Genomic DNA, 57,250 nt, shown 5'->3' with positions numbered 1-57,250 from the left:
GTTCAATATGTTGAACACAATTCGATGAACGCGGTCTCGCCACGCGCGCGGAAGGCGCGACGAAAACCCCTCCGCCGAGGGGCGAGACGAGCGCGCTCAGGACCGCGGAGCCGCGCTGAACGGGTTCGTCAGCGCCGACGCGGCCTCGCGCAACGCTTCTCCGACGCGCGCGATGCGCTCGGACGTGGCATCCAGAACAGGGATGCCGACACCCAGGGCCAGCTGCGGATCGCCCGGCGCCCACCCTTCGAGGGGCACGGCCACCCCGACGATGCCCCGGAACGACTCCTCCTCGTCGACCGCCCATCCGCGCTCTCGCGCAACCGCCAACTTGGCGAGGACCCCCTCGACATCGACCGTGCTGTGGGCCGTCAGCGCGGGCAGCGGACCCTGCCGCGCGAGCAGATCTCGCACGGTCGCGTCGTCGCGCGTCATGAGCAGCGCACGGCCCGTCGCCGACAGCGCGGCCGGAAGCCGGGAGCCGAGGGGCGTCCCCAGTCGCACCGAGCGGGAGCCCTCGTAGCGGGCGAGGTAGAGCGAGTCGGCGTCGTCGAGCACCGCCACCTGCACGAGCTCGCGCGCCAGCACGGGCGACGACTCGCAGACGGCGTAGAACTCGCGCACCTGGTTGAACTGCGCGGCGAAGGCGCCGCCGAGCTCGGCGGTGCGGATGCCGAGGCGATAGCCGAGCGGGACGCGCTCGATCATGCGCTCCGCCTCGAGCGAGAGGCACAGGTTCGCGGTGGACGACTTCGCGAGCCCCAGCCCGGATGCCAGCTCGGTCAGGGTCAGCGCACGCTCGGCCTCGGCGAGAAGCCCGAGCAAGCGGATGCTGCGCCCCACCGCCGGGGCGGGATCCCGTGCGAGCCGGCCGTCGTCGTCGTCGGTCATGCCGGCTCCCCCTCGATGGTCGAGATCAGTAGAACTCGACCGTATCGACAACCGCGCGCAACGGCTGGCCATCGATCAGGCGCGTGGCGTTCTCAGCGAAGCGCCGGGCGATCCGCTCCTCCTCCTTGCTGCTCAAGGCGGCCGTGTGCGGGCTCACGAGCACACGCGGGTGCCCCCACAGCGGCGAGTCGACGGGCAGCGGCTCGGCCTCGAACACATCGAGCGCCGCGAAGCCGACCCGGCCATCGTCGAGGGCCGAGAGCAGGGCGTCCTCGTCGATGACGCTCCCGCGCCCCACGCTGGCCAGCACGACGCCCGGTCGCACCGCCGCGAACACGTCGGCGCCGATGAGGTGGTGCGTCTGGTCGGTGCCGGGGAGCGTCACGACGATGGCATCCACCTTCCCGACGGCCTCGACGAGATCGTCGAGCGGCACGAGGCGGTCGACCCCCTCCACGGGCGCACCCGAGCGGGTCGTGCCCCAGACCTCCGCACCGAGGGCGTGGAAGCGGCGAGCGCATTCGGCGCCGATGCCGCCGAGCCCCACGACGAGCACGGTCATCTCGTCGATCTGGCGCATCTCCCAGCGATCGGGCCACGCCCGGCCATCCTGGTCCGCCCGAAGGCGCGGCAGGCCCTTGGCCCCCGCGAGCACTCCGAACACCGCGAACTCCGCGAGCGGCCCGCCGTGCACGCCCGCGCTCGTCGTGAACACGATGCGCTCGAGGGCCGCGTCATCGAGCGCCGCCGCCTTCACCTGCCCGCCGCCGCCGGCGGCCGTCGTCATGACCCATCGGAGCCCCGGGTTGGCGGCGACCGTACGCGCGAGCGCAGCAGGCTCGACGTCGGGGATGCCGAACAACGCCTCGGCCGAATCGACCATCTCCTCGAAGGCGCGCTGCTCGGCATCGGTGCGCACGTGCGCGGGATCGCCCGACCAGTCGGCGGGGCCGCGCATGGGGCGCGTGAGAGCGGAGTCGCGCACCAGCTCGAGCCGCGGCTCCAGCCGTTCGATGAGGCGGCAGTGCTCCTCCGCCAGAGGAACGGCCACCACCGCGCGTAGGCTTTTGTGCGTCGACATCTTCGTCCATCCCCTCGCCGCGATCGCGGGCACCGCGAACCGCTCGACACCTCGGTATATGTTCACCATAGTGAACCCTGTTCAACCTGTTGTCCAGTCATTAGGATGCCGTCCATGACACCTCTCGACGACGAGACCGCACCCGCCCCCGCTCGACTCGGGGTCTGGGGCCTCGGGGCCATGGGGGCACCGATGGCGCACCATCTGCTCGCCGCGCACGGTTCCCTGACCGTCCACGCGCGTCGGCCACGCCCGGCGCTCGTCGAGGCCGGCGCGCAGTGGGCCGAGACGGCCCGCGACCTCGCCGCGCACACCGACGCCGTGCTCGTCATGCTTCCCGACCTGCCGCAGCTCGAGGAGCACCTCGACGGGCCCGACGGACTGCTGGCGGGCATCGGCGACCGCGAATTTCTCCTCCTGATCGGCTCGACCTCGTCACCCGTCGGCGTGCGGGAACTCGCCGAGCGTCTCCCCGATGGCATCCGGGTCGTCGACTGCCCCGTCTCCGGGGGTGAGGACGGCGCGAGAGCCGGGACACTGTCGATTATGCTCGGCGGCTCCCCCGCCGACACGGACCGGGTAGCTGCGCTGCTCGCCCCGTGCGGAACACCCGTACGACTCGGCCCCCTCGGTGCCGGTCAGGTGGCGAAGGCCTGCAACCAGCTCGTCGTCGCCTCGACGATCCTCGCGCTCGGGGAGGCGACCGAGCTCGCGGCCCGTTCCGGCGTCGACCCCGCTACCCTGTGGGACCTCCTGGGCGGCGGGTACGCCGGTTCGCGCCTGCTCGAGAGCCGCCGCGAGCGCCTCGTCACGGGCGACGACTCCCCCAGCGGCATCGCGGAGTACATGGTGAAAGATCTGCGCTTCGCGGCCGACATCGCCGCGTCCACCGACACGCGCCCCGCACTGCTGCCGGCCTTACGGGCCGCCTTCGACGAGATCGTCGAGCGCGGACTAGGCGGCCGCGACATCGCGGTGACCCGGCGCTTCACTGCCGAGCGCAGCGACACCCCCGCCCACACGGACCGACCCCGGCGAGTGCACGCCCGCCGCGGGTAACGAACCGCCCGCGAGCGACGGGCCCCGGTGGGCTACCGACCCACCGCGACCTCACTCCGCCATGAACGTGGAGGCCATCGCATCCCCCGCCTCGCGGACGATGAGGTGCATCGCCTGCCCGGCTTCGTCGGCACGGCCGGCCGTGACGGCGAACGCCACGTCCTGGTGCCAGCGCACGGCGTGCGGGTTGGCGTCGTGCGGCATGAGCTCGTGCAGGGTGCGCCCCACCAGCACCGACTCGACGACGGCACCCAGGGCCGCGAACATCGTGTTGCCGGATGCCGCGAGCACGGTGCGATGGAACCGAACGTCGGCCGCGAGGTACTCGGCGCCGTCGGCGTCGCGTTCGGTGCGCGCCATCTCCATCACCGACGCCACGAGCGCCTGGCGCTGCGCATCGGTGGCGTGGCTCGCCGCGGCACGCGCGGCGAGCGGTTCGATCGCACCGCGGAGCTCGCTGAGCTCACGGAGCTGCGCGCGACGGCCGGGGCCGGCGAGGCGCCAGGCGATGATCTCGGGGGCGTAGACGTTCCACTCCGTCGACGGAAGCACCTCGACACCCGTCTTTCGACGCACCCGCACGAGCCCGAGCGACTGCAGTACCCGCACGGCCTCGCGGCTCGCTCCGCGCGACGACCCGGGCGAGAGCTCCGCCGTGATCAGGCGTGAGCCGACGGCCAGCTCGCCGTCGACGATCGCCGACCCCAGGCGGTCGACGAGGGCGTCGTGCAGCGTCGCCACGGTGGGACGGTCCAACGTCATTTCTCGATGATGACAGACGCAATGCGGGCAGACGAACGCTTTCGTCGTGCAGAAATCGGCATCCTGTGGTTTTATGTACGACAAATAACCCACGGCATCGCTGCCGTTCGCCGGAACAAGGACGCTCATGGCCCTCTCCCCCCACCCCGCCACGGTGCTCGCCGCCGCGGAGCCCGCATCCACTGCCCCCGCCGGACAGTTGATCACCGCCGCCCTGATCGGCATCGCCCTCATCGTGGTGCTCATCACGTGGGGCAAACTGCACCCCTTCCTCGCCCTGACCATCGGCGGCTTCACGACGGGCGTCATCGCCGGCATGCCCATCGCCACCGCGGTGACGAGCTTCACCGGCGGCTTCGGCTCGACGATGGGCGGCGTCGGCATCCTCATCGCCCTCGGCGCGATCTACGGCAAGCTCCTCGCCGACTCGGGCGGCGCCGACCGCATCGTGGACACCCTCGTCGCCCGCGCCACACCACGATCACTCCCGTGGGTCATGGGGCTCATCGGCGCGATCATCGGCCTGCCGATGTTCTTCGAGGTCGGCCTCGTCCTGCTGGTCCCGGTCATCATCCTCGTGGCCCGCCGCTCGGGCGTCGCGCTGATGAAGATCGCGATCCCCACTCTCGCGGGCCTGTCGGCGATGCACGGCCTGGTCCCGCCGCACCCCGGCCCCCTCGCGGCGATCGACGCCCTCGGCGCGAACCTCGGCCTCACGCTCGCCTTCGGGGTGATCGTGGCAATCCCCGCCGTGATCGTCGCCGGTCCCCTCTTCTCGACCCTCGCCGCCCGCTGGGCTCCCGTGCCGGTGCCCGAGCTGTTCCTCTCGGCCGAGGAGAAGGGCGAGGAGCCCGCGCGGCGCCCCTCGTTCGCCGCCACGCTCGGGAGCATCCTGCTGCCGGTGTTCCTCATGCTCCTCAAAGCCGTGGCCGACATCGTCGCGCCGGGCTCCACCGACGCGTGGAAGGTGGTCATCGACTTCCTCGGCCTGCCGATCATCGCCCTGCTGCTCGCGGTCCTCGTCGGCTTCGTCGTGCTCGGTCGAGGGGCCGGCTTCGACCGCGCCAAGCTGACGAGCGTCGTCGGCTCCTCGCTCGGCCCGATCGCCGGCATCCTGCTCATCGTCGGTGCCGGCGGCGGCTTCAAGCAGGTGCTCGTCGACACCGGCATCGGCAAGGTCATCGCCGACTTCGTCGCCGGTTCCAGCGTGTCGGTGCTCCTGCTCGCGTGGCTCGTCGCCGTGGTCATCCGCGTCGCCACGGGCTCGGCCACCGTCGCCACGATCACCGCCGCCGGCATCCTCCAGCCGCTCACCGAGACGCTCGACGCCCCCATGACGGCGCTGCTCGTGCTCGCGATCGGCGCGGGCTCGGTGTTCCTGAGCCACGTCAACGACGCCGGCTTCTGGCTCATCAAGGAGTACTTCGGCCTCAACATCCCGCAAACGCTGAAAACATGGTCGGTGCTGGAGTGCGTGATCTCGGTCACGGGCCTCGCCGGCGTCCTCGCCATCAGCGCGTTCGTCTGATCGAAGGAAAGAGCACTGACATGGCATCCACTCCTCTCGTCCTCGTGTTCATGGGACCCGCCGGTACCGGCAAGTCGACCGTCGCGGGCATGCTCGCCGGGCGCCTCGGCTGGGACTTCCAGGAGGGCGACGACCTCCACCCCGCTGAGAACGTCGCCAAGATGGCATCCGGACATGCCCTGAACGACGACGACCGGTGGCCCTGGCTCGATCGGGTCGCCGACTGGATCGACGGGCGGATCGCCGCCGGTCGCCCCGGCGTCATCACGTGCTCGGCGCTGAAACGCAGCTACCGCGACGTGCTGCGTCGCGACGACGTGACCTTCGTGCTGCTCATGGGCGACCCGGCCATCGTGCTGGAGCGGCTCCTGCGCCGCCAGGGGCACTACATGCCGCCGTCGCTGCTTACCTCGCAGTTCGACACCCTGGAGATTCCGGATGCCGACGAGCAGGCGATCCGCATCGACCTCGACCTGACGCCGCAGCAGCAGGTGCAGGAGGTCGTCGACCGCCTGCAGCTCACCGCCGACGCCTCCTGAAACACGCGTGGGTTCAGCCGATACAGTGGCATCGGCAACCCCACGTGCGCCCGCAACCCCCTTTTCGCACTGACGACGGAGCAACGAATGACGTCCACCCCCTCCCCGACCGGACCTTCGACCGACCAGGACCAGGCGCCTCACCGGGCAGCCCAGGTGCACGAGGGTGCACCGGGCATCGAAGAGGTCGAGCGCCCCACCGCCGAGGCCGACTCGGCCCCCGAGGGCGAGGGCGAAGGCCGCGCCAACATCGGCGTCGTGGGTCTCGCCGTGATGGGCTCGAACCTCGCCCGCAACCTCGCCAGCCGCGAGGGCAACACCGTCGCGATCTTCAACCGCAGCGCGGACAAGACCGAGCACGTGCTCGAGCAGCACCCCGAGGCGAACTTCGTCGCGTCGTTCTCGTACGAGGACTTCGCCGCATCGCTGTCGAAGCCGCGCACCGCGATCATCATGGTCAAGGCGGGTCGACCCACCGACTTCGTCATCGACGAGTTGGTGAAGGTCTTCGAACCCGGCGACATCATCGTCGACGGCGGCAACGCCCTCTTCACCGACACCATCCGCCGCGAGAAGGCCGTGCGCGACACCGGCATCAACTTCGTCGGCATGGGCGTCTCGGGTGGCGAAGAAGGAGCCCTGCGCGGGCCCTCGATCATGCCCGGCGGCTCCGACGAGGCCTGGGCCACGCTCGGCCCGATCCTCAAGTCCATCGCCGCGGTCGCCGAGGGCGAGCCCTGCGTGACGCACGTCGGACACGACGGCGCCGGTCACTTCGTCAAGATGGTGCACAACGGCATCGAATACGCCGACATGCAGCTCATCGCCGAGGCGTACGACCTCATCCGCCGCGCCACCGGCAAGACCCCGGCCGAGATCGCCGACGTGTTCGCCGAGTGGAACCGCGGTGAGCTGGAGTCGTACCTCATCGAGATCACCGCCGAGGTCCTGCGCCAGACCGACGCCGACACGGGCAAGCCCCTCGTCGACGTCATCCTCGACCAGGCCGGTGCGAAGGGCACCGGCGCGTGGACCGTGCAGACGGCCCTCGACCTGGGCGTCCCCGTCTCGGGCATCGCCGAGGCCACCTTCGCGCGGTCGCTGTCGAGCCACCCCGAGCAGCGCGAGGTCTCGCGCGAGCTCCCCGGCCCCTCGGGAACGGACCTGCTCTCGGGCGAAGACGCCGACGCGTTCATCGAGCAGGTGCGTCTCGCGCTGTACGCCTCGAAGATCGTCGCCTACTCGCAGGGCTTCGACGAGATCCGGGCGGGTGCGGCCCAGTACGACTGGAGCATCGACCTCGGAGCGGTGTCGAAGATCTGGCGCGGCGGCTGCATCATCCGCGCCCAGTTCCTCAACCGCATCGCCGAGGCGTACGACGCCGAGGCCACCCTCCCGGTGCTCCTGACCGCACCGTACTTCGTCGAGGCGCTCGGACGCGCCCAGGACGCGTGGCGCCACATCGTCTCGCTGTCGGCGGCGAGCGGCATCCCCGCCCCCGCCTTCAGCTCGTCGCTGGCGTACTACGACGGGCTGCGCGCCGAGCGCCTGCCCGCGGCCCTCATCCAGGGCCAGCGCGACTTCTTCGGTGCGCACACCTACCGTCGCATCGACAAGGAGGGCACGTTCCACACCCTCTGGTCGGGCGACCGCACCGAGATCGAGGCCGAGGACACGCACTGACGACCCCGATGACGAAGCGGCGGCGGGCCTGGCTCGCCGCCGCTTCGTGCGTCTGCGCCGTCGGGCCGATGTGCGCGACGCCGTCGTCCACACGGTGAGCGCAGCGATCGGGGTCGGTCTCGCCGCGCTGCTGGCACGTTCTCAGGATTCCCATAAGCCTCGCCATAGAAAGCTCATAGATACGAGAGCACAATGAGTTCCATGACCGCGACCGCCGCCGCCCCCACCTTCACCCGCCCCGACGGGAGCGCCCTCCGCGTCCTCGTCGTCGACGACGAGCAGATGCTCACCGACCTGCTGTCGATGGCGCTGCGCATGGAGGGCTGGGACGTCAAGACCGCCGGATCGGGCTTCGACGCCCTGCAGTCCGCGCGCGACTTCGAGCCGGATGCCATGGTGCTCGACATCATGATGCCCGACCTCGACGGCATGGCGGTGCTGCAGCGCCTGCGCCACTCGGGCAACGACGTGCCGGTGCTGTTCCTGACGGCGAAGGACGCCGTGGCCGACCGCGTCGCGGGTCTGACCGCCGGCGGCGACGACTACGTCACCAAGCCGTTCAGCCTCGAAGAGGTCGTCGCGCGCCTGCGGGGGCTCATGCGCCGCGCCGGCACCGCCCTCACTCGGGACTCCGAGCCGATCCTCCGCGTCGGCGACCTCTCGCTGAACGAAGACAGCCACGAGGTCATCCGCGGGGGCAAAGAGATCGAGCTGACGGCGACCGAATTCGAGCTCCTGCGCTTCCTGATGCGCAACCAGCGTCGCGTGGTGTCGAAGGCGCAGATCCTCGACCGCGTCTGGAACTACGACTTCGGCGGCCGCTCCAGCGTCGTCGAGCTGTACATCTCGTACCTGCGCAAGAAGATCGACGCCGGAAACGACCCGCTCATCCACACCGTGCGCGGTGTCGGGTACATGATCAAAGCCCCTCAGTGAGTATTCCGCCCCGACCGGCTCCCCCCGCTCCCCCGTCCTCGGTGTGGGAGACCGACACCCCCGCGGACGAGGACGCCCGCGGAGCGGAGCCGAGACGCCAGCGTGAGTCGCTGCGGGAGAGGCTTCGTCACCCCTGGACACTGCAAGCGCGCCTGATGACAGCCGTGATCGGCATGGTGGCGTTCATCCTCGTGATGATCGGCATCTCGACCAGCGCGATCCTCAGCCAGGTGCTCTACGTCAACCTCGGCGCCCAGGTCGACGAGGCGGCCGCGTCGATCCAGCCCCGAGCGGCGTTCCAGGGCTCGGCGGAGCAGGTGTTGGAGTCGGGGTTCTTCGACTCCGGCACGCTCCTCGTCATGAACTCGCGCGGCACCGGGATCAGCGGCGCCGTCGTGGGCGACGATGGCGTGCGCGCGCTCACGTCCGACGACCTGGGCCGGATCGCCGACAGCCTGCAGGCGGCGTCCGAAGCGGACGCCCAGACGGTCGACCTGCCCAACCTCGGCGAATACCGGGTCCGCACGTTCCAGACGCCCGGGAGCGACAGCATCTTCCTCGTCGGGCTCCCCCTGTCGAGCGTCACCAGCACGATCGGCGCGATCCTCACCACCGTCGCGCTCGTCACCACCGGTGGCCTGCTGCTGCTCGCCGTCATCATCGCGATCGTCATCCGCCTGGGGTTGCGGCCCCTGCGCGCGGTCGCCGAGACCGCCACGCGCGTCGCCTCGCTGCGCATGGACCAGGGCGACGTCTCGATCACCGAGCGCGTGCCCGCCGAGCAGGTCGACGACCACACCGAGATCGGTCAGGTGGGCACGGCCCTCAACACCCTGCTCGACCGCGTCGACGCCTCGCTCAGCGCGCGTCAACGCAACGAGGAGCTCATGCGCCGGTTCGTCGCCGACGCCAGTCACGAGCTGCGGACGCCCTTGGCATCCATCCGCGGCTTCTCGGAACTGTCGCTGCGCGCCATGCGTCAGGCGCAGGACGACGAGAGTCGCCAGCGCATCGCCCTGGCCGTCGAGACCACCGAGCAGTCGCTCGAACGCATCCAGGCGCAGTCGTTGCGCATGACCACCCTCGTCGAAGACCTGCTGCTCCTCGCGCGCCTGGACGAGGGCCAGGAGCTCGTCTACGGCTCGGTCGATCTCACGCGCCTCGCCGTCGAGGCCGTGGGCGATGCCCGGCCGGCCGGCCCCGACCACGTCTGGACGATCGACGTCCCCGACACCCCCGTCGAACTCGCCGGAGACGCCTCGCGCCTGCACCAGGTGGTGGCGAACCTGCTCGCCAACGCCCGCACGCACACGCCCGCCGGCAGCGAAGTGAACGTGTCGGTGGCCCACGAGGGCGCCGAGGCGGTGCTGCGCGTGCACGACAACGGTCCCGGTATCGATCCCTCGGTCGCCTCTCAACTGTTCGAGAGGTTCGCCCGGGCCGACCGCTCGCGCGACCGCAAGACCGGCGGCACCGGCCTCGGTCTCTCGATCGCCCGCGCGATCGTCGACGCCCACCGCGGCACGATCAGCGTGAAGAGCACCCCCGGCGACACGACGTTCGAAGTGCGGCTCCCGGCGAAGCCCGCGGATCCGGTCTGAGATTCGGGATGCCGGCGGTCAGGCGCAGCGCGACCTGACCGCCGTCCGCGCGGCCTCGAGATCGGGGCCGGGCGCGACCTCGATGTCGGGGGTGAGGGGGCCATCGTAGACGCGGCCGGTGCGGTCGACATCGTAGGTCGTGGTGAGGACGAGGCGGGCACCGTCACTGAGATCCCGCACCTCATTGCCGGTCGTCAGGCCCGCGGTCGGTGTGCCGACCCGCACGGCGCCGGTCTGCCCGGCGAACGCGATCGCCACGATCTCGGCCGCGCTGCCGGTCATCCCCGACGTGAGCAGAGCCACCGGAGCGTCGATCGCGAACCCTCCGGGAGACGCCGTGTCGTCTCCCCCGGGCGTCGAGACGACACCGCCGTCCGCCACCCTCGCCCAGTGCACCGTGTCGTCGCGCCTCAGCCCGACGAGCTCCCCGTCATCGAGCAGCGGCGCGACCACCGTGAGCATGGCCCAGGCGTTGCCACCGCCGTTCGTGCGCAGGTCGATGATCCAGCCGCAGTCCGTCGAGGCATCCGCGGCACGCATCGCTTCGAGACCCGCGGATCGATAGCGCTCCACCGCCGCGGACTCCTCGCCCTGGAACCCGGGCAGCATCAGCACGCTGACACCGTCGCGCGTGGACACCGTCGGGACGGGAAAAGACGCCCCCGGCGCATTCTGCCCGGCGACGGAGGAGACATCCGCGGGCGTCTGCAACCACGAATGCACCCCGCCCGCCACCGCCACCAGTTCGCCGAGGCCCCGGTAGGTCTCCGAGATCGTCGCCTTCTCCTTCAGCTCGGGCTCCGCCCGAGCCACGGCATCCCGGAACTCGTCCGTGTCGGCGTGGATCCCGTCTCGCATCTCGGCGATGGCCGCGTCTACGTAGGCCGAGACCCCGTTGTCGCCGCCGTCGGCCGAGCAGCCGCTGACAGCGAGCGTTGCGGCGAGGAGGAGGGCGAGGGCCACCCGCGCGCGCTTCATCCCCGGAGCGGACGGACGGATGCCGCGAGCGCGCGGTCGCCGGACGGGTCGACGGGGACGGAAGAGAACGACATTCCCCCACCCTTCCGGGTCGGGCTCCCCGCCGCCACCCTCGAGTCAGTACCCGGCGAACGCGTCCGTCGTCAGCGACTTCGCCTTCGCGAGCGCCGGGGCGAGCGCCGAGATGAGCCGCGGCGGACCCGAAACGTACGCGACGCGTCGTGCGATATCGGGAACGGTACGGAGGAGCCCCTCGGCGTCCACGCGATCCGGTCCCGCCCACATCCAGCCGGCGGGCAGATCGCGCGGCTCGTCGCGCGAGAACACCACGACCGGGATGCCGGTCTCGGCGATCTCGTCTCGGAAGGCGAGCTCTGCGGCCTCGGACACCACGTAGACGAGAACGACGTCGCGGTCCTGCCCGGTGGCGGCGAGGTGGCGCAGCTGCGAGACGAACGGCGTGACCCCGATGCCGGCAGCGACCAGCAGCACGGGCGAGGTCGGCCGCGACGGAAGGACGAAGTCGCCCCAGACACCGGTGACCGCCAGGGTGGACCCGGGCTCGACAGCCGCGAGCGCCCGCTTGTACGACGACTGAGAGCCGTCCTTGAACGCGATGCGCACCTCGGGCAGATCCTCGGGAGCCGAGACGATCGAGAACTCGCGGCGCGTACCGCGGGCATCGGGGCGGCGGTGCGGCACGTCGAGTTCGAGGTACTGCCCCGGGTGGAAGGAGAAGGGGCGGGCGGCGTGGAAAGACAGCTCCCGCACCGTGGGCGTCACCTCGCGCCGGCGTTCGACCCGCAGACGGACGGCCGCGCGCAGGCAGAACAGGAACGCGAGCAGGTTGCCGACGAGCAGGGCGCGCTCCTGTCCGAGGGTGATCTCGCCCACCGGCAACGGCCAGCCGGCGAGGACACCGACGAGGATCGCGACCAGGTACTGCTGGGCGCGCCGCGGAGGAAGGGTCAGCGGCTCCGACAGCATGAAGGCACCGAGGAACAGGAACGGCGACGAGAACGCCACCTGCAGCAGCACGCTCGGCACGTCGACCGGGAAGCCCGCGGCCTGGAACTGCACGCTCGTGCGGAGGAAGGCAACGGCCATCGCGACGACCCAGAAGACCACCACGATCGGCAGCTTGTCGGTGCGCAGCAGCAGCAGGACGCCGAGCACCAGGACCGGGGCGGCGAGCCACGGAGAGCCGACCCACCACGCCGACGACCCCAGGTCGGGCGCCCAGATGCTCACGATCGTCAGCACCGTCGCGCCGGTCGCCGCGGGGTTGAAGACGTGCCGACCACGCCACACGAGCAGGTACTTCGACGCGGATGCCACGACCCCGGCCAGAGCGAGACCGGCCAGGCCCACCGGTTCCACGGTGGGACGCAGGACGAACAGCAGGATCGCGGCCGTGATGAGCGAGGACTCCAGGCGTCGCGGCATCCGGAGCACACTCTGCGCCACGAGATCGGTGACGGCGCAGGCGGCGGCGAGCACGACGGCGCTCGCGACGATCGCCAGCGGCTGGGGCACGACGAGCCCGGCGAACGACAGGACGAGCGAGATGACGGCGAGGAGGCCGAGCGACGCCAGGACGAGCCGGTACATCGAGACGCGCCCGATGAGACCGAGGACCCGGGCGGAACCGGCGGTGAGCGTGGTGCTCATGAGAGGAAACCCTTCGGCGGAATGGGGGTCAGGAGAAGATCTCGCCCGCGAAGCCGGGCGACCACTCGACGCGTCCGTCGGTGCGCATGCGCACCCAGTGCGCGTTCCAGGATGCCGCAAGCTCCGGACCGCCGTCGAAGAACAACGCGGTGGCGAGAGCGTCGGCGCGCATGGCGGTGTCGGCGAGAGCCCAGGTGGCCGCGTACGCGCGGACGGGAGCGCCGGTGCGGGCATCGAGCACGTGGTGCAGCCCCTCTCCCCACGCCCGGCGGTTGATGGCCGAGGCGCAGAGGGCCCCGTCTGCCACGGTGACGACGCCGATCGCGCGCGTGTCGTCGAAGGGGTGCTCGAGACCGATGCGAACCGGGGTCCCCCGGACGGCCAGGTCTCCGGAGGCGTCGACGACGAGGTCGCCGCCGACGAGGGGGCGCAGCGTGTCGAGCACGAGGTCGACCAGTCGCCCCTTGCCGAGCGCGCCGACGTCGATGATCGCCGGCGTCGCCACGCTCACGCGATCGGCGTCCCAGGCGAGGACGTCTCGCCACGACGGCGCGGGGTGCGGGTCTCCCCACGGCGCGAGGGTCAGCCGCGCGTCGTAGCCGAGACGGGCCAGCGCGTCGCCGACCAGCGGGTTGACCGCTCCGGACGTCGCCGCGTCGAGCTCGCGGTAGAGCGAGAACATGGCATCCGCGTCATCCGGCGCGGGGACGGATGCCGTGCGCCCCTCGGCGAGCGACGACACGAGCGAATCGTCACGGAACCGCGACCACTCCCGGTCGAAGCGCTCGATGACGGCCGACACCGCGTCGCGGGCGACCGAGGGCAGCGGGTGCGCCGTCTCGATCGCCCACGACGTGCCGATCGCGTCGAAGGTCCACGTCGAACCCGTCGCAATCGGAGTGCTCATGGCCGTCAGGCCGCGGCCTCGGACTTGATGGTGTCGACGGCCTTGTTGAAGCCGCCGCTGGTGAGCGAGGAGCCCGCGACCTTGCTGACCGAGATCTCGTCGAGCTTCTTGCCCACGACCTCGCTCTGGATGCCGCCGATGAACTCGCTCTGATAGCGCTTGGACTCCGCGGCCTGCGGGTCGCCCGTCACCTCGACCGCGGTGACCGTGTCGCCGGCGATCGTGAGGGTGACGTCGATGGTCTCGACGCTCTCGGGGGTGGCGTACTGGCCGGTGGCCTCGTACTCGCCGTCCTTGTACGAGCCCGTACCGGTCGAACCGGCGGCGGCACCCGAGGTGCTGGTGGGCGCCGAGCTCGCGGCGGGGGCCGCGGTGTCGGCGGGGGCAGCGTCGCCGGTGGTGGTGCCGCCGGCGCATCCGGCGAGGGTGGCGATACCGGCGACACCCAGCAGAGCGGTGCCGATGCGGACGGGACGGGGTACGGCTGTGGTGCGGATCATGAGGGTCCTCCTTCGGTCGTGCCTCGCGGCGCGTACGTGCTCACGGTAGGGACACGACCTTGGCCGCTCCCCGGTTCATTCATTTGTGCGAGCTATGTGCGGCGGGCGGTCCGGGCGAGGTGGCCGCCCGGACCCTCAGGCGGAGCTCGTCGACGACACGCCGTACCCACGGCATCCGGAACCGGCGTGTTCGGTACGACCCCGGAGGACGGCGCGGCCGGGAAACGACTCAGCCACCTCCCCGAGAGGAGATGGCTGAGTCGAGAAGCGGGGATCGCTCAGGCGTCTCCGCCGAACATGCTCGTGACGGAGCCGTCCTCGAACACCTCGTGGATCGCGCGGGCCAGCAGCGGCGCGATCGGCAGCACGGTGAGACGGTCGAACCGGCGGTCGGCCGCGATCGGGACGGTGTCGGTGACGACGACCTGGTCGATCGCCGCGTCCTGCAGGCGCTCGGTCGCCGGGTCGCTGAAGATCGCGTGCGTCGCGGCGACGATGACCTTGCGGGCACCGCTGGCTTTGAGGGCCTGCGCGGCCTTCTGGATCGTGCCGCCGGTGTCGATCATGTCGTCGACGAGGAGGCACGTACGGCCCTGCACGTCGCCGACGATCTCGTGCACCGAGACCTGGTTGGCGACCTTCGGGTCGCGTCGCTTGTGGATGATCGCCAGCGGGGCACCCAGGCTGTCGGACCAGGTGTCGGCGACGCGCACGCGACCCATGTCGGGAGAGACGACGGTGAGCGTCTCACGGTCCTCGTCGGAGAGACCCTGCTCGAAGTGCTCGAGAAGGACGGGCTTGGCGAAGAGGTGGTCGACGGGGCCGTCGAAGAAGCCCTGGATCTGCGCGGCGTGCAGATCGACGCTCATGATGCGGTCGGCACCGGCGGTCTTGAGCAGGTCGGCGACGAGGCGGGCGCTGATCGGCTCGCGACCGCGACCCTTCTTGTCCTGACGCGAGTACGGGAAGTACGGCGCGACGACGGTGATGCGCTTGGCCGACGCGCGCTTGAGCGCGTCGAGCATGATGAGCAGCTCCATGAGCCACTCGTTGACCGGGGGGCCGAAGGACTGCACCACGAAGACGTCGCAGCCGCGGATCGACACCTCGAAGCGGGTGTAGATCTCGCCCGAGGCGAAGGTGCGGTGCTCGGTGGGGGCGAGCTCGGTGCCGAGGTGCTCGGCGACCTGCTTCGCGAGCTCGGGGTGCGAGCGACCGGAGGCGACGACGAGCCGCTTCTTGGTCTTGGCGACGAGCCCGGGGGCGATGCCGTTGTCGCGGTCGAGGTCTACACGATTCTTCTTACGAGCCATCGGCCGCTTCCTGTTCAGCCCGAGCCCGCGCGGCCACGTCGGCCGCCCTGGTGCCCGGTCGGTTCTTCTCGACCCACCCCTCGACGTTGCGCTGGGGTGCCACGCTGAGCGCCAGCGCACCGGCCGGGACATCCTTGCGGATCACCGCTCCGGCGCCCGTCTTGGCGCCCGCTCCAATCGTAACCGGCGCGACGAAGACGTTGTGCGATCCGCTGTGCACCTCGTCGCCGATCACCGTGCGGTGCTTGGCGATGTCGTCGTAGTTGGCGGTGATCGCGCCGGCCCCGAGGTTGACCCCGCGGCCGATGTCGGTGTCGCCGATGTACGACAGGTGCGGCACCTTGCTGCCCTCGCCGATCGAGGAGTTCTTGACCTCGACGAAGGTGCCGACCTTGCCGTTCGCACCCACCCGCGCGTTCGCGCGGAGGTAGGCGAACGGGCCGACGGTGGCGCCCGCCTCGACGACCGCGAGCGTCCCGTCGGTGCGCGTGATCGTGGCGTTCTCGCCCACCTCGCAGTCGACGAGGCTCGTGTCGGGGCCGATCGTGGCGCCCGAGGAGATGACGGTCGCTCCGCGCACGTGCGTGTTCGGGAGGATCGTGACGTCGGGGGCGAGGGTCGCGGTGACGTCGATCCAGGTGGTGGCGGGGTCGACGACGGTGACGCCCTCGAGCTGCCAACGGCGCACCGTGCGCGCGTTCAGCGTGCGCCCGGCCTCGGACAGCTGTACGCGATCGTTCACGCCGAGCGCGGCCGAGGCGTCGGAGGTGACGGATGCCGCGACGCCCAGCTGTGCGTCGCGCAGCAGACCGACCACGTCGGTGAGGTACTTCTCGCCCTGGGCGTTGGCCGTCCCGACCTGCGCGAGCTGGGCACGCAACGGCGCTGCGCGGAAGACGTAGACCCCGACGTTGATCTCGGTGACCGCGGCTTCGTCGGCCGTGGCATCCTTCTGCTCGACGATGCGGCGCACGCCGTCGGTGTCGTCGCGGAGGATGCGTCCGTAGCCGAAGGGCTGATCGACGCGGGCGCTGAGCAGGGTGACGGCGGTACCGCCCGTGCGGTGCGTCGCGAGCAACTCGGTGAGCGTTCCGGTCTCGAGCAGCGGCACGTCGGCGCTGAGCACCAGGACATCGCCGTCGAAGTCGTCGAGGGCGTCGAGGGCGACCTCGACGGCGCGGCCGGTGCCGGGCACCTCGTCCTGGTCGACGATGACGACTCCGGGCGCGAGCTCGGCCACCGTCTCGGCGACGAGCTCGCGCTCGTGGCGCACGACCACGACGATGCGGGCCGGGTCGAGGGATGCCGCGGTGTCGAGCACGTGACCGACCAGCGGACGACCGCCGACCGGGTGGAGCACCTTGGGGGTGCGGGAGCGCATGCGCGTTCCCTGACCCGCAGCGAGGACGACGACGGCCAACTCGGTCGGTGATGTCATGCTCCGCCGCCAGGATTCGAACCTAGACCTAACAGCTCCAAAGGCTGTCGTGCTGCCGTTACACCACGGCGGACCGTGCCCGCGGGCACCGGTCAAGTCTGCCAGACCCGAGCGCCGCGCGTTCCGCCCGCGGCGCGCGCCGACGATCGGCCGGCACTCGACATAATGAGACCGTGACCCGGGACAGCGACGAAGTCGACCGCATCGTCGATGCGTGGATGCGCCAGCGCCCCGATCTCGATTTCTCTCCCCTCGAAGTGCTCTCGCGTGTCGCCCGCCTCTCGCGGCACCTCGACATCGCCCGCAAAGAGGCCTTCCGCCGCAGCGACATCGAGTCGTGGGAATGGGACGTGCTCTCGGCCCTCCGCCGCGCGGGCGAGCCCTACCAGCTGAGCCCGAAGCAGCTTCTGCAGCAGACGCTGGTGTCGAGCGGCACCATGACCAACCGCATCGACCGGCTGGTCGCGCGCCGTTTCGTGCGCCGCGAGGCCGATCCCGGCGACGGACGGAGCATCCTGGTGACCCTGACCGACGACGGACGGGTCCGGGTGGATGCCGCGATCACCCGCCTCGTCGACGCCGAGGCCCTGCTGCTCGACGGTCTCTCGCGCGGCGACCGCGAGCGCCTCGCGACCCTGCTGCGCAAGTTGAGCCTGGGGTTCGACGCATGAACGCTCCGGTCGAGTCGCCCTCTCGCTGGGCCCGCGTGCGCGCCTGGTTCAGCGTGCGCTTCCGCTCCCCCGCGGCCATCTACGGGCTGATCGTCTTCGCGGCCTTCGTCTCGATCGCCGACGATCACGCCGAAACCGTGTGGGAGGTCCTCCTCAGCGCATCGGTGTCGCTCGTGGTGTTCTTCATCGCGCACGTGTTCGCCCACACCCTCACCGAGCACGCCGATCACGGCCTGCGTCATGCCACGCGCGAGGGCATGCGCCACGGTGCCGGCATGCTCTACGCCTCGGTGCCGTCGATCCTCGTGCTGGTGTGGGCGGGCCTCACCGGCGTGTCGGTCGACGACTCCTTCGAGGCCTGCATGTGGGCGACCTTCGCGGTGCTCGCGTTGCTGGGGTACGGCGCCTACGCCCGGCGGAAGGCCCGGATCGTCGTGCGCCTGTTCGGCGCGTTCGCCACCGCCTGCCTCGGCATCTGCATCGTCGGTCTCGAGTACGGCATCCACTGACGGCACCCGCCCCCTCGCCGGGACCGACCGGGTCGCCGCTCCCGCCACGACCGGTCCCGGGCGAGCTCAGTCCTGAGCAGCCGCCCGGCGCCGGACGCGGCTGCGCAGGACGAGTCCCGCCGCGACCGCGAGGGCAGCCCCGAGGCTGGCGACGCCCGCGACCTGTGCCCCGGTGACGGCGAGGTCCGACCCGCCCGCGGCGACGGGCGCGGGGGTCGCCGACGTCGATGAGCCCGGAGCGGCCGAGGCGGAGGCCGCAGGGTCGGGGGAAGCCGACACCGTCGCGCTCGGCGAGGGCGTCGGTGTCGTCGGGACCGCGGTCGGGGTGGGGCTCGGCTGGCCGGGGACCGACCAGGCCGAGGCGGAGAGGGTCACGGGCAGACCGGCCACCGAGACGATCGACGAGGGAACGCCCGACGAGAGCGCGAGGCACTCGAGGCTGAGGGTCGCTGCCGTCGCTCCCGCGGGGACCACGGCGCGGAACGACGAGCCCATGGGGACGCTGACGGGAGCTCCCCCGCTCACGGGCACGGTCGCCGACACCACCACGCTGCTGCCGCCCGCCGTGACCGTCAGCCGAGCCCCATCGCGCGTTCCGGCGGGGCAGCCGTCGGCGAAGTCCGCGGTGGCGAACGACGGGTACGCGGCGGCGTCGCCCGAGAAGACGGCCGCACCGCTGGCATCCCGCAGCACGAGGGGGCTCGCCGCGGAGGCGGCCAGGGCGCCGAGCGGCGCGAGACCGACGACGAGGACCGCGGCGGCGGCGAGGGGAAGGAAGCGGGTGGGCACGGGGGTGGACGACATGGCTGCTCTCGATCGGGTGGTGAGGACGAACGGGACTGTGCCCCACCGTCCGGTCCGTCGGGTGAACGAATGGCGACGCCGAGATCACCCGGCGGCCACCCGCCATTCACCCGCGATCCCTACGTTCCCGGCGACCCCTCTCACGAAAGTGCCCGATGCCCACTCACATCCCTTCCGGCTTCTCTCGCCGCACCTTCCTCGCCGCAGCGGCCGCCGCCGTCACCACGGCATCCGCAGCGTCGTCGTTCGGCCCCGCGGTCGCGTCGACCGCGGCCGCCGCGACCACCACCGCCGCCGCCGTCACCGACCCGAAGGCCCTGCGCTGGCTGGTCTTCGACCACCACGTGCACTCGGTGTACTCGCACGACGCGAAGTACGCCATGACGACGATCCTCGACCAGGCCCAACGTTTCGGGGTGGATGCCATCGCCTTCACGGAACACAGCAACGTCGGTCATGCCAACGTCGGCGGTGTCTTCAACGCCGCCCGCGAGATCGAGGCGGCACGGACCGCGCGCCCCGACCTGCTCGTGTTCCAGGGCCTCGAGTGGTACATCCCCGCCGCCGAGCACGGCACGGTGCTCGTGGCCCCCGGCGCCCGCGTGACCGAGGTGCTGCGTCACTTCGAGCTGACCTACGACGGCAAGCTCAATCAGTGGGAGAAGCCCCGACCGAACACGAGCGACGCCGCCGACTGGCTGCAGCACGCGGTCGACGGGATCGCCTGGCTGGGGCAGCAGCGCACCGCGGGCGTCGTCGACGACGTGCTCGTCCTGGCCAACCACCCCAGCCGCCTCGGCATCGACTCCCCCGGCGAACTGCGCGCTTGGCAGGACGCCGACCCCGACGTGTTCGTCGGCTTCGAGGGCGCGCCGGGCGCCCAGGCCTCGGGCCTCGCCGCGAACACCACCGACCGCTCGCAACGCGGCGAGTACGAGAACGCGCGCAGCGACTACTCCTTCGCCGGGTACCCCGCCGCCGCGTACCGCGCGCACGGCGGATTCGACTGGATGACCGCCGTCGTCGGCGGCATGTGGGACGCCCTGCTCAGCGAGGGCCGGCGCTGGTGGATCACCACGAACAGCGACCTGCACCTGAAGAACTTCGACACCACCCGCGTGGGCGACTTCCCCACCGGCTCCGGCTGGGACAACGGAGCGACCCTCGCGAACTTCAACCGCGCGGGCCGCCGCCCCGACCCCGTGTCGACCGCGTCGCCTCAGGGCGGCAGCGACCTCTGGCCGGGCGAGTTCAGCCGGACGCACGTCGGCGCCGTCGACAAGACGCACACCGCCGTTCTCGATGCCGTGCGCGCGGGGCGCATGTGGGTCGACCACGGCCACCTCGTCGCCGGGCTCTCCGTGACCCTGCGCGCGGTCGACGACGCCGCCAACACCGCCACCCTCGGCGGAACGCTGCGCGTACCCGCGGGAACGAAGATCGAGATCGTCGTCGACGTCGAGCCGACCACGCAGCGAAACTCCGCCGGCATCCTGCCCCGTCTGGCCCACCTCGACGTGATCCGCGGCGAGATCACCGGCGCGGCGACCGACCGTGACGCGATGGTCGCCCCTCGCACCCGCGTGGTCGAGCTGCGCGACGTGAGCGACCGCAGCGGCTCGCCCTTCCAGATAGTGATCCCGGTGGGAACGGCCGACGTCGACGGCTACGTGCGCGTCCGCGGCTCCGACGGCAAGGTGCACGGCACCGGGCCCCGCGGGGCCGAGGTCGACCCGCGGGCACCCCAGCCGCACGCGGCCGGGCAGGGAAACCCCTGGCTCGACACCTGGCTGTACACGAACCCCATCTTCGTGGCGGTGCGCTGATCTGACGTCGGAGATGCGGGCGGCGGAGGACGCTCGAGGCGCGAAACATCCTCCGCTCCGCGATCCTCCTCCGCTCCTCGGCGCGTGCCCGAGGAGAGCTCAGCCGATGGTCTCGATGAGCTCGAACCAGGTCATCTCGAGTTCGTCGCGCTCGGCCTCGAGGGCGGATATGCGCTGCATCTCGGCGCCGAGTCCCTCGTAGTCGGCCTGATCGTGATCGGCGAGCGCCGCCTTGGCCCGGTCGATCTGCTGCTGCAGCTTCTCGATGCGTCGCTCGGTGGCCGAGGCCTCCTTCTGCGCGGCGCGCAGCTCGGCGCCCTGCAGGCCCGGGGTCGCGGTCGCGCCCCCCGCCGTCGGCCGCGAGGGCTCGGCATCCTGGATCGCCCGCAGACGCAGGTACTCGTCGACACCGCCGGGGAGGTGGCGAAGCCTCGCATCGAGGATCGCGTACTGCTGGTCGGTGACGCGCTCGAGGAAGTAGCGGTCGTGCGAGACGACGATGAGCGTGCCCGACCACGAGTCGAGCAGGTCTTCCATGGCCGCGAGCATGTCGGTGTCGAGGTCGTTGGTGGGCTCGTCGAGGATGAGCACGTTCGGCTGATCCAGCAGCACCAGCAGCAGCTGCAGGCGCCGCTTCTGACCGCCGGAGAGGTCTTTCACCGGTGTCGAGAGCTGCGCGCTTGAGAACCCGAGACGCTCGAGGAGCTCGCCGGGGGTGAGCTCTTTCGCCTTCGAACCCGTGCCGAACGAGTACGTGGTCCGCAGCCCCGAGATCACCACGCGAACGGGGTCGTTCAGGTGCTGATCGAGCTCGTCGAGGCGCTGGGTGAGGGTGGCGACCTTGACGGTCTTGCCACGCTTGACGCGCCCGCTGGTGGGTTCGAGCGAGCCGGTCACGAGATTCAGCAGGGTCGACTTGCCCGCGCCGTTCACGCCCAGGATACCGGTGCGCTCCCCCGGCGCGATGCGCCATTCGACGTCCGTCAGCACCGTCTTGTCGCCGTAGGCCACACCCGCGTCGAGCAGATCGACGACGTCCTTGCCCAGGCGCGAGACCGCGAGGGACTGCAGAGCGACCTTGTCGCGGATCTCGGGGACGTCGGCGATGAGCTCGTTGGCCGCATCGATGCGGAACTTCGGCTTCGACGTGCGCGCCGGTGCCCCGCGGCGCAGCCACGCGAGCTCTTTGCGGGCCAAGTTCTGCCGACGCTGTTCGATGGATGCCGCCTGACGGTCGCGCTCCACGCGCTGCAGGATGTACGCGGCGTAGCCGCCCTCGAAGGGCTCGACGATGCGGTCGTGCACCTCCCACGTGGCGGTGCAGATCTCATCGAGGAACCACCGGTCGTGCGTGACGACGAGAAGGCCGCCCGCCGAGGGGGCCCACCGCTTCTTGAGGTGCCCGGCGAGCCAAGTGATTGCCTCGACGTCGAGGTGGTTGGTGGGCTCGTCGAGGAACAGCACGTCCCAATCGCCAGAGAGCAGCTTCGCCAGCGCCACGCGACGGCGCTGACCGCCCGACAGGTCGCCGAGGCGCGCGTCCCACGGCAGGTCGCCCAGGAGCCCCGCGATCACGTCGCGCGTGCGCGCGTCGCCGGCCCACTCGTGCTCGGGCCGGTCGCCGACGACCGCGTGGCCGATCGTGTCGTCGTCGTCGAGGGTGTCCTGCTGGTCGAGCACACCCACGGTGACACCGCCGCGGACCGTCACGCGCCCCCCGTCGGGTTCGCGGATGCCGGCGAGCATGCCGAGCAGACTCGACTTGCCGTCGCCGTTGCGACCGACGATGCCGATCCGATCGCCCTCGTTGACGCCGAGCGAGACGGAGTCGAAGACGACCTTCGTCGGGTATTCCAGGTGCAGGGCTTCGCCCCCGAGCAGGTGTGCCATATCCGTCCCAGGCTACGCGGTGCCCGGGGTGTGCCCGCGCGCCCGGGTGCCGGCATCCGGGATCCGACCCTCCGCCCGTCGAGGGGACGTGTCGCGGACGAGGCGGGTGGCCCCGCCCGGAACGACGGCGGGGCCGCCCGGCGACCGGACGACCCCGCGTGACGCGACGGCTCAGAAGCCGTTGGCCGAGAGCCACTCCTTGGCGATGTCGGCGGACGACTTCTGGTCGACCGTCGACTCGACGTTCATCTCGACGAGAGCGTCGGCGGTGAGGGCCGCGCTGACCTTGTTGAGAACGTCCGAGACCTCGGAGGCGATGTTCGAGTTGACCACCGGCACGACGTTCGACGCGAGGAACAGGCCCTTCGGGTCGGTCAGGGTGACCAGGTTGTCGGTCTTGATGCGGGGGTCGGCCGTGTAGACGTTCGCGACCTGGACGGTGCCGGCGACGAGGTCGTCGACCGTGGTCTCACCGGTGGGCGAGAACTGGACGGTCACGCCGTAGGTCGACTGCAGACCGGTGGGCCCGTAGGGACGCTCGGCGAGCTCGGCGTTGCCGCCGAGCGTCAGGCCCGAGGTCACCTTCGAGAGGTCGGCGATCGAGGTGAGACCGTTCGCGTCGGCGAAGGCCTTGGTGACGGTGTACGAATCCTGGTCGGTGGCCTGCGACTGGTCGAGGACCTCGAGGCCCTCGGGGAGGGCGGCCGGCAGAGCCGCGTATACGTCGTCGGACGTGCGCGCGGTGGTGTCCTTCTCGAAGAACTGCAGCAGGTTGCCGGTGTACTCGGGGAACACCGAGACCGTGCCGTCCTCGAGCAGCGGGATGTACGCGTCGCGCTGACCGATCTGGAACTGGCGCTTCACGGTCTTGCCGGCACCCTCGAGCGCCTGGGCGTAGATCTCGGCGATGATCTCGTTCGAGTAGTAGGCCTGCGAGCCGACCACGATGGTGTCGCTCGACGCGCTGGCGTCGCCGCCGCCGTTGCTGAGGGGATCGCTGGAACCGCCGGCGCAACCGGCGAGGGCGAGCGAGGCGACCGCGAGGCCTGCGAACAGGCCGAGGCCCTTCTTGGTTCGTGCTGTGAACATGGGTGCTCTCTTTTCTGGTGATTCGGGAATCGAGTGTGGGTCAGGGGGCCGCCGGGGGCGCGGTCGGCGCTCCCACGGCGATGGCTTCGGCGCGACGTTGCCGGACGGAGCGACGTTGCGGCTGGGCGGAACCGGCGGCACGGATGCCACGGGGCACGACCAGGTGCTGGAGAAGGGCGAAGAGCCCGTCGATGACGAGCGCGAGGACGGCCACGAGGATCGCCCCGCCGATGAGGATGTCGAACCGGCGGAGCGGGATCGCGGCGATGATGTACTGCCCGAGGCCACCGAGACCGATGTACGCGGCGATCGTGACGGTGGCGAGCACCTGCAGTGTCGCCGCGCGGATGCCGCCCACGAGCAGGGGCAGCCCGAGCGGAACCTCGATGCGCCAGAGGATCTGCGACTCGGTCATGCCCATCGACCGGCCCGCGTCGATCACGCGACGATCGATGGCCTCGAACCCGGTGTAGGCCCCGGCGAGCAACGACGGGATCGCCAGAACGACGAACGAGATGACCGCGGCCTCGGGCTTGTGCAGGACGCCCAAGAGCAGGGTCAGCAGGATCAGCAGACCGAAGGAGGGGATCGCGCGAGCTGCGCCCGAGATCGCCACGGCGGTCTCGCGCCCCTTTCCGGTGTGGCCGATGTACCAGCCGAGGGGAATGGCGATCGCGCCCGCGATGACGACGGCGATCAGCGTGTACAGCAGCTGGACGCCGATGGCTGCGGGGATCGAGTCGAACTGCCCGGAGTCCCCCGAGAAGATCCAGGCGAGCGCCTCACCGATGAGGTTCATGCTTTCACCAGCGTCCGGTTCGAGATGCGCGAGACGGTCTTCGTGGCTCGCGTCCACGGCATGAGCAGACGACCCGCGATCACCAGGAGCAGGTCGATGATCAGAGCGAGCACGACGACGGCGACCACGCCCGCGAACACCTCGGGGATGATGCGTCGCTGCAGGCCGTTCGTGAACAGGTAGCCGATGTTCTGGATGCCGACCAGGATGCCGACGGTGGCGAGCGCGATCGTGCTCGCCGAGGCCACGCGGAGCCCCGCGAGGACGACGGGGCCGGCGAGCGGGAACTCCACCGCCCAGAAGCGCCGGAAGGAGCCGTAGCCGATGGCCGTGGAGGCCTGACGCACCCCGGCATCCACCGAATCGAGACCGTCGGCGACCGCACGCACGAGGATCGCGACCGCGTAGATGGCGAGGGCGACGATGAGGTTCGTCTCGCTCACGATGCTGTACCACCCGGTGACGACAGGCACGAGGATCAGCAGGGCGAGGGAGGGGATCGTGTAGAGCAGCCCGGTGATGGTGATGACGCCGCTGCGCACGAGCCGGTATCGCCAGGCCACCCACCCGAGCGGGACGCTGATCACGAAGCCCGCCAGCAACGCGATCAGGCTCTGACGCAGATGCACCAGCGTGAGCTCCCCGATCAGGTCGAGGTTGTTCCCTACCCAGTTCACGGGTGGGAGTCCTCCACGAGCGAACCCTGCGTGCGCCCCTCGGCATCCACGACGACCGTGCCGGTCGCCGTCTGCTTGAGGTGAAGGGCCCGCTTGCCCTTCACGGCGCCGATGAAGCTCGCCACGAAATCGGATGCCGGGTTCTCGACGATCTCGCTGGGTGTGCCCACCTGGGCGATCTTCGCTCCCTTTTCGAGGATCACGACCTGGTCCCCCAGCAGGAAGGCCTCGTCGATGTCGTGCGTGACGAAGACGATGGTCTTACCGATCTCGTTCTGCAGACGCAGCAGCTCCTGCTGCAGTTCGTCGCGGACGATCGGATCGACCGCACCGAAGGGCTCGTCCATCAGCAGGATGTTGGGGTCGGCGGCGAGGCCGCGGGCGACGCCCACGCGTTGCTGCTGGCCGCCCGAAAGCTGGCTGGGGTACCGGTCGGCCATCGCCTCGTCCAAACCCACCGTCTTCATCAGCTCGAGCGCCCGGGCGCGCGCCGTCTTGCGGTTCTGCCCCTGCAGCACGGGCACGGTGGCGATGTTGTCCGCGACCGTGAAATGAGGCAGCAGGCCGGAGTTCTGCATGACGTAGCCGATGCTGCGGCGCAACTGCACGGCGGGTTTGCCGCCGATGTCGTCGCCGTCGATCGCGATCGAGCCCGAGGAGGGCTCGACCATCCGGTTGATCATGCGCAGCAGCGTCGTCTTGCCGCAGCCGGACGACCCCACGAAGACGGTCGTCTTGCGGGACGGGATGACGAGATGGAAGTCGTCGACGGCGCGGGTGCCGTCGGGGAAGACCTTGGAAACGGCCGAGAACTCGATCATGTGCTCACCCGACCTCAGTCGGAGACCACGACCTTCCGGTCGAAGGCGACGAAGCCGGCGAAGTCTTTGCCCACGCGTTCCACGGCACCCGGGTACAGGTCGGGGTACGACCACGCGCCGTCGGTCAGTTCGGCACCGTCGAGCGAGACGTTCCAGTACTGAGCGGCACCCTTCCACGGGCAGGTGTAGGGCGTGGGGCTCTTCTGCAGCGCGCCCTCGCGGACGGACTGAGGGGGGAAGTACCAGTTCCCCTCGATCGAGGCCAGGTCGTCGCGGTCTGCTTCGGCGATCACGACGCCGTCGAGCACTGCCTTCATGGGTACCCCCTTCGTGGCGTCCCGCGGGCACCGCACCCATCGGTGACGAACCACCTTGCACGAGGCTAATCACGTGGTCGGCACGAAAAGCGCAGATTGCCCCGTATGTCGACCTGAGCTATGGTGCGTCGCGGTCAGACCACGCGCGCACCGGGGACCGGCCCGTGCACGTGGAGGGCGACGAGACCGGCGGCGCTCAGGGTGACCTGCAGGTCGATCGCGGACGCCTCGTCCGCGGCGAGGAACGCCAGCGTCGGCCCCGACCCCGAGACGATTCCCGCCAGAGCGCCCGAGCTCTCGCCCCGCTCGAGAACACGTGCGAGATCGGGGCGCAGGTGCAGCGCGGGAGCCTGCAGGTCGTTGCGCAGGGTCGCGGCCAGCATGCCGGCGTCGCCCTGGCGGAGGGCGTGCAGCACGTCGCGGTCGACCGCGGGAACGCGCGGCGCCGGACCGATGTCGACCGCGTGGCGTCTGCGGTGCGCGTCGAGCTCGCCGTAGACCACCGGGGTCGACATTCCCGTCTCGTTCGGTACGAGCACCCAGTCGAAGCGACCGCGCGCGAGCGCCGGGCTCAACTGGTCGCCACGACCGGTGCCGATGGCCGTGCCGCCGAGAAGGGCGAAGGGGACGTCGGCGCCGAGGCGCGCCGCGAGATGGGCGAGCTCGCTCGTCGGCATCCCGAGTCCCCAGAGGGCGTCGCACGCGACCAGGGCGGCGGCCGCATCGGCCGAGCCCCCGCCCATCCCGCCGGCGACCGGGACGGCCTTGCGCACAGACAGGTGCGCACCGCGGTCGATGCCCGCGGTCTGCGCCAGAAGGCGCGCGGCGCGGACGGCGAGATTGCGGTCGTCTGTGGGTACTCCCCCGATGTCGACCGGCCCGCGCGCGGAGACCTCGATCGTGATCTCGTCAGCGGGGGTCGCCACCATCTCCTCGTAGAGCGATACCGCCTGGAAGGCGGTCGCGAGCTCGTGGTAGCCGTCGTCCTGAACGTCGCCGACCTCGAGGAAGACGTTGATCTTGCCGGGGGCACGGACGCGGACGGATGCCGGGGTGTGGAGGCTCATCGCAGCCGCCGCCGTCCCGCGCGCCGGGGACTCTCACCGTGTGCGAAACTAAGACTTCGGTCGGCTTCCCGCCGTCGCTCGCAAGGCGGTACGGGGAGGTCCGGTCCGGAGCGAGCGATCTGAGTCACTCTTCGACAGTAGTGCTCCGCTCCCCGTCGTTCGGCGTCGAGGCCGAAACGTCCCCGTAACCCCGGAACCATACGGTGACCGGATCCCATGCACCTACCCCCCGAGGAGGCAGAATGCGCCCGATGGTCCCCCTGTCGATCGACACCGACCCCTGGCGCGCCCTGCTGTCCCGGTCCGATATCCGCATGCACGACGGCATCCTGCACGTCGTGGACGACTCGTCGACGCCCGCCATGGCCGAGCGCGACGACCTTCTCGCCGCCGCATCCGCGATCGAGGCTGCGGGCGTCAGGGTGTTGCTCGTGCGCGACGCGAACCGTCGCCCCAAGCTGGTCGTCGACACCGTCGATGCCGCGAAGGCCCTCGCCGCCCTGCGCGACCCCGAACTCGGCCCGGTGTACCTCAAGGCCCGAGGCGAAGACCCGGTCCCCGCGCACAGCGTCGATCCCGCTCCCGGGTCGGTGCAGGCGTACGCGGTCTTCCGCCCGCGCACGTCGACCGAGGGCTCCTACCGGTACGGCTCGGCCCTCGCCCCGCGCTTGGAACTCTGGCGTTTCGGCGAGAAGACGATCGAGGCTCCCCGCCCGAGCGCGCTCACCCGTCGCACCTTCGCCGCCGCGGACCTCGATCTGGTCGAGGTCGAGCGCTACGGCCGCCGCTGGACCACCGTCTCGGGCATGTTCGATCCGCACCCCAACGAATTCATCGCCGACGTCGACATGGTCTTCTCGTGGGTCGACGGGTCGTCGAGCGAATTCCAGCGCCAACGTGCCGCCCGGATGAAGGGCTACGTCGTCGGCGACGGCGACGACAACGCCGCCCGCTACCGTCAGGTCGACGAACTGCGGTACGCGCTGCGCAGCGTCCACATGTACGCGCCGTGGGTGCGCCGCATCTTCATCGCCACCGACTCCCCCACCCCCGAATGGCTCGCCGATCACCCGAAGGTGACGATCGTGCGCAGCGAGGAGTTCTTCGCCGACCCGTCCGTGCTGCCCACGCACAACTCGCACGCGGTCGAGGCCCAGTTGCACCGCATCCCGGGCCTGGCCGAGCACTTCCTGTACAGCAACGACGACATGTTCTTCGGGCGCCCCGTCACCCCCGAACTGTTCTTCAGCGGTGGCGGCGTGAGCCGTTTCGTCGAGAGCGGCGTGCGCATCGGCAGCGGCCCGGCGCACATCGATCGCTCCGGCCACGACAACGGCCTGCGCGTGAACCGGGCACTCCTCAAAGAACGCTTCGGCCGCGTCATCACGCTCGACCTCGAGCACTGCGCGACGCCGCTGCGCCGTTCGGTGGCCTTCGAACTCGAGCGGGAGTTCGCCGACGACTACGCCCGCACGGCCGCGAGCCGGTTCCGCTCCGCAACCGACATCTCGGTGACCAACAGCCTGTATCACCACTACGCGCTGGCGACCGGTCGCGCGGTCATCACGACCCAGCCGCGCACCCGTTACGTGCAGACCACGCAGCTGGATTCGCTCCGCACCATGGAACGCCTCGTGTCGCGTCGGGACACCGACATGTTCTGCCTCAACGACGGCAGCGTGCCCGAGATCCCCGAAGAGGTGCGCGTCCCGGCGCTCCGCGCCTGCCTGGAGCGCTACTTCCCGGTCGCGGCCCCGTGGGAGAAGACCTCGGTCAGCGGAGAATCGGCAGTGGCGTCGTCGGCGGCGACACCCGCCCGCTGAGCTCGCGCGACGTCGGGACGATGATCCCGGCGTCGTGCAGACGCCGCTGCGACTCGTCGGCGTCGACGTACTGCAGGGCCGCGCTCGCGGCGAGCGGAACGACGGAGTGGACGACCGTCTCGTCGTAGACGTGGACGATGTTGAAGCCCTGCGCGGCATCCTGCGGGCGCGTTCCGCCCACGGGCACCATGAGGTCCTGCGTGTAGCAGGTGGCCGAGGCGACGGAGACCGGGATTCCGGCGAACGTGGCGAACGTCGAGTAGTGCAGGTGTCCGGCCAGAATCGCGCGGACGTCCGACCCGCGCAGGACCTCGGCGAGGCTGCGCTGATCGTGCAGTTCGACGGACGCCGCGAGGTCGAGCACGCTCGGGACCGGCGGGTGGTGCATCGCGAGGATCGTGCCGAGGGGCGCGGGGGTGGCCAGCACCTCGGCGAGCCACTCGCGCTGAGCCGCCGTGACCTCGCCGTGGTGGGCCCCGGGCACCGAGGTGTCGAGCGTCACGATGCGCAGACCGTCGAACTCGTCGACGCGGTCGACCGGAGCAGCAGGGTCGCCCCCGTCGCCGGGCAGCAGGCGCGAGCGGAAAGCCGCCCGGTCGTCGTGGTTGCCCATGACCCACACGACGCGCGTCTGCAGGCGCTCGGCGAGCGGCTCGACCAGCGCGCGGACGCGGTCGTAGGCGTCGGTCTCGCCGAAATCGGCGAGGTCGCCGGTGAAGACGAGGGCGTCGGGGCGGATGCCGGACGCATCGATCGCCTGGACCGCGCGGGCGAGGTACGCCTCGGAGTCGACGTCGTCGTAGAGCGGTGCACCGCCGGCACGAAGATGGGTGTCGCTCAGGTGGAGCAGCACACGTTCGGCTCGGGGGTACTCGGCGTAGCGCATCTCGATCCTCTCGGGCCGTCGGGTACGACCTCGTTACCGGCGTGATGCTCCCGGTTGGCTCGAAATGTTACAGACATGTTTCTGGAACACGTGATGAACACGGCGAGAATTCACCCGACAGTTCAACCCGCCAAGCTGCGCGGTGGCACGGGACGTCGTGTGGGTCGCGCTCGGCGCCGCATCCCGCCCGGTCCGGCGAGATGACCCGCGATGCGCGAGATGACCCGAGACGAGCGCGAAACGCGGGTCCGCTCGGCGAACGGGGGTCACCTCGAACGCGGGACACGTCGAGGCGCCCCGACCGCCGGTCAGCGCCCGGCGATCAGAGCGCGGCGATGCGCGCGTAGTCCTCGACCGTCAGCTGCTCGCCGCGGAGCGTCGGGTCGACGCCCGCCGCCTCGAGGCGAGCCGAGGCCTCGGCGGCCGTGCCGCCCAGCACGCCCGAGAGCGCCTGGCGGAGCATCTTGCGGCGCTGCTGGAAAGCGGCATCCACGATCTGGAAGGTGCGGAGTCGGTGCTCCTCGGAGCCGCGGGGTTCGGCATCCCGATCGAAGCCGACCAGCACGCTGTCGACGTTCGGCACGGGCCAGAACACCTGGCGCGACACCGTTCCGGCCAGACGCCACGATCCGTACCAGGCGGCCTTGACGCTCGGTGCGCCGTACACCTTCGACCCGGGCGGGGCGGCGAGACGCTCCCCCACCTCGGCCTGCACCATCACGACGCCGCGCTGCAGGTACAGGAAGGTCTCGAGGAAGTGCAGCAGCACGGGCACCGAGACGTTGTACGGCAGGTTCGCGACCAGGACCCCGGGTTCTCCCGGCAGCGCGTCGACGCGCAGGGCGTCGGCGTCGATGACCGTCAGGCGACCGTCGGGCACGTCATGGGCGGCCGCGGTGGCGGGGAGGCGCTCGGCGAGGCGGTGGTCGATCTCGACGGCGACGACCGAGGCACCCGTCTCGAGGATGGCCAGGGTGAGGGACCCCAGACCGGGACCGATCTCGACGACGCGATCGGATGCCGTGACCCGAGCCGCCTGCACGATCTTGCGCACGGTGTTGGCGTCGACGACGAAGTTCTGCCCGAGCTTCTTGGTGGGGGTGACGTCGAGGTCGGCGGCGAGCCGACGGATCTCGGCGGCACCGAGGAGGGAAACGGGCATTGTTCCACTGTAGTCAGGGCTTCGCCAGAATCCTCGCTATGCGGAAGGCGGGAGTAGCGTAAGACGGTGAGTCAAACGCAGTCCATCCCCGCCAACGCCTTCACCCTGAGAAGTCCGTACGGTCGCCGCGCGATCGTGCTGTCGATCGCCGCGGCGGTGGGCGGCTTCCTCTTCGGTTTCGATTCCTCGGTCATCAACGGCGCCGTCCGTTCGATCGAGAGCGAGTACACCAAGGAGCCGCTGCTGACGGGCTTCGTCGTGGCCGTCGCCCTGCTCGGCTGCGCCGTCGGTGCTCTCGCGGCGGGCGTGCTGTCCGACCGATACGGGCGGCTGAAGGTCATGATCGTCGGCTCCGTGCTGTTCCTGGTGTCGTCGGTGGGCTCGGCGCTGACCTTCAGCGTGCCCGACCTCATCGTGTGGCGCGTGCTCGGCGGCCTCGGCATCGGCATCGCCTCCGTCGTCGCCCCGGCGTACATCGCCGAGGTCGCACCGCGGCAGATCCGCGGCAGCCTCGCCTCGCTCCAGCAGCTCGCGATCACGCTCGGCATCTTCGCGGCTCTGCTCAGCAACGCGCTGCTCGTGGCAGTGGCCGACGGCAGCGCCGACAACCAGCTGTGGTGGGGCCTGGAGGCCTGGCGCTGGATGTTTCTCGTCGGCGTGGTCCCCGCAGCCGTCTACGGCGTGCTCGCCTTCACGATGCCGGAGTCTCCGCGATTCCTGCTCGCCCGCGGTCGCGCCGACGAAGCGCGCGCGATCTTCGCCCGCCTCGTTCCCCCGGCCGACCTCGACAAGACCGTCAACGAGCTGACCAACGCGATCGAGACCGACCGCAAGAACAAGGGCGCCTCGATCGCGGGCAAGGCCCTCGGTCTTCAGCCCATCGTCTGGATCGGCATCATCCTGTCGGTGTTCCAGCAGTTCGTGGGCATCAACGTGATCTTCTACTACTCGACGAGCCTCTGGCGCGCCGTCGGCTTCGACGAGAGCAACTCGCTCCTCATCGGCGTCATCACCTCGGTGACCAACGTGCTCGTGACCCTCATCGCCATCTGGCTCGTGGACCGCGTGGGCCGCAAGCCCCTGCTGCTGGTCGGGTCGGCTCTGATGACGCTGTCGCTCGGCGCGATGGCCCTGGCGTTCTCGTTCGCGACCGGATCCGGCCAGGACGTGTCGCTCCCCGGTGTGTGGGGTCCGGTGGCCCTGGTCGCCGCGAACCTCTTCGTCGTCGGCTTCGGTGCCTCGTGGGGCCCGCTGGTGTGGGTGCTGCTGGGCGAGATCTTCCCGAGCCGCATCCGCGGCAAGGCGCTCGGCGTGGCCGCGGGCGCGCAGTGGATCGCCAACTTCCTCGTGTCGTTCTCGTTCCCCCAGCTCGCCGAGTTCTCCCTCACGATCACCTACGCGGGGTACGCGCTCTTCGCACTGCTGTCGTTCGTCTTCGTGCTGTGGAAGATCCCCGAGACCAAGGGCATGGAGCTCGAACAGACCGAGACCCTGTTCGTCCGCAAGCCGAAGGCGAAGGCCAAGGCCTGACGGATGCCAGAAGGCCGGCGCCCCGCGGGGTGCCGGCCTTCTGCGTGTGCGCGTCGGCCGGCCGCGTGCAGGGCCTCGGCGATCCGCGGAGGACGCGCGGGGCTCAGTCCTCGAAGGCGCCGTAGACGCGCAGCGTGTTCGCCGCGACCTGCGCGCCGAGCTCGTCGGCATCCATCGCCAGCTCCGCCGCGAGGAAGCGCAGCGTCACGGGGATCAGGTACGGCGCGTTCGGGCGACCGCGGTAGGGCACCGGGGTGAGGAACGGCGCGTCGGTCTCGACGAGGATCCGCTCGAGCGGCGTCACCGCGAGGGCGTCGCGCAGGTTCTGCGCGTTCTTGAACGTCACGTTGCCCGCGAACGAGAGGTAATACCCGCGGTCCGCCGCGACGCGCGCCATGTCGGCATCGCCCGAGAAGCAGTGAAACACCGTCTTGTCGGGGGCACCGACCCTCTCGAGGGTCTCGAGCACGGCCTCGTGCGCATCGCGGTCGTGGATCTGCATCGCGATGTCGTGCTTCTTCGCCAGCGCGATGTGCGCCTCGAAGGAGCGGATCTGAGCCGGGATGCCGTCGGCCTCGGTCCGGAAGAAGTCCAGGCCCGTCTCGCCGATCGCCCGCACGCGCGGTTCGGCGGCGAGGTCGTCGATGACCGCGATCGCGGCATCCAACTCCCCCGCCCGCTCGTAGACCGGCGCTTCGTTGGGGTGGATCGCGACCGCGGCCAGGACCCGGGGGTGGGAACGCGCCGCCCACGCCGACCAGCGCGAGGAATCGACGTCGCCGCCGGCTTGCACGACGCCGTGGACGCCGACGGCCAGAGCGCGCTCGAGCTGCTCGTCGAGCGAGAGGCCCGTCTCGCCGTCCTCGATCTCGAGGTGGGTGTGGTTGTCGTAGACCGGGATGCCGAGGGGCTCGGGCGCCGGCGGATAGCTCACGTCGCGACGTCCGTCGACCGAGCGTTCCCGGACGTACTGGCTCGGGTCGCCACCGTCGAGGGTGCCGCGGGGGCGTTCGACGGGCGTCGAGCCGGCGACGGGGGCGGCGGAGCCTCCGACAGGTTCGGGGACCGCCGCCGCACCCGACATCTCGGTCACGCCTGCTCGACGCGCGGGAACAGCGGGGTGAGCGCGTTCACCGTGGAGCCCGGGCGCAGCACGCCCCACGATCCCGCTTCGCGAAGGGGCTGATCCCGCAGGTCGCCGAGGCTCTCGGACGCGCCCAGCGCGAACCACAGCTTCTCAGTCGACGCCGGCATGACCGGCGACAGCAGCACGGCGAGAGCGCGCAGGCCCTCGGCGGCGGTGTACAGCACGGTGCCGAGGCGCTCGCGCGTGGCGTCGTCCTTCGCCAGGGCCCACGGCTCGTTCTCGGTGATGTACCCGTTGAGCGCGTCGACGATCGTCCAGATCGCGGCGATCGCCTCGTCGATGCGGAAACGCTCCACGGCGGCATCGGCGTTCGCCGCGGCATCCGCCACGATCTTCTGGATCGTCAGGTCGCTCTCGGTGTACGCGCCGGGCTCGGGCACGACGCCGTCGAAGTACTTGGAGATCATCGCGATGGTGCGGGACGCCAGGTTGCCGAAGCCGTTGGCCAATTCGGCCTGATAACGGGCCGAGAGGTCTTCCCACGAGAAGGAGCCGTCCTGACCGAAGGCGATCGCCGAGAGGAAGTAGAACCGGTACGCGTCGGAGCCGAAGACGTCGGTGATCTCGGTCGGCGCGATGCCGGTGAGCTTCGACTTCGACATCTTCTCGCCGCCGACGAGCAGCCACCCGTGCGCGAAGACGCCGCGGGGCACGTCGAGACCCGCCGCCATCAGCATGGCCGGCCAGATGACGGCGTGGAAACGCAGGATGTCTTTGCCGACCACGTGGTACGCGGGCCAGCGGCGCGCGAACTCCGCGGTGACCTCGCCGGTCTCGGGGTCGGTGCCGTACCCCACGGCGGTGGCGTAGTTGAGCAGAGCGTCGACCCACACGTAGATGACGTGCGAGGGGTCCCACGGAACGGTGATGCCCCAGTCGAAGGCGGAACGCGAGATCGAGAGGTCTTTCAGACCGCTGCGCACGAACGAGACGACCTCGTTGCGCGCCGATTCGGGGCGCACGAAGTCGGGCTCGGTCTTGTAGAGCTCGAGCAGGCGGTCCTGGAACTCGCTGAGCTTGAAGAAGTAGTTCTTCTCTTGCAGCAGCTCGAGGGGCTTCGAGTGGATCGCGCAGACCTTGAGCCCTTCGAAGGGCCCCGTGCCGTCGACGATCTCGGCCTCGGGCTTGAACTCCTCGCAACCGACGCAGTACAGCGCCTCGTACTCGCCCGCGTAGATGTAGCCCCGGTCGAACAAGGCCTTCACGAACTGCTGCACGCGCTCCTCATGGCGCGGCTGCGTGGTGCGGATGAAGTCGTCGTTGGCGACGTCGAGGGTCTCGAGCAGCGGGAACCACGACTCGGTGACGAGCTTGTCGACCCACTCCTGCGGCGTCACGCCGTTCGCGGCGGCCGCTCGCAGCATCTTTTGGCCGTGCTCGTCGGTGCCGGTGAGCATCCACGTGTCGTCACCCGCCTGGCGGTGCCAGCGCGCGAGCGTATCGACGGCAACCGTCGTGTACCCGTGCCCGATGTGGGGCAGATCGCTGGGGTAGTAGATCGGCGTCGTGATGTAGAAAGATCGGCCGGAAGTCACTCGGAGATTCTACGGGGAGGCACAGACGCGCCCGACCGTGTGTCGGTGCACATACGTCCCGCGCGCGAGGGGCCACTTCTTGTCGCCGAGAAACGCGCCAGGCGACGGTTCTTGGCCCCTCACGCGCCGGAGGGGCTCAGCGCTTGACGGCCAGCGCCGCCTGATACAGCTCGCGTGAGGAGTGACCGGTCTGCGACGCCACCTCGGCGGCGGCCTCTTTCAGCCGGGTGCCGCCCCGGACGATCTCGAGCACCTGGGTCACGGCATCCGGGAACGCCACCTCGCGCGCGGTCGCGCCTCCGACGACGATGGCGATCTCGCCGCGGACGCCCTCGGCCGCCCACGCGGCGAGCTCGGCGAGGGTTCCGCGCATGACCTCCTCGTACAGTTTGGTGAGCTCGCGGCAGACGGCCGCCGGACGATCGGCGCCGAACGCGCTCGCGAGATCGTCGAGGGTGGATGCCAGCCGGGACGGCGACTCGAAGAAGACGAGGGTCCGCTCCTCCGACGCGAGCTGCGCGAAGGCCTTGCGGCGCTCCCCCGGTTTGCGGCGCGGGAAGCCCTCGAAGGCGAAGCGGTCGGTCGGCAGACCCGCGACGGCCAGGGCCGTCACGACGGCACTGGGCCCGGGGATCGCGGTGACCGTGACCCCCGCGGCAGCAGCGGCGGCGACGAGCCCGAACCCGGGGTCGCTGACGGTGGGCATTCCCGCGTCGCTCAGCACCAGCAGATCGTCCTCGCGCGCGAGTTCGACCAGTTCGGCCGCCCGCTCTTTCTCGTTGTGGTCGTGCAGGGCGATCAGGCGCGGCCGGTTCTCGACCCCGAGTCCCGCGAGCAGACGCTGCGTGGTGCGGGTGTCTTCGGCGGCGACGACCGTGGCGTTCTCGAGCGCCTCGATGAGACGCTTCGAGGCATCGCCCAGGTTGCCGATGGGAGTCGCCGCGAGGATGATCACCGTTCCACCTTAGGCTGGGGGCCGTGACCACCGCCGTCCCTCCGCTGCTCCCTCCCGTCGAGCAGACGCGCATCGACCGGTGGCGCGATGCCCTGCTCGCGAGCCCTCGCGGCTTCCGCCTCTGGCGATGGCTCGCACCCGCCCTGGTCACCCTCGTGGCGGCCGTGCTGCGCCTGATCGACCTCGGTAATCCGCACCAGCTCGTGTTCGACGAGACGTACTACGTGAAGGACTCGTGGAGTCAGTGGGTGCTCGGCTACCCCTCGACATGGCCCGACGAAGCCGACGCGAAATTCGTCGCCGGCGGCACCGATGTCTTCACCGGCATCGGCAGCTACGTCGTGCACCCCCCGCTCGGGCGCATCCTCATCGGCGCGGGCATGGCGCTGCTCGGCCCCGACTCGGCGACGGGCTGGCGCATCTCCGCCGCCGTCTTCGGCACCGCGACCGTGCTGCTGGTGTACCTGCTGGCGCGCACGCTCACCCGGTCGATCCCCTTCGCGACGGTGGCAGCCGGTCTCATCGCGATCGACGGCCTCGGCATCGTGCTGAGCCGCATCTCGCTGCTCGACATCTTCTTGACGTTCTTCATCGTGCTGACGTTCTGGTTCGTCGCTCTCGACGCGCGGCGGAGCACCGATCGCTTGCGCACCGCCCTCACGGCCCTCCCGGAGGGAAGACACACGTGGGGCCCGGTGCTGTGGGCGCGGCCGTGGCTCGTCGCCGCAGGAGCGGCCGCGGGCGCGGCCACCGCCGTGAAGTGGTCGGGACTGTATGTGCTCGCGGCCGTCGGCCTGTACGCGGTCGTCACCGACGCCGTCGCCCGTCGTCGCGCCGGGATCGAGCAGTGGCCGATGGATGCCGTGCGCCAGGGGCTCGTGTCGTTCGTGCTGCTCGTGCCGGTCGCCGTCGTCGTGTATCTGGCGAGCTGGTCGGGCTGGCTGTTCACGAACGGCGGGTGGATGCGCGGCACCCCGGTCGCTGCGACGGGCATCTGGGGGTGGGTCCCCGAGCCGCTTCGGCAGCTGTGGGCCTACCACCAGGAGATGTACAACTTCCACGTCGGGCTCGTCACCCCGCACAGCTACGCCAGCCCCGCCTGGCAGTGGCCGCTGCTCATCCGCCCCACCTCGATGTACTGGCACCAGGACCAGGCGGGCGTCAACGGCTGCACGCTGCCGACGGGCTGCACCGAGGCGATCTCGAGCATCGCGAACCCGATCATCTGGTGGGCGGGGGTCGCGGCATCCCTGTATCTGCTCGTGCGCTTCGTCATGGTGCGCGACTGGCGGCGCCACGCCCTCGTGCTGACCGGGCTCGCCGCCACCTACGTGCCCTGGCTGCTGTACCCCGAGCGCACGATCTTCCAGTTCTACACGGTGGCGATGCTGCCCTTCCTGGTGCTCGCCCTCACCTTCGCGCTGCGCGACGTCGCCCGCGGGGTCCGGGGCGCGTCGCGAGCGAGCGGGCAGGTGCTCGTGCTGGCGTTCCTCGGGCTCTGCGTCGTGATCTCGGCGTTCTGGTACCCCGTGTGGGTGGGGTTGCCCGTGCCGTACGAGTTCTGGCGCCTGCACAACTGGCTGCCGACCTGGATCTGACGCGACGCGCGCGGCGGTCGCGTGCGGGATGGACGTGCCACAGAATCGGTGACGTGCCACAGGTGCGGATCGCCCGGGGTGCGGCATCCGAATCCGTTTCACACATCCGGATCTGCGACGAACCTCCGCGAACGGGGGCTCAGACCAACCGCGCCGCATCCGTCGTCGGCAGTGCGCAGGTGAAGGCACGGCAGTCGTAGGCCGTCGCCTCGCCGCCCAGGGCGATCTTGCCCTCGAACAGCTCGAACCCCGCCGCGGCGAAAGCGGCGGCCTGCGCGGACGACACCACCGCCACCACGTCGGCGGTGACGCGGCGGGCGGCGTCGGCGATCTCGGCATCCGTCTCGCCCACCACGACCACCTGGCGCGGAGCGGTGACGAGACCGAGCGCGACCTCGAGGATCGCGCCGTGGGCCAGGGGCGACGACAGCGCGACGTCGGCGGCGGCCCGCACCAGGGTCTCCGCCGTGCTGCGGTAGCGCTCCCCCGCCCCGAGCCGCCACAGGTCGAGGGCGGCGGCGGCGAGAACGGACGGGCCCGAGGGCGAGGCGCCGTCGGTGGGGACGGCGTGCGAGTGCATCCCCTGACTCACGAGCACGGGGTCGCCTCCCCCGGGCGGATGGATGCCGTCGTCACCGACGCACAGATCGACGAGCGCGCGTGCGCGCACCGCGTAGGCGACTTCGCCGGTCGCACGCGCGAGCGCGAGGAGGCCCCGCGCGAGTCCGCCGTAGTCCTCGAGCGTCGCGGGGGCGGCGGAGCGGACCTCGTCGAGCGAGGCACGGCGCAGCGTCCCGTCGTCGGCGACGTTGCTCTCGAGCACGGCGTCGGCGGCCCAGCGCGCCGCTTCGAGGAAGCGCGGGTCGGTGCGGGTTCCGGCGGCAGCAAGAGCGGCGATCGCGTGACCGTTCCAACCCGTGACGACCTTCGCGTCGAGAGCGGGGGGCTGCAGCGCCGAACGGTCCGCGACCCGGTAGTACCCGCCCTCGTTGCGGACTCCGTCGATGATCGATTCCGAATCCTGGGCGGCGGCGATCCCGCCCGAGGGCAATTGCAGCACGTCGACGAGAAAGCGGGCGGCGTCGGTCGCCGTGGCGTCGTCACCCGCGGCGAGCGCGACCTCGACGAGACCGGCGTTGTCGGTGAGCATGCGCTCGTAGTGCGGCACGCTCCAGTCGCGGCGCGTGGCGTAGCGGAAGAAGCCGCCCTCGACCGTGTCGTGCAGGTCGGAGCGGGCCATGGCGGAGAGGGCTCGGGATGCCACGTCCGCGGCCTCCGGAGCATCCGAGGACAGAGCGGGGTGCTGCAGGAAGCGCAGGACCGGGGTGTTCGGGAACTTCGGGGTCTCGAACGCGGGGCCCGCGGCGAATCCGGAGTACTCGCGGTCCTCCCGCCCGGCGACGGTGCGCGCGGCGGTCACGAGCTGGTCGAGGGACGGCGGGGCGTCGGCCGGGGCGGTGACCGCGGCGGCCAGGGCGTCGCGGAGCGAGGAGCCGGTGGCATCCACTTCGCTACGACGTTCGGTCCACGCCTCGCGCACCGCGGCGAGCACCTGACGGAACGAGGGCTGAGGCGGGCGGGGAGCCGGCGGGAAATACGTTCCGGCGTAGAAGACGCGACCCTCGGGGGACGCGAAGACGGTGAGGGGCCACCCCAGGTGAGGGGTGAAGGCGGAGGCGGCGTCGAGGTAGGCGGCATCCACGTCGGGATGCTCTTCGCGGTCGACCTTGATCGAGACGAAGCCCTCGTTCAGGATGCCGGCCGTCTCGGCATCCTGGAACGACTCGCGCGCCATGACGTGGCACCAGTGACAGGTGCTGTAGCCGATCGAGATCATCACCGGGACGTCTCTCTCGGCCGCGAGCGCGAACGCCTCGGCCCCCCAGGGGAACCACGCGACGGGGTTGTCGGCGTGGGCCCGCAGATAGGGGCTCGAGGCGTTCGCGAGGCGGTTCATGCGCGCGTCTGCGCCGACGTCAGTTGAGGTCGTCGGGGTGCGTGCCGACGCGGCCCGAGCCGTCGCCCGGGTCGACCGCGTCGATCGCGGCCATCTCGTCGGCGGTGAGCTCGAAGTCGAACAGGTCGAAGTTCTCTTCGAGGCGCTCGCGGCGCACCGACTTGGGGAAGACGATGAAGCCGTGCTGGATGTGCCAGCGCAGCACCGCCTGGGCCGGCGACTTGCCGTGGGCCTCGGCGGCATCCTTCACCGCGGGGATGTCGAACAGGTCGTACTTGCCCTGGCCGAGAGGACCCCACGACTCGATGTGCATGTCGTGCTCCTGGCCCCAGGCGGCGATCTCGCGCTGGCTGAGGGCCGGGTGCAGCTCGATCTGGTTCACCACGGGGGTGACGCCGGTCTCGGCGACGATGCGATCGAGGTGCGGGACCAGGAAGTTCGAGACGCCGATCGAACGGGCCTTGCCGCTCTCGCGGATCTCGATCATCTTCTGCCACGCGTGGACGTAGTTGTCGTTCTTGGGCGTGGGCCAGTGGATCAGGTACAGGTCGACGGCGTCGAGCTGCAGCTTCTGCAGGCTCTCGTCGATGGCGGCGAGGGGTTCGTCGCCCTCGTGGCGGTCGTTCCAGAGCTTGGTGGTGACGAAGAGCTCGTCGCGCGGGATGCCGCTGGCGGCGATGGCGCGGCCGACTCCCTCTTCGTTCTTGTAGATGGCGGCGGTGTCGATGTGGCGGTAGCCGACCTCGAGGGCCTCGGACACGGCACGCTCGGCGTCGTCGGCGGGCACGAGGAACACGCCGTAGCCGAGCTGGGGGATGGAGTTTCCGTCGTTGAGCTGAACTGAGGGAACGGTCATGCACCGAGCCTAGAAGAATCGATTCGAAGCGGCTTCGGGGTTGACGGGGTACGCACGACAGGGACGAGGCCCGCGCGTCGCGCGCCTCACGACAGCGGCGGGGCGAAGGCCGCGCGGGCGAGCGCCTCGGCGACGAGCCGGACGTTCTCCGACACCGAGCCGCCGGTCACGCGCACGCGCCCGCCTCCCGATCCCGCCTCGGGCGATGCGTCGACGACGAAGGGCGTTCCGGCGGCCACCGCGATCCCCTCGGCGGCGAGACGCACGATCGCCGCGCGCTCATCGAGCACGGGAACCCACAGGTTGATGCCGTCGGGTGCGCCGACGTCGACCCCGCATCGCCGCAGCGCGTCGGCGAGGCGGTCGAGCCGGTCGCGATAGATGAGGCGGGCGGTGCTGACGGCGGCGATCGAACTCGAATCGGTCAGGAGTTCTCGCAGCACGCTCTGGAGCAGACGCGACGTCCACCCGGGGCCGAGCATGCGGCGCCGGACGATGCGTTCGACGATGTCGGCGGGACCGCCGAGGGCGGCGATCCGCAGATCGGGGCCGTGCGATTTCGAGAAGCCGCGCACGTGCACCACCTGAGCGGGGATCCACCGCGCGAGAGTGACGGCGGGTGCCGTGGCGATGAGCGCCGAGTGGTCGTCTTCGATGACGGTGACGCGGCGTCCCCCGGGGACGGTCAGCAGCACGTGGGCGAGGCGGCGGGCTCGCTCGGCCGACATCGACACCCCCGTCGGGTTCTGTGCGCGCGGCTGCAGCACGAGCGTTGAGGGCTGCCGCGCGAGCGCCCTCGCCAGCGACGACGGAAGGATGCCGTCGGCATCGCTCTCGAGCGGGAGCGGGATACCGCCCGCGGCGTCGACCAGATCGAAGATGTACGGGAATCCCGGGGACTCCACGGCGACGCGATCGCCGAAACGGACCACCTGGTCGACCGTGCGGGAGATGCCGTCGAACGCTCCGTCGACCACCGTGAGCGCCTCGACGCCGCCCACGGGCCACTGCTCCACCAGCACGTCGTAGAGCTCGGGCAGCACGGGGAGGTCGTGATACCGACCCGTGTCGGCCCGCGGGCGGGCGCGCGACAGCGCCCTCTCGATCGACGGCAGGAGTGCGGGGTCGGGCGTTCCGCGCGAGAGGTCGAGGCGGGCGGAGGCAGCAACGCGACCACCGAGCCCCCGGGGCGGGATGGGAACTCCACGTGCCTCGACCGCCAGCCCCCGCACGCGCGGGCTCAACCATTCCCGCCGTTCGGAGCGCACGAAAGACCCGGCGCGTCCGCGCGAGACGATCACCCCCGCGTCGGCGAGCGCACGCCACGCCGCGGCCACGGTTCCGGTCGACACCCCCAATTGCGCCGCGACGGCGCGGACGGTCGGCAGGCGCTCGCCCGGCAGCAGCGTCCCATCGGTGACGAGGCGCGCGATCTCCGAAGCGAGACCCGCCGAGGAGCGCTCGGTCAGCGCCTCGGCTTCCAGCATGTCGCCCTCACCCTCGTCGTCGCCCGCGAGAAGCGCTTCTCTTCACCGTGTTGTCACGCGCGGAAATCGTCGGGAAATGTTCAGACGCGACAGTAACAGAACACGGCACCGGCCGTGAGATCGGGAGAATCGCATGACGACCGTGCGCGCAGCCATCACGCAGACCACCTGGACCGGCGACAAGGAATCGATGCTCGACAAGCACGAGCAGTTCGCCCGCGACGCGGCCGCGGCGGGCGCCGAGGTCGTGTGCTTCCAGGAGCTCTTCTACGGCCCCTACTTCGGTATCACGCAGGACCAGAAGTACTACCGCTACGCCGAGCCGGTCGACGGACCCATCGTGCAGCGGTTCGCAGCGCTCGCGAAGGAGCTGGGACTCGTCAGCGTGCTGCCGATCTACGAGGAAGCCCAGACCGGCGTCTACTACAACACCTCGGTGCTCGTCGACGCCGACGGGACGGTGCTCGGGAGCTACCGCAAGAACCACATCCCGCACCTCGAGAAGTTCTGGGAGAAGTTCTACTTCCGCCCGGGCAACCTCGGTTACCCCGTCTTCGAGACCGCGGTCGGCAAGGTCGGCATGTACATCTGCTACGACCGGCACTTCCCCGAGGGATGGCGGGAACTCGGCCTGAACGGCGCGCACATGGTGTTCAACCCGAACGCCACCAAGCCCGGCCTGTCGAACCGCCTCTGGGAGGTCGAGGGCCCGTGCGCGGCGGTGGCGAACGGCTACTTCGTGCTGCAGCCCAACCGCGTCGGCCGCGAGGACAACGAGTACGGCGACGAGGCCGTGTCGTTCTACGGCACGAGCCAGGTGATCGACCCTCGCGGCAACCACGTCGGCGCCGTCGGCTCGTCGGAGCACGAGGAGGTGCTCATCCGCGACCTCGACATGGACCTGGTGCAGCAGATGCGCGACGACTGGCAGTTCTACCGCGACCGCCGCCCCGACACCTACGGCGAGATCGTGGAGGCCTGAGATGGCGACGACCCTGATCACGGGCGGCACCGTCGTCTCGGCGACGGGCCGCAGCGCCGCGGACGTGCTGCTCGACGATGAGACGATCGCCGCCGTGCTTGCGCCGGGCTCAACCCTGCTGGGCCACGACCTCGCGGCATCCGTCGACACCGTCATCGACGCGACGGGCAAGTACCTCATCCCGGGCGGCATCGACGCGCACACGCACATGCAGCTGCCCTTCGGTGGGACGAGTGCGTCGGACACGTTCGAGACCGGCACCCGCGCCGCGGCATGGGGCGGAACGACGACGATCGTCGACTTCGCCGTCCAGCGCGCCGGAGAGCGCGTGCAGGACGGCCTCGCGCACTGGCACGAGCTCGCCGCGGGCAACTGCGCGATCGACTACGGCTTCCACCAGATCGTCGGAGGGGTGGATGCCGACTCCCTGGCCGCCCTGCCCGGCTTGATCGACGAGGGCATCTCGAGCTTCAAGATGTTCATGGCATACCCCGGCGTCTTCTACGCGGACGACGCGCAGATCCTGCGCGCGATGCAGGTTGCCGCCGATACCGGCCTGCTGACGATGATGCACGCGGAGAACGGCCCCGTCATCGACGTGCTCGCGGAACAGCTCATCGAGAAGGGCAAGACATCGCCGTACTTCCACGGTGTCGCCCGCGCCTGGCAGATGGAGGAGGAGGCCACGCACCGCGCGATCATGCTGTCGCACCTCACGGGGGCTCCCCTGTACGTCGTGCACGTCAGCGCCAAGCAAGCGGTCGAACAGTTGGCCTGGGCACGCGACAACGGCCAGAACGTCTTCGGCGAGACTTGTCCGCAGTACCTCTACCTGTCCCTCGAGGATCAGCTCGGGGCGTCCAGCGAGGAGTGGGGCGATTTCGAGGGCGCCAAGTGGGTGTGCTCGACGCCGTTGCGGTCTAAGCACGAGGGCCACCAGCACCACATGTGGCAGGCGCTGCGCACCAACGACATCCAGATGGTCTCCACCGACCACTGCCCGTTCTGCATGAAGGACCAGAAGACGCTCGGCCAGGGCGACTTTCGGGCCATCCCCAACGGCATCGGCTCGGTCGAGCACCGCATGGACCTCATGTACCAGGGCGTCGTGACGGGACAGATCACGCTCGAGCGCTGGGTGGAGCTGACCAGCACGACCCCCGCGCGCATGTTCGGCATGTACGGCAAGAAGGGCGTCATCGCCCCCGGCGCCGACGCCGACATCGTCGTCTACGACCCGGCCGGGCACACCTCGATCGGCGTGGGCAAGACCCACCACATGAACATGGACCACTCCGCGTGGGAGGGCTACGAGATCGACGGTCACGTCGACACCGTCATCTCGCGCGGCAAGGTCGTCGTCGACGACGGCGCCTACATCGGCGCGAAGGGCGACGGCCGCTTCGTCAAACGCGGCCTGAGCCAGTACCTGGTCTGAGAGGAGAACCCATGGATTTCGGCGTCGTCCTGCAGACCAACCCGCCCGCCGCCCGCGTCGTCCAGCTCTCGCAGCTGGCGGAGGCACACGGCTTCAGCCACGTGTGGACGTTCGACTCGCACCTGCTGTGGGAAGAGCCCTACGTCGTCCACTCGGCGATCCTCGCCGCCACCCGCCGCATCACCGTCGGTCCGTTCGTGACGAACCCCGCCACTCGCGACTGGACGGTCACGGCATCCACCTTCGCCACCCTCAACGAGATGTACGGCAACCGCACGATCTGCGGAATCGGTCGCGGCGACTCGGCCGTGCGCGTGACGAACGGCCGGCCCACGACCCTGAAAGCGCTGCGCGAGTCGGTGCACGTCATCCGCGAGCTCGGCAACTCCCGAGCGGTGGAGTACAACGGCGCGACCCTGCAGTTGCCCTGGAGCCGCGGCTCGAAGCTCGACGTGTGGGTCGCGGCCTACGGTCCTCTCGCCCTCAAGCTCACCGGCGAGGTGGCCGACGGGTTCATCCTGCAGCTGGCGGACCTCGACATCGCCGAGTGGATGATCGCGACGGTCCGCAAGGCCGCAGAAGAGGCCGGACGCAACCCCGACGACATCGCGTTCTGCGTCGCTGCTCCGATGTACATCGGCGACGACACCCCCGAAGCGCGCGCGCACATGATCGAGCAGTGCCGGTGGTTCGGCGGGATGGTCGGCAATCACGTTGCCGACATCGTGTCGAAGTACGGCGCCGGCTCCGACGTGCCCGCAGCCCTGACCGATTACATCGCGGGGCGCACCGGCTACGACTACAACTCGCACGGCAAGAGCCACAACGACCACGTCGACTTCGTCCCCGACGAGATCGTCGAGCGTTTCTGCGTGCTCGGCACGGCCGAGGAGCACATCGCCAAGCTCGAGAAGCTGCGGGCGCTGGGCGTGACGCAGTTCGCCGGGTACCTCCAGCACGACAACAAGGAGGAGACGATGCGCGTGTACGGCGAGACCGTCATCCCCGCCCTCACTCCCCCGGTGACGGCGAAGCGGTGACCGACCAGGTGGTGGCACCGGGGACGGCCGCGGTCGTCTCGGAGGAACGGATGCCGCGCGGCAGGCGTTCCTCCCGGGGGCGCGCTACCGCGATCCGCGTGGGCTGGGGCGTGGCCGGTGTCGCCGCGGTCATCGCCGTGTGGGAGCTGTACAAGCTGCTCGGCCCCGCGGACGGTGTCACGGCGGGTGGCGACGGATCGGCCGGTTCGGGCGTCATCCTGCTGCCCCGCACGCACGACCGCGCCATGCCGCACGTGTGGGAGATGGTGACGCGGATGTTCGCGCCTACCAGCGGTGGCGACACCCCGCCGCTGATCGTCTCGGTCGCCGCTGCGGCCGGCACGACCCTCGCCCTGGCCGCCCTCGGGTGGCTCATCGGCGTCGTCGTCGGATCCCTCCTCGGGGTCGCGATGCAGCGCTGGCGCCTCGTCGAGGCGGGGCTTCTGCCCTGGATCGTGGTGAGTCAGATCGTGCCGCTCATCGCCTTCGCCCCGGTCGTCAACGCGATCGGCACGCAGGTCGACCGGTCGGGCTTCCCCTGGCCTCCGTGGTTGTCGGTCGCGTTGATCGCGTCGTACCTGGCGTTCTTCCCCGTCGCGATCGGCATGCTGCGCGGGCTCTCCGCCCCCGACGCCCTGCACCTCGACCTCATGCGGGCCACCTCTGCCGGGTGGTGGCAGACACTCGTGCGCCTGCGTCTTCCCGCGGCCGTTCCGCACCTGCTGCCGGCGCTCCGCCTCGCGGCGGCCTCCGCCGTCGTCGGCGCGGTCGTCGCCGAGGTGTCCATCGGTCTGCGCGGCGGCATCGGACGCATGCTCATCCAGCTCGCCGGTCAAGCATCGTCCGACCCGGCCGCGCCGTGGGCCCCTACGTTCGGCACCGTCGTGATGGGACTCGTCGCCGCGGGCGGCGTCGCCCTGATCGGCGTCGCCCTTCACCGTTTCCGTCGCGGAGAGGACACCGCATGACCATTTCCTCCGACCTCGCCGTCCGGGCGTCCGGCATCGGCAAGGTGTTCCCGAGCGCGGGCGGCGAGGTGACCGCCCTCACCGGCGTCGAGCTCGAGGTGGCGGCGGGTGAGTTCGTGTCGCTCATCGGCCCCTCGGGGTGCGGCAAGTCGACGCTGCTGCGCCTCATCGCCGACCTCGACAGCGCCACGAGCGGCGACCTGACCCTCTACGGCAAGACCGCGCGACAGGCGCGGCTCGACCAGGACTACGGCATCGCCTTCCAGCAGGCGGCCCTGCTGCCGTGGCTGACGGTCGCCGCGAACATCGCCCTGCCCCTCGACCTGCACAGGTGGCCGAAGGCCCGTCGCGACGCGCGCGTCGCGGAACTCGCCGACCTCGTCGGTCTCACCGACTTCACGGGCCGCTACCCCGACCAGCTCTCCGGCGGCATGCAGCAGCGCGTCGCGATCGCCCGCTCCCTCGCCGCGCAGCCGAAGCTGCTGCTGATGGACGAGCCGTTCGGCGCGCTCGACGAGATGACCCGCGAACGGCTGCAGTCCGAGCTCGCGCGCATCGCCGCCGAGACCGGCGCGGCGGTGGTGTTCGTCACGCACTCGATCCCCGAGGCGGTGTTCCTCTCCGACCGCGTCGTGGTCATGAGTCCACGGCCGGGGCGCATCACCGACGTGATCGACACCCGTCCCGGCCGCCCGCGCGACGAGGCCCTCCGCGAGTCCCCCGAGTTCTTCGCACGCGTCACCGCCGTCCGTGAGGCGCTGCACGGTGCGCCCGTCCTCCGGGCGAACGAACGATGAACGCCACGTCGCTGCCCGGATGGGCGCGCATCGCCGCGCCCGTGGCCGTCGGGGTCGCGGGGCTGCTCGCCTGGTACGCGTTCGTCGCCTCGGGGGGCGCCCCGCGGATGCTGCCCGACCCGTTCGCCGTCGCGACCGAGCTCGTCGAGCGCTTCCCCCTGGTGTGGGAGGCCGCGGGCATCACCGGCGCCAACGCCCTCGTCGGTCTTCTCGCGGGCACCGTGGTCGCCGTGCTCCTGGCCGCTCTGGCGGCGACCTGGCGTCCCGTCGACGGGATGACCGCTCCCCTCGTGGCCGCGCTCGCCGTCGTGCCGATCGTCGCCCTCACCCCCATCCTCAACACCATGTTCGGCGCGTCGAGCCAGTTCGGCCGGCAGGCGGTCGCGGGGATCGCCGCCTTCGTCCCGGTGTTCGTCAACACCCTCCGGGGGCTCCGGCAGACCCGCCCGGTTCAGCGCGACCTCTTCCGCGCCACCGCCGCCACCGGCGGCCAGACGTTCCTGCGCCTCACGCTCCCCACCGCGCTGCCCTACCTGCTCTCGGGCGTGCGGGTCGCGGCATCCCTCGCCGTCATCTCCGCCCTCGTCGCGGAGTACTTCGGCGGCCCGGCCGACGGGATCGGCACCGCCATCGCCACCTACGCCAAGTCCGGACGCGCGGCGCTCGCGTGGGCGTTCGTGGGCGGAGGCATCGCGATCGGGCTGCTCTTCTTCCTCCTCACCGCCCTGCTCGAACGGATCGTGGCGCGGCGCCTCGGCGCCCTCCGTCCGTAGACCCTCACCGCCTGCTCCACCCGAACTGCTCCACCAGACCCGGAAGGACCACCCATGAGACACAGCACCCGCCGCGCTCTCGGCGCGATCGCGGGAGTCGCCGTCGCGGCCCTCGCTCTCTCCGCCTGCTCGGGCGGAGGATCGGCGTCCTCGTCGTCCGACGACGACTTCACGCCCCTCACCTCGGTGAAGCTGCAGCTGCAGTGGCTGCCGCAAGCGCAGTTCGCCGGCTACTACGTCGCTCTCGACAAGGGCTACTTCCAGGAGGAGGGCTTCGACGACGTCGAGGTGCTGCCCTCGGGCGGCGACATCGTGCCGCAGGATGCCCTCGTCGCCGGCGACGTCGACTTCGCCGTCGCGTGGGTGCCGAAGGTGCTCGGCACGCTCGAGAACCAGGGCGTCGAGCTCACCGACATCGCGCAGGTGTTCCAGAAGTCGGGCACGACCCAGGTGTCGTGGAAGGACTCGGATATCACCAGCGTCGACGACTTCGAGGGCAAGCGCATCGGCTCGTGGGGCTTCGGCAACGAGTGGGAGATCTTCGCCGCGATGGCCGACAAGGGCCTCGACGCCTCGACCGTGAAGATCACGACGCAGGACTTCTCGATGAACGCTCTGCTCGACAAGGACGTGGATGCCGCGCAGGCGATGACCTACAACGAGCTCGCGCAGCTGCTCGAGACGGTGAACCCCGCCACGGGGAAGCTCTACACGATGGATGACATCAACGTCATCTCGTACGAGGACACCGCCGGCGCGATGCTCCAGGACGCCATCTGGGCCGACACGAAGCGTCTGGCCGACGACCCGGCCTACGCCGACGCCGCGAAGCGCTTCCTCAAGGCCGTCGTGAAGGGCTGGGTGTTCGCGCGCGACAACCCGACCGAGGCCGCCGACATCACCTACATGGCGGCCACAGCACCGGGCGTCGATGCCTTCCCCGTCGGCCCCACGCACCAGCTGTGGCAGATGAACGAGGTCAACAAGCTCATCTGGACCGGTGGCGACTTCGGCGTCATCGACTCCGCCGCGTGGGACAAGACGGTGCAGGGCGCGTTGAAGGCCGTGAATCAGGACGGCCTGAACCTCATCACCGCCGAGCCCGCCGACTCCGCGCACTCGAACGAGTACATCGAAGACGCGCTGAGCGAGCTGAAGGACGAGGGGGTCACCGTCGACGGCAGCTACACGCCGATCGAGGTGACGCTCACCGAGGGCGGCAAGTAATCGCACCCGGGGTGGGGCGGTCGGCTTTCCGACCGCCCCACCCGTCATGTGGCCCGGCCGCGAATCCGCGTGGTTGACTACCCAGATGACGCCGCAGCCCCCCACCCGGCACGCTCGACGCGATCGCTCCTCGGCCTGGCGCCGCGGAGCGAAGCTCGTCGCGATCGCCGTCACCGTCGTGCTCGTCGCGGCCGTGGCGGTCGGTGGCTTCTACGCCTTCTCCCTCTCGCAGCGGCTGCAAGAGGCCGCCGTCCCCCTCAAGGACGCCCCGGCCGAGCCGCCCGCGCTGAGCGCGTACAACGAGCCGTTCTCGGTTCTCGTCGTCGGCACCGACGAGTGCGACGACCAAGTGAAGGCCGCTTTCGGCGCCCGCTGCTCCGACCCCGGCAACGAGGGGACGCGCAACGACGTCAACATGCTCGTGCACGTGTCGGCCAATCCCCGACGCGTGACGGTCGTCTCGTTCCCGCGCGATCTGCAGATCGGCATCCCGGAGTGCACGAATCCCGACGGGGCGGTGTCGGAGGCCTCGTACAAGGCGCCCATCAACTCCGCCTACGAGACGGGCGGGCTGACCTGCGTCGCCGACACCGTGTCGGAGCTGAGCGGTCAGAGCATCCCCTTCGCCGCGAAGGTGAGCTTCGGCAACGTCGTCAACATCACGGACGCCATCGGCGGCGTGGAGGTCTGCATCGGCGGCGACGGCATCGACGACCCCGATGCGGGCATCGACTGGGAGCCCGGTCCGCGGGTGGTCAAGGGCTACGACGCCCTGGCGTTCCTGCGCACGCGCAAGGGCATCGGCGACGGCAGCGACCTGGCCCGCATCGGCAACCAGCAGCAGTACCTCTCCCGCCTCATCAACAAGCTGCGCAGCGACGAGGTGCTCTCCAACCCCGGAACGCTCATCGGCCTGGCCAACACCGCGGTGAACAACATCGAGCCGAGCGAGAGCCTCGCCGACCCGATCCGCATCGCGCAACTCGCGTACACGCTGAAGGACGTCCCGTTCTCGGACATCACCTTCGTGCAGTTCCCCGTGGTCGACGACCCCGCCGACAACAACCACGTCATCCCCGACCAGGCTTCGGCGGCGACGCTGTGGGAGGCGCTGGACACCAACGCTCCCCTGCAGCTGACCGGCCAGGAAGGCGCGAACGGCGGCGTCATCGCCGACCCGTCCGCTCCCACCTCCGCGCCGAGCGAGCCCGCCCCCGAGGCGAGCACCCCCGCCCCGGATGCCACGGACGCCAGCACCGCGCCCGGCGTGGTGGAGCTCCCGAGCAACGTCAGCGGCACCAAGGCGAACCAGGCCACGTGTTCCGCGGGCAACGGCTGATCGAGGCCACCGGGTCGTGGTCAAGGCCCGGGAACCGTCCAGAGTCGTCGGGGAGCATTGCGGGGTGAAAACCGCCACGCGCTCGACGACCCTCCTGCTGCTCGCGGCCCTGGCCCTCACCGCGTGCGCGCCGGCCGCGGACCCCGCGCCGTCGGCATCCCCCTCCCCCACCGCGACCCCCACCCCCACGCCGACCGCGACTCCCGATCCCCTCGCGGGAATGAGCCTGTCCGACAAGGTGGGCCAGATGTTCATGGTCGGCACCTCGGTCGAGGGCGCCAACCCCACGACCCTGGCGGCGGTACGCGACGACCACGTCGGCGGGATCTTCCTGCACGGCCGATCGGATGCCGGGTACGAGGCCACCGCGGGACTGATCGGGCAGTTCACCTCGACCGTCGCCGCGGGCGCCCCGGAACTCTGGGTGGCCACCGACCAGGAGGGCGGCACCGTCCAGGTGCTGAAGGGACCGGGATTCGACCGCATCCCCTCGGCGGTCGAGCAGGCGACCGAGACCGACGCGGCTCTGCGGTCATCGGCCGCGGCCTGGGGCGCGCAGCTCGCGCAGGCCGGGGTGGACATGAACCTCGCGCCCGTCGCCGACATCGTCACGAGCCCGGAGTTCGCGGCATCCAATCCTCCGATCGGCGCGCTCGCGCGCGAGTACGGCTACAACCGGGCCACGGTCGCCGCGAAGGTCGGGGCGTTCGCCGCGGGCATGCGCGACGGCGGCGTGATGCCCACCCTCAAGCACTTCCCGGGCCTCGGTCACGTCGACGAGAACACCGACACGCGCACGGGCGTGACCGACGACACGGTCACCGCGGACGGCGCCGATGTGGGCGTCTACGACAACGTCCTGCCGCAGGGCGACGCCATCGTCATGATGTCGACCGCCATTTACGCGCAGATCGACCCGGGCGCACCCGCCGCGTTCTCGCCCGCGGTGGTGAACGTGCTGCGCGACCGCGTCGGCTTCGACGGGGTGATCACGGTCGACGACCTCTCGGCCGCCCGGCAGGTGCAGCCGTGGTCGCCCGCAGACCGCGCGACGCTCGCGGTGGACGCCGGTGTCGACCTGCTTCTCGTATCGGCCGACCCCTCGGTGTATCCCGAGATGCACCAGGCCGTGCTGGCTCGTGCCGAGGCGGACCCCGCGTTCGCCGCCAAGGTGGATGCCGCTGCCCGGCGGATCATCGAGCAGAAGGCATCGATGCCCTAGGACGCACGGCGCGTGAGTGGCCGGGATCGGTCGCTTCCGGTGCCCGCGGAGCGACAGGATCTGGCGCCTCACACCCGACGCGAGCGATACCCTGGAAGGCTGTGTCTGTCGAACCCGTCATCGTCTACCCGCCCGAGCTGCCCGTCAGCGCCGCGCGGGACGAGATCGCGCGCGCCATCCGCGACCACCAGGTCGTGATCGTCGCCGGCGCGACCGGCTCGGGAAAGACGACGCAGCTGCCCAAGATCTGCCTCGAGCTCGGCCGCACCTCGATCGCCCACACCCAGCCCCGACGCATCGCGGCGCGCACGATCGCGGAGCGCATCGCCGACGAGATGCAGGTGCCGCTCGGCTCGACCGTCGGCTACAAGGTGCGCTTCACCGACAAGGTGTCGGCCGATACCCGCGTCGCGCTGGTGACCGACGGCATCCTGCTCAACGAGATCCACCGCGACCGGCTCCTGCGCCGCTACGACACGATCATCGTCGACGAGGCGCACGAGCGATCGCTCAACATCGACTTCCTGCTCGGGTACCTGCGCCGCATCCTGCCCAAGCGCCCCGACCTCAAGGTCATCGTGACCTCGGCGACCATCGACCCCGAGAGCTTCGCGCGCCACTTCGCTGCTCCGCCCGCCCAGCCCGGCGGCGAGCCAGTTCCGGCGCCGGTGATCGAGGTGTCGGGGCGGACGTACCCCGTCGAGATCCGGTATCGGCCGGTCGACGGGGCGGACGAGGCGGGCGAAACTCCTGAGGATCCGGATGCCGACAGCCCCGAGCCCGCGTCATCCCGCGGCCGCGCCGCGCCGGCGTCGCAGAAAGTCAGGAGTTCGGCACGGACCGGCGCGAAGCCCGGCCGTTCCGACGACGACGCTGACGAGGTCGGGGCCGTCGTGGCGGCCCTGCGCGAGCTCGATCGGGAGCCCGCGGGCGACGTGCTCGTCTTCTTCCCCGGCGAGGCCGAGATCCGCGACGCGGCGGACGCCATCCGCGGCGCGTACCAGAAGGACGCGGCACCCACCGAAGTCCTCCCCCTGTACGGGCGGCTGTCCGCCGCCGAGCAGCACCGCGTCTTCGAGCGCTCGACCGTCGCGGGGGTGCGCCGCCGCATCATCCTCGCGACCAACGTCGCCGAGACGAGCCTGACCGTCCCCGGCATCCGGTACGTCGTCGACACCGGGACGGCGCGCATCTCGCGCTACAGCAACCGCTCGAAGATCCAGCGTCTGCCCATCGAAGCGGTGTCGCAGGCGTCGGCGCAGCAGCGCTCGGGCCGCGCCGGCCGTACCTCGCCGGGTGTGGCGATCCGGCTCTACTCCGAAGACGATTTCACGCGTCGGCCGGAGTACACCGAACCCGAGATCCTGCGGACGTCGCTGGCATCCGTGATTCTGCAGATGCTCTCGCTCGGCTTCGGCGACATCCAGGCCTTCCCGTTCCTGACGCCGCCGGACTCGCGGGGCGTGAAGGCGGCGTTCGACCTGCTCGTCGAGCTGGGCGCCGTGAAGCTGCCGGCTCCGGGGACGCGCGGCGCCGACACCTCGCGCGACCGCGACGTGCGCGGCGACGGCGACCCGTCCCGGCGTGACCGCGGTCGCCGCGCAGACGACGGCCCGAGGCTCACCGAGATCGGCCGTGAGATCGCACGCCTACCGATCGACCCGCGCTTCGCCCGCATGCTCATCGAGGCGCGACGAAACGACGTGCAGCCCGAGGTGCTCGCGATCGTGTCGGGCATGTCGATCCAGGACGTGCGCGAGCGCCCCGAGGAACGGCGCGAGGAGGCCGACCGCTTCCACGCGCGCTTCACCGACCCGACGAGCGACTTCCTCTCGCTGCTCAACCTGTGGGAGTACCTGCAGGAGAAGCAGGCCGAGCTCGGCTCGAGCGCCTTCCGGCGACTCTGCCGGAGCGAGCACCTCAACTACGTGCGCGTACGCGAGTGGGTCGACGTGCACCGGCAGCTGCGGTCGCTGGGGGGCGAACGCGGGTCGGGCGAGTCGCGCGGCGACGGCGGGCGCGGCGACGGTGGGCGCGGGCGCGGTTCGAGGAACCATGTCCCACTTATGGCTGGTTCAGACCCCTCCAGGCCACACAAATCGGGACCTGGCTCGCACGTATCGGGACACGGTTCGGTCAGCACCGACCAGGGCGACGGCCCCGAGGGCCACGCCGCGGGCGACGCCATTCATCGCGCGATCCTCTCCGGGTTGCTGTCGCACCTCGGCATCCTGGATCCGCGCACGATGGCGCAGGCCAAAGACCGCAAGGCTCCGGGTGATACCCGCCCCACCAAGGGCGAATACATCGGCGCGCGCGGGGCGCGGTTCGCAATCTTCCCCGGGTCGGGGCTGAAGAAGAAGCGCCCGTCGGCGGTCATGGCCGCCGAGCTCGTCGAGACCTCTCGCCTGTTCGCCCGGACGGTCGCCGCCGTCGACCCGGCGTGGGCGGAAGAGCTCGCCCCCGACCTGGTGAAGCGATCGCTGAGTGAGCCGCACTGGTCGAAGGATGCCGGCTCCGCCGCCGCCTATGAGAAGGTCACCCTCTTCGGGGTCGAGATCGTCGGCCGCCGCCGCGTGCAGCTCGCGCGCTTCGACCGCCCGCTCGCGCGCGAGATGTTCGTGCGACACGCGCTGGTGGAGGGCGAGTGGGATCCCTCGGTGCTCGACAAGCGCCTCACGACGTTCCTGCGCCGCAACCAGGAGCAGCGCCGCCTGCTCGAGAAGATCGAGGAGCGCGAACGACGCCGCGACATCCTCATCGGCGACGAGGCGGTGTTCGCGTTCTACAACGCGCGGATCCCCGCCGACGTGACCGACGTGCGCTCGTTCGAGACCTGGTGGAAGGACGCCTCGAACCGCACGCCGCACCTGCTCGACCTGCGCGAGTCCGACCTCACCGGCGACCGGGCCCAGGGCGATGACCGCGCCTTCCCCGCTCGGTGGCGCCAGGGCGACCAGACCCTCAACCTCGCCTACCGCTTCGAGCCGGGCGCGGCCGACGACGGCGTGACGGTGGTCGTCCCGCTGCCGCTGTTGGCGCAGCTGAGGCCCGACGGCTTCGACTGGCAGGTGCCGGGCATGCGCGACGAGCTCGTCACCGCGCTGCTCCGCGCGCTGCCGAAGACCATCCGCCGCAACGTCGTGCCCGCGGCCGACTGGGCCGAGAAATTCTCGGCCGAACTCGCCGAGAAGGGCCCCGAGCACGCGAACGGCCTGCCGAAGACGACGCTCGTCGACGCGCTCGCCGCCCTCGTGCAGCGCGTCGCGAACCAGCGGGTGAGCGCGGCCGACTTCGAGCTGGACCGGGTTCCCGGCCATTTGATGCCCTCGTTCCGCGCCGTCGACGCGCGCGGGCGCGCGATCGGCAGCGACCGGGACCTCGCGACCCTGCAACGCCGCCTCGCCGACCGCGCGCGATCGAGCGTCGAGTCGGCCGTGACGCGCGAGCGCCCGGCTGCCCGATCGGCTGCGAAGGTCGCCGAGGCCTCACCGGCGTTCGCGTCGCGCTCGAAGCTCACCGCGTGGGACTTCGACGGACTCACCGAGGTCGTCGACACCCCGGTCGCCGGTGGCGTGGTCCGCGGGTACCCGGCGCTCGTCGACGAGGGCGACAGCGTCGCCCTGCGCGTCGAGGCGACACCCGAGGACGCCGCGCGACACACCCGTGCCGGCATCCGCCGCCTGATGCTGCTCGCCGTCCCCTCCCCCGCCACGTACGTTCTCGACCACCTCACCGCGAACGAGAAGCTCGCGCTCGCGGCATCCCCGTACCAGAACGCCAAGGCACTCATCGAGGATGCGCGCGTGGCCCTGGCCGACGACGTGCTGCTGCGAGAGAGCACGAGCGGCGTCGTCCGGACGAAGGCGGGGTTCGAGCGGGTGCGCGATGCGTACTCGTCGGTCTCGGTCGAGCGCACCTTCCAGACCGTGTCTCTCGCGGCCAGGATCCTGCTCGCGCAGCGCGAGGTGGACCGAGCGATGAAGGACGCCTCATCGATCACCCTGCTCGGTGCGCTGAACGACGTGCGCGGCCAGGTGAAGGGACTGATCTTCCCCGGCTTCCTCTCGCGCACGGGCCTCGCGCGACTGCAGCACCTGCCGCGCTACCTCGCGGGAGCGCTCGAACGGGTGAAGATCCTGTCGGACAACCCCGGCCGCGACCGCCAACGCATGACCGAATACGAGCGCGCCGCCGCGGGCTTCGTGGATGCGGGAGGGACGATGCCCCTCCCGGCGGACGCCCCCGCGAACCTCGTGCACACACGTTGGCTGCTCGAGGAACTGCGCGTGAGCCTGTTCGCTCAGCGCCTCGGCACGGCCGAGCCCGTGTCGCCGCAGCGCATCGCGAAGGCGCTGAAGGGCGCGTGAGTCGCCGGGGCTCGCCCCTGACGAGACCCACGGCTGGCGACGGACGCACAGACTTAGACTCGACGGATGCCGATGTCGGACTACGTGCGCTCAATCCGGGCGCGGATCGGATCAGACCTGCTCCTGCTGCCCGGGGTCACGGCAGTGATCCGCGACGGCGACCGGTTCCTGCTCGCGCGAGATCGCCACGGCGGCTCCTGGAGCCTGATCGGCGGCGGGGTGGAACCCGGGGAGGAGCCCTCTGAGGCGCTCCTGCGCGAAGTGCACGAAGAGACGGGCGCGTCGGTCCGGATCCGCGGCATCGTCGGCGTCTACGGCGGAGAACCGATGATGGTCACCTATCCGAACGGCGACCGCGTCGGATACGTCACGACCGCGTACGACTGCGAACTGCTCGGCGACGCCGTCGCCGACGGCGACGAGCTGCTCGAGATCCGGTGGTTCGATCGCGAGGCGATCACCGCTCTCGATCGCCGTGACTGGATCGATCGCATGATCGCCGACGTCGGCGCACCCTGAGCCCGATCATCCGCAGGTCTCGCGTGGCACGGGCCGGAACCCCGTCTTCTGGCAGTTTTCTCGCGGGACCTGGCCGCTGACCGAACCTCCTCGGGGGGCTTGCTGAGTTAGCTTCAAACCAGCAGCGCGCCCGGCAGAACGACGAGCGTTTACGCCGCGGAGATCTCGGCGCGTCACCGCGACGTCATTCTCGTGGGGGGCGGGGCGCCGGCGGCGGGGGGCGGCGGCGGGCCCGCCCGCCGGCCCGCCCCCCCCCCGCCCCCCCGCGCCCGCCCCGCCCCG

General features: G+C 70.7%; 48 protein-coding genes and 1 tRNA gene. 23 read left to right on the top strand and 26 right to left on the bottom strand.

Going from position 1 to position 57,250, the window contains the following annotated elements:
- Positions 1 to 96 precede the first annotated feature (96 nt).
- Both J2X55_RS16750 and J2X55_RS16745 read right to left on the bottom strand, forming a co-directional pair.
- Positions 97 to 891 carry an IclR family transcriptional regulator gene (locus tag J2X55_RS16750; RefSeq protein ID WP_115920759.1) on the bottom strand — a complete coding sequence of 265 codons (795 nt, stop codon included), beginning with the start codon at positions 889 to 891 and terminating at the stop codon, positions 97 to 99.
- 25 nt (positions 892 to 916) lie between these two features.
- Positions 917 to 1,972, bottom strand: coding sequence for a D-2-hydroxyacid dehydrogenase (locus J2X55_RS16745; protein WP_309824802.1), 1,056 nt, complete (start codon positions 1,970 to 1,972; stop codon positions 917 to 919).
- 114 nt (positions 1,973 to 2,086) lie between these two features.
- On the opposite strand from J2X55_RS16745, the gene J2X55_RS16740 reads away from it, so the two are divergent.
- Entirely contained in the window at positions 2,087 to 3,031 is a 945-nt protein-coding gene (locus J2X55_RS16740; protein ID WP_309824778.1) for an NAD(P)-dependent oxidoreductase, read from the top strand.
- Between the two features lie 51 nt (positions 3,032 to 3,082).
- On the opposite strand, the gene J2X55_RS16735 is transcribed toward J2X55_RS16740, so the two are convergent.
- The gene (locus J2X55_RS16735; protein WP_309824776.1) at positions 3,083 to 3,793 is read right to left on the bottom strand and encodes an FCD domain-containing protein; all 711 of its coding nucleotides are present in this window, start codon (positions 3,791 to 3,793) and stop codon (positions 3,083 to 3,085) included.
- A gap of 127 nt (positions 3,794 to 3,920) precedes the next feature.
- On the opposite strand from J2X55_RS16735, the gene J2X55_RS16730 reads away from it, so the two are divergent.
- The 5 genes from J2X55_RS16730 (at position 3,921) to J2X55_RS16710 (ending at position 10,080) form a co-directional block, all read left to right on the top strand.
- Positions 3,921 to 5,321: a gluconate:H+ symporter gene (locus J2X55_RS16730; protein WP_309824774.1), complete on the top strand. Its 1,401-nt coding sequence runs from the start codon at positions 3,921 to 3,923 to the stop codon at positions 5,319 to 5,321.
- 20 nt (positions 5,322 to 5,341) lie between these two features.
- A complete protein-coding gene (locus J2X55_RS16725; protein WP_309824772.1) occupies positions 5,342 to 5,860 on the top strand; it encodes a gluconokinase in 519 nt (172 codons plus the stop codon).
- Positions 5,861 to 5,947: 87 nt separating this feature from the next.
- A complete protein-coding gene (gndA, locus tag J2X55_RS16720; protein WP_115920769.1) occupies positions 5,948 to 7,543 on the top strand; it encodes an NADP-dependent phosphogluconate dehydrogenase in 1,596 nt (531 codons plus the stop codon).
- Positions 7,544 to 7,744: 201 nt separating this feature from the next.
- Positions 7,745 to 8,479: a response regulator transcription factor gene (locus J2X55_RS16715; RefSeq protein WP_056228637.1), complete on the top strand. Its 735-nt coding sequence runs from the start codon at positions 7,745 to 7,747 to the stop codon at positions 8,477 to 8,479.
- A gap of 155 nt (positions 8,480 to 8,634) precedes the next feature.
- Positions 8,635 to 10,080, top strand: a complete 1,446-nt coding sequence (locus tag J2X55_RS16710; protein ID WP_309824770.1) for an ATP-binding protein — start codon at positions 8,635 to 8,637, stop codon at positions 10,078 to 10,080.
- Between the two features lie 18 nt (positions 10,081 to 10,098).
- Here J2X55_RS16710 and J2X55_RS16705 read toward each other — a convergent pair whose 3' ends face one another.
- The 7 genes from J2X55_RS16705 to J2X55_RS16675 all read right to left on the bottom strand — a co-directional run bounded on the left by J2X55_RS16705 (position 10,099) and on the right by J2X55_RS16675 (position 16,960).
- On the bottom strand, positions 10,099 to 11,058 hold the full coding sequence (locus J2X55_RS16705) for a S41 family peptidase (protein WP_309824768.1): 960 nt from the start codon (positions 11,056 to 11,058) through the stop codon (positions 10,099 to 10,101).
- 117 nt (positions 11,059 to 11,175) lie between these two features.
- Positions 11,176 to 12,729: a flavodoxin reductase gene (locus tag J2X55_RS16700; RefSeq protein WP_309824766.1), complete on the bottom strand. Its 1,554-nt coding sequence runs from the start codon at positions 12,727 to 12,729 to the stop codon at positions 11,176 to 11,178.
- Positions 12,730 to 12,757: 28 nt separating this feature from the next.
- On the bottom strand, positions 12,758 to 13,636 hold the full coding sequence (locus tag J2X55_RS16695) for an FAD:protein FMN transferase (RefSeq protein ID WP_309824764.1): 879 nt from the start codon (positions 13,634 to 13,636) through the stop codon (positions 12,758 to 12,760).
- Between the two features lie 5 nt (positions 13,637 to 13,641).
- Entirely contained in the window at positions 13,642 to 14,136 is a 495-nt protein-coding gene (locus tag J2X55_RS16690) for a hypothetical protein (RefSeq protein ID WP_115920780.1), read from the bottom strand.
- A 278-nt stretch (positions 14,137 to 14,414) separates the two neighbouring features.
- Positions 14,415 to 15,449, bottom strand: coding sequence for a ribose-phosphate diphosphokinase (locus tag J2X55_RS16685; RefSeq protein ID WP_115920782.1), 1,035 nt, complete (start codon positions 15,447 to 15,449; stop codon positions 14,415 to 14,417).
- Positions 15,439 to 16,887 (bottom strand): bifunctional UDP-N-acetylglucosamine diphosphorylase/glucosamine-1-phosphate N-acetyltransferase GlmU, encoded by a 1,449-nt coding sequence (glmU, locus tag J2X55_RS16680; protein ID WP_115920784.1) that lies wholly within the window; start codon positions 16,885 to 16,887, stop codon positions 15,439 to 15,441. The genes J2X55_RS16685 and glmU overlap by 11 nt, the downstream gene beginning before the upstream one ends.
- Position 16,888: 1 nt before the next feature.
- A tRNA-Gln gene (locus tag J2X55_RS16675) sits at positions 16,889 to 16,960 on the bottom strand.
- A 145-nt stretch (positions 16,961 to 17,105) separates the two neighbouring features.
- On the opposite strand from J2X55_RS16675, the gene J2X55_RS16670 reads away from it, so the two are divergent.
- Positions 17,106 to 17,558: a MarR family transcriptional regulator gene (locus J2X55_RS16670; RefSeq protein ID WP_181906574.1), complete on the top strand. Its 453-nt coding sequence runs from the start codon at positions 17,106 to 17,108 to the stop codon at positions 17,556 to 17,558.
- The gene (locus J2X55_RS16665; RefSeq protein ID WP_115920788.1) at positions 17,555 to 18,067 is read left to right on the top strand and encodes a hypothetical protein; all 513 of its coding nucleotides are present in this window, start codon (positions 17,555 to 17,557) and stop codon (positions 18,065 to 18,067) included. Before J2X55_RS16670 ends, J2X55_RS16665 begins: the two co-directional genes overlap by 4 nt.
- A 66-nt stretch (positions 18,068 to 18,133) precedes the next feature.
- Here J2X55_RS16665 and J2X55_RS16660 read toward each other — a convergent pair whose 3' ends face one another.
- A complete protein-coding gene (locus J2X55_RS16660; protein WP_309824761.1) occupies positions 18,134 to 18,871 on the bottom strand; it encodes a hypothetical protein in 738 nt (245 codons plus the stop codon).
- Between the two features lie 155 nt (positions 18,872 to 19,026).
- Here J2X55_RS16660 and J2X55_RS16655 point away from each other — a divergent pair, with 155 nt between their 5' ends.
- Positions 19,027 to 20,697: a PHP domain-containing protein gene (locus tag J2X55_RS16655; protein ID WP_309824759.1), complete on the top strand. Its 1,671-nt coding sequence runs from the start codon at positions 19,027 to 19,029 to the stop codon at positions 20,695 to 20,697.
- A 99-nt stretch (positions 20,698 to 20,796) separates the two neighbouring features.
- On the opposite strand, the gene J2X55_RS16650 is transcribed toward J2X55_RS16655, so the two are convergent.
- The 7 genes from J2X55_RS16650 to J2X55_RS16620 form a co-directional block, all read right to left on the bottom strand.
- Entirely contained in the window at positions 20,797 to 22,587 is a 1,791-nt protein-coding gene (locus J2X55_RS16650; protein WP_309824757.1) for an ABC-F family ATP-binding cassette domain-containing protein, read from the bottom strand.
- A gap of 171 nt (positions 22,588 to 22,758) precedes the next feature.
- On the bottom strand, positions 22,759 to 23,676 hold the full coding sequence (locus J2X55_RS16645; protein WP_210111860.1) for an ABC transporter substrate-binding protein: 918 nt from the start codon (positions 23,674 to 23,676) through the stop codon (positions 22,759 to 22,761).
- Between the two features lie 40 nt (positions 23,677 to 23,716).
- Positions 23,717 to 24,475: an ABC transporter permease gene (locus tag J2X55_RS16640; protein WP_309824755.1), complete on the bottom strand. Its 759-nt coding sequence runs from the start codon at positions 24,473 to 24,475 to the stop codon at positions 23,717 to 23,719.
- On the bottom strand, positions 24,472 to 25,152 hold the full coding sequence (locus tag J2X55_RS16635) for an ABC transporter permease (RefSeq protein WP_309824753.1): 681 nt from the start codon (positions 25,150 to 25,152) through the stop codon (positions 24,472 to 24,474). The genes J2X55_RS16640 and J2X55_RS16635 overlap by 4 nt, the downstream gene beginning before the upstream one ends.
- Positions 25,149 to 25,973, bottom strand: a complete 825-nt coding sequence (locus tag J2X55_RS16630) for an ATP-binding cassette domain-containing protein (protein ID WP_309824751.1) — start codon at positions 25,971 to 25,973, stop codon at positions 25,149 to 25,151. The genes J2X55_RS16635 and J2X55_RS16630 overlap by 4 nt, the downstream gene beginning before the upstream one ends.
- Positions 25,974 to 25,987: 14 nt before the next feature.
- Complete coding sequence (locus J2X55_RS16625) at positions 25,988 to 26,290, bottom strand: DUF427 domain-containing protein (protein WP_309824749.1); 303 nt, start codon at positions 26,288 to 26,290, stop codon at positions 25,988 to 25,990.
- Between the two features lie 134 nt (positions 26,291 to 26,424).
- Positions 26,425 to 27,357 carry a 4-(cytidine 5'-diphospho)-2-C-methyl-D-erythritol kinase gene (locus tag J2X55_RS16620; protein ID WP_115920806.1) on the bottom strand — a complete coding sequence of 311 codons (933 nt, stop codon included), beginning with the start codon at positions 27,355 to 27,357 and terminating at the stop codon, positions 26,425 to 26,427.
- 242 nt (positions 27,358 to 27,599) lie between these two features.
- On the opposite strand from J2X55_RS16620, the gene J2X55_RS16615 reads away from it, so the two are divergent.
- On the top strand, positions 27,600 to 29,180 hold the full coding sequence (locus J2X55_RS16615; protein ID WP_309824748.1) for a stealth family protein: 1,581 nt from the start codon (positions 27,600 to 27,602) through the stop codon (positions 29,178 to 29,180).
- Here J2X55_RS16615 and J2X55_RS16610 read toward each other — a convergent pair.
- On the bottom strand, positions 29,131 to 30,066 hold the full coding sequence (locus J2X55_RS16610) for a phosphodiesterase (protein WP_115920810.1): 936 nt from the start codon (positions 30,064 to 30,066) through the stop codon (positions 29,131 to 29,133). The two genes, J2X55_RS16615 and J2X55_RS16610, sit on opposite strands and share 50 nt — an antisense overlap.
- Before the next feature lie 322 nt (positions 30,067 to 30,388).
- A complete protein-coding gene (gene rsmA / locus J2X55_RS16605) occupies positions 30,389 to 31,228 on the bottom strand; it encodes a 16S rRNA (adenine(1518)-N(6)/adenine(1519)-N(6))-dimethyltransferase RsmA (protein WP_309824746.1) in 840 nt (279 codons plus the stop codon).
- Positions 31,229 to 31,294: 66 nt separating this feature from the next.
- On the opposite strand from rsmA, the gene J2X55_RS16600 reads away from it, so the two are divergent.
- The gene (locus J2X55_RS16600) at positions 31,295 to 32,758 is read left to right on the top strand and encodes a sugar porter family MFS transporter (RefSeq protein WP_210111867.1); all 1,464 of its coding nucleotides are present in this window, start codon (positions 31,295 to 31,297) and stop codon (positions 32,756 to 32,758) included.
- 103 nt (positions 32,759 to 32,861) lie between these two features.
- Here J2X55_RS16600 and J2X55_RS16595 read toward each other — a convergent pair whose 3' ends face one another.
- The 3 genes from J2X55_RS16595 to rsmI form a co-directional block, all read right to left on the bottom strand.
- Complete coding sequence (locus J2X55_RS16595; RefSeq protein ID WP_309824798.1) at positions 32,862 to 33,842, bottom strand: TatD family hydrolase; 981 nt, start codon at positions 33,840 to 33,842, stop codon at positions 32,862 to 32,864.
- 5 nt (positions 33,843 to 33,847) lie between these two features.
- Complete coding sequence (metG, locus tag J2X55_RS16590; RefSeq protein WP_309824743.1) at positions 33,848 to 35,440, bottom strand: methionine--tRNA ligase; 1,593 nt, start codon at positions 35,438 to 35,440, stop codon at positions 33,848 to 33,850.
- A 136-nt stretch (positions 35,441 to 35,576) separates the two neighbouring features.
- Positions 35,577 to 36,395 (bottom strand): 16S rRNA (cytidine(1402)-2'-O)-methyltransferase, encoded by an 819-nt coding sequence (rsmI, locus tag J2X55_RS16585; protein WP_309824742.1) that lies wholly within the window; start codon positions 36,393 to 36,395, stop codon positions 35,577 to 35,579.
- 23 nt (positions 36,396 to 36,418) lie between these two features.
- Between rsmI and J2X55_RS16580 the strand changes: the two genes are divergently transcribed.
- Positions 36,419 to 37,993: a phospholipid carrier-dependent glycosyltransferase gene (locus J2X55_RS16580; RefSeq protein WP_115920820.1), complete on the top strand. Its 1,575-nt coding sequence runs from the start codon at positions 36,419 to 36,421 to the stop codon at positions 37,991 to 37,993.
- Positions 37,994 to 38,132: 139 nt separating this feature from the next.
- On the opposite strand, the gene J2X55_RS16575 is transcribed toward J2X55_RS16580, so the two are convergent.
- The 3 genes from J2X55_RS16575 to J2X55_RS16565 all read right to left on the bottom strand — a co-directional run bounded on the left by J2X55_RS16575 (position 38,133) and on the right by J2X55_RS16565 (position 42,293).
- Positions 38,133 to 39,950, bottom strand: coding sequence for a DUF255 domain-containing protein (locus tag J2X55_RS16575; RefSeq protein ID WP_309824739.1), 1,818 nt, complete (start codon positions 39,948 to 39,950; stop codon positions 38,133 to 38,135).
- Positions 39,951 to 39,969: 19 nt separating this feature from the next.
- A complete protein-coding gene (locus J2X55_RS16570) occupies positions 39,970 to 40,806 on the bottom strand; it encodes an aldo/keto reductase (RefSeq protein ID WP_115920824.1) in 837 nt (278 codons plus the stop codon).
- An 86-nt stretch (positions 40,807 to 40,892) separates the two neighbouring features.
- Positions 40,893 to 42,293: an aminotransferase class I/II-fold pyridoxal phosphate-dependent enzyme gene (locus J2X55_RS16565; RefSeq protein WP_309824738.1), complete on the bottom strand. Its 1,401-nt coding sequence runs from the start codon at positions 42,291 to 42,293 to the stop codon at positions 40,893 to 40,895.
- A 133-nt stretch (positions 42,294 to 42,426) separates the two neighbouring features.
- Between J2X55_RS16565 and J2X55_RS16560 the strand changes: the two genes are divergently transcribed.
- From J2X55_RS16560 to J2X55_RS16510, 11 genes are all read left to right on the top strand, one after another.
- The gene (locus J2X55_RS16560; RefSeq protein ID WP_309824737.1) at positions 42,427 to 43,275 is read left to right on the top strand and encodes a nitrilase-related carbon-nitrogen hydrolase; all 849 of its coding nucleotides are present in this window, start codon (positions 42,427 to 42,429) and stop codon (positions 43,273 to 43,275) included.
- Position 43,276: 1 nt separating this feature from the next.
- Positions 43,277 to 44,713, top strand: a complete 1,437-nt coding sequence (gene hydA, locus J2X55_RS16555; RefSeq protein ID WP_309824735.1) for a dihydropyrimidinase — start codon at positions 43,277 to 43,279, stop codon at positions 44,711 to 44,713.
- Positions 44,714 to 44,724: 11 nt separating this feature from the next.
- Positions 44,725 to 45,753 carry a TIGR03842 family LLM class F420-dependent oxidoreductase gene (locus J2X55_RS16550; protein WP_309824734.1) on the top strand — a complete coding sequence of 343 codons (1,029 nt, stop codon included), beginning with the start codon at positions 44,725 to 44,727 and terminating at the stop codon, positions 45,751 to 45,753.
- Positions 45,750 to 46,721: an ABC transporter permease subunit gene (locus J2X55_RS16545; RefSeq protein ID WP_309824732.1), complete on the top strand. Its 972-nt coding sequence runs from the start codon at positions 45,750 to 45,752 to the stop codon at positions 46,719 to 46,721. The genes J2X55_RS16550 and J2X55_RS16545 overlap by 4 nt, the downstream gene beginning before the upstream one ends.
- Positions 46,718 to 47,518, top strand: coding sequence for an ABC transporter ATP-binding protein (locus J2X55_RS16540; RefSeq protein ID WP_115920835.1), 801 nt, complete (start codon positions 46,718 to 46,720; stop codon positions 47,516 to 47,518). Before J2X55_RS16545 ends, J2X55_RS16540 begins: the two co-directional genes overlap by 4 nt.
- The gene (locus J2X55_RS16535) at positions 47,515 to 48,291 is read left to right on the top strand and encodes an ABC transporter permease subunit (protein ID WP_309824729.1); all 777 of its coding nucleotides are present in this window, start codon (positions 47,515 to 47,517) and stop codon (positions 48,289 to 48,291) included. Before J2X55_RS16540 ends, J2X55_RS16535 begins: the two co-directional genes overlap by 4 nt.
- A 54-nt stretch (positions 48,292 to 48,345) precedes the next feature.
- A complete protein-coding gene (locus J2X55_RS16530; protein WP_309824727.1) occupies positions 48,346 to 49,518 on the top strand; it encodes an ABC transporter substrate-binding protein in 1,173 nt (390 codons plus the stop codon).
- A gap of 85 nt (positions 49,519 to 49,603) precedes the next feature.
- On the top strand, positions 49,604 to 50,857 hold the full coding sequence (locus J2X55_RS16525; protein ID WP_309824725.1) for an LCP family protein: 1,254 nt from the start codon (positions 49,604 to 49,606) through the stop codon (positions 50,855 to 50,857).
- Between the two features lie 64 nt (positions 50,858 to 50,921).
- A complete protein-coding gene (locus tag J2X55_RS16520; protein ID WP_309824723.1) occupies positions 50,922 to 52,079 on the top strand; it encodes a glycoside hydrolase family 3 N-terminal domain-containing protein in 1,158 nt (385 codons plus the stop codon).
- A 101-nt stretch (positions 52,080 to 52,180) separates the two neighbouring features.
- A complete protein-coding gene (locus J2X55_RS16515) occupies positions 52,181 to 56,449 on the top strand; it encodes a DUF3418 domain-containing protein (protein ID WP_309824721.1) in 4,269 nt (1,422 codons plus the stop codon).
- A gap of 66 nt (positions 56,450 to 56,515) precedes the next feature.
- On the top strand, positions 56,516 to 56,968 hold the full coding sequence (locus J2X55_RS16510; protein ID WP_309824719.1) for an NUDIX domain-containing protein: 453 nt from the start codon (positions 56,516 to 56,518) through the stop codon (positions 56,966 to 56,968).
- Positions 56,969 to 57,250: the final 282 nt, after the last annotated feature.

Origin of the sequence: Microbacterium sp. 1154 (assembly GCF_031455375.1) — a bacterium.
Lineage (GTDB): Bacteria > Actinomycetota > Actinomycetes > Actinomycetales > Microbacteriaceae > Microbacterium.
Note: the sequence above shows the minus strand (reverse complement) of the source record. Positions and strands in the feature narration are given on the sequence as shown.

What these genes read in the sequence shown, in the direction of transcription:
- J2X55_RS16730 (WP_309824774.1), top strand. Translation starts at nt 3,921, where the DNA reads ATGGCCCTCTCCCCCCACCCCGCCACGGTGCTCGCCGCCGCGGAGCCC.
- J2X55_RS16620 (WP_115920806.1), bottom strand. Translation starts at nt 27,357, where the DNA reads ATGAGCCTCCACACCCCGGCATCCGTCCGCGTCCGTGCCCCCGGCAAG.
- J2X55_RS16700 (WP_309824766.1), bottom strand. Translation starts at nt 12,729, where the DNA reads ATGAGCACCACGCTCACCGCCGGTTCCGCCCGGGTCCTCGGTCTCATC.
- J2X55_RS16740 (WP_309824778.1), top strand. Translation starts at nt 2,087, where the DNA reads ATGACACCTCTCGACGACGAGACCGCACCCGCCCCCGCTCGACTCGGG.
- J2X55_RS16560 (WP_309824737.1), top strand. Translation starts at nt 42,427, where the DNA reads ATGACGACCGTGCGCGCAGCCATCACGCAGACCACCTGGACCGGCGAC.
- J2X55_RS16630 (WP_309824751.1), bottom strand. Translation starts at nt 25,973, where the DNA reads ATGATCGAGTTCTCGGCCGTTTCCAAGGTCTTCCCCGACGGCACCCGC.
- J2X55_RS16565 (WP_309824738.1), bottom strand. Translation starts at nt 42,293, where the DNA reads ATGCTGGAAGCCGAGGCGCTGACCGAGCGCTCCTCGGCGGGTCTCGCT.
- J2X55_RS16610 (WP_115920810.1), bottom strand. Translation starts at nt 30,066, where the DNA reads ATGCGCTACGCCGAGTACCCCCGAGCCGAACGTGTGCTGCTCCACCTG.
- J2X55_RS16510 (WP_309824719.1), top strand. Translation starts at nt 56,516, where the DNA reads ATGCCGATGTCGGACTACGTGCGCTCAATCCGGGCGCGGATCGGATCA.
- J2X55_RS16575 (WP_309824739.1), bottom strand. Translation starts at nt 39,950, where the DNA reads ATGAACCGCCTCGCGAACGCCTCGAGCCCCTATCTGCGGGCCCACGCC.
- J2X55_RS16595 (WP_309824798.1), bottom strand. Translation starts at nt 33,842, where the DNA reads ATGTCGGGTGCGGCGGCGGTCCCCGAACCTGTCGGAGGCTCCGCCGCC.
- rsmA (WP_309824746.1), bottom strand. Translation starts at nt 31,228, where the DNA reads ATGCCCGTTTCCCTCCTCGGTGCCGCCGAGATCCGTCGGCTCGCCGCC.
- J2X55_RS16645 (WP_210111860.1), bottom strand. Translation starts at nt 23,676, where the DNA reads ATGTTCACAGCACGAACCAAGAAGGGCCTCGGCCTGTTCGCAGGCCTC.
- J2X55_RS16695 (WP_309824764.1), bottom strand. Translation starts at nt 13,636, where the DNA reads ATGAGCACTCCGATTGCGACGGGTTCGACGTGGACCTTCGACGCGATC.
- J2X55_RS16540 (WP_115920835.1), top strand. Translation starts at nt 46,718, where the DNA reads ATGACCATTTCCTCCGACCTCGCCGTCCGGGCGTCCGGCATCGGCAAG.
- J2X55_RS16525 (WP_309824725.1), top strand. Translation starts at nt 49,604, where the DNA reads ATGACGCCGCAGCCCCCCACCCGGCACGCTCGACGCGATCGCTCCTCG.
- J2X55_RS16570 (WP_115920824.1), bottom strand. Translation starts at nt 40,806, where the DNA reads ATGACCGTTCCCTCAGTTCAGCTCAACGACGGAAACTCCATCCCCCAG.
- gndA (WP_115920769.1), top strand. Translation starts at nt 5,948, where the DNA reads ATGACGTCCACCCCCTCCCCGACCGGACCTTCGACCGACCAGGACCAG.
- J2X55_RS16530 (WP_309824727.1), top strand. Translation starts at nt 48,346, where the DNA reads ATGAGACACAGCACCCGCCGCGCTCTCGGCGCGATCGCGGGAGTCGCC.
- J2X55_RS16705 (WP_309824768.1), bottom strand. Translation starts at nt 11,058, where the DNA reads ATGAAGCGCGCGCGGGTGGCCCTCGCCCTCCTCCTCGCCGCAACGCTC.
- J2X55_RS16735 (WP_309824776.1), bottom strand. Translation starts at nt 3,793, where the DNA reads ATGACGTTGGACCGTCCCACCGTGGCGACGCTGCACGACGCCCTCGTC.
- J2X55_RS16550 (WP_309824734.1), top strand. Translation starts at nt 44,725, where the DNA reads ATGGATTTCGGCGTCGTCCTGCAGACCAACCCGCCCGCCGCCCGCGTC.
- J2X55_RS16655 (WP_309824759.1), top strand. Translation starts at nt 19,027, where the DNA reads ATGCCCACTCACATCCCTTCCGGCTTCTCTCGCCGCACCTTCCTCGCC.
- J2X55_RS16690 (WP_115920780.1), bottom strand. Translation starts at nt 14,136, where the DNA reads ATGATCCGCACCACAGCCGTACCCCGTCCCGTCCGCATCGGCACCGCT.
- J2X55_RS16725 (WP_309824772.1), top strand. Translation starts at nt 5,342, where the DNA reads ATGGCATCCACTCCTCTCGTCCTCGTGTTCATGGGACCCGCCGGTACC.
- hydA (WP_309824735.1), top strand. Translation starts at nt 43,277, where the DNA reads ATGGCGACGACCCTGATCACGGGCGGCACCGTCGTCTCGGCGACGGGC.
- J2X55_RS16685 (WP_115920782.1), bottom strand. Translation starts at nt 15,449, where the DNA reads ATGGCTCGTAAGAAGAATCGTGTAGACCTCGACCGCGACAACGGCATC.
- J2X55_RS16615 (WP_309824748.1), top strand. Translation starts at nt 27,600, where the DNA reads ATGCGCCCGATGGTCCCCCTGTCGATCGACACCGACCCCTGGCGCGCC.
- J2X55_RS16710 (WP_309824770.1), top strand. Translation starts at nt 8,635, where the DNA reads ATGACAGCCGTGATCGGCATGGTGGCGTTCATCCTCGTGATGATCGGC.
- J2X55_RS16665 (WP_115920788.1), top strand. Translation starts at nt 17,555, where the DNA reads ATGAACGCTCCGGTCGAGTCGCCCTCTCGCTGGGCCCGCGTGCGCGCC.
- J2X55_RS16715 (WP_056228637.1), top strand. Translation starts at nt 7,745, where the DNA reads ATGACCGCGACCGCCGCCGCCCCCACCTTCACCCGCCCCGACGGGAGC.
- glmU (WP_115920784.1), bottom strand. Translation starts at nt 16,887, where the DNA reads ATGACATCACCGACCGAGTTGGCCGTCGTCGTCCTCGCTGCGGGTCAG.
- J2X55_RS16750 (WP_115920759.1), bottom strand. Translation starts at nt 891, where the DNA reads ATGACCGACGACGACGACGGCCGGCTCGCACGGGATCCCGCCCCGGCG.
- J2X55_RS16640 (WP_309824755.1), bottom strand. Translation starts at nt 24,475, where the DNA reads ATGAACCTCATCGGTGAGGCGCTCGCCTGGATCTTCTCGGGGGACTCC.
- J2X55_RS16535 (WP_309824729.1), top strand. Translation starts at nt 47,515, where the DNA reads ATGAACGCCACGTCGCTGCCCGGATGGGCGCGCATCGCCGCGCCCGTG.
- J2X55_RS16745 (WP_309824802.1), bottom strand. Translation starts at nt 1,972, where the DNA reads ATGTCGACGCACAAAAGCCTACGCGCGGTGGTGGCCGTTCCTCTGGCG.
- J2X55_RS16670 (WP_181906574.1), top strand. Translation starts at nt 17,106, where the DNA reads ATGCGCCAGCGCCCCGATCTCGATTTCTCTCCCCTCGAAGTGCTCTCG.
- J2X55_RS16660 (WP_309824761.1), bottom strand. Translation starts at nt 18,871, where the DNA reads ATGTCGTCCACCCCCGTGCCCACCCGCTTCCTTCCCCTCGCCGCCGCC.
- J2X55_RS16625 (WP_309824749.1), bottom strand. Translation starts at nt 26,290, where the DNA reads ATGAAGGCAGTGCTCGACGGCGTCGTGATCGCCGAAGCAGACCGCGAC.
- J2X55_RS16650 (WP_309824757.1), bottom strand. Translation starts at nt 22,587, where the DNA reads ATGGCACACCTGCTCGGGGGCGAAGCCCTGCACCTGGAATACCCGACG.